52 protein-coding genes and 1 other annotated feature (1 of these 53 cut by a window edge) are annotated in these 57,671 nt (G+C 37.5%); of the genes, 14 read left to right on the forward strand and 38 right to left on the reverse strand.

Going from position 1 to position 57,671, the window contains the following annotated elements; all coding sequences use genetic code 11:
- Nucleotides 1-92, reverse strand: the beginning of a protein-coding gene (spoVAC, locus tag ACQKNX_RS15335) for a stage V sporulation protein AC (RefSeq protein WP_340826265.1). It extends 364 nt beyond the left edge of the window; only the first 92 of its 456 coding nucleotides appear in the window; it begins with the start codon at nt 90-92; its stop codon lies beyond the left edge, outside the window.
- Entirely contained in the window at nt 92-496 is a 405-nt protein-coding gene (locus tag ACQKNX_RS15340) for a YhcN/YlaJ family sporulation lipoprotein (RefSeq protein ID WP_427429621.1), read from the reverse strand. Before ACQKNX_RS15340 ends, spoVAC begins: the two co-directional genes overlap by 1 nt.
- Before the next feature lie 134 nt (nt 497-630).
- On the opposite strand from ACQKNX_RS15340, the gene ACQKNX_RS15345 reads away from it, so the two are divergent.
- Nucleotides 631-1,155 (forward strand): CotY/CotZ family spore coat protein, encoded by a 525-nt coding sequence (locus ACQKNX_RS15345; RefSeq protein ID WP_340826268.1) that lies wholly within the window; start codon nt 631-633, stop codon nt 1,153-1,155.
- Nucleotides 1,156-1,221: 66 nt separating this feature from the next.
- On the opposite strand, the gene ACQKNX_RS15350 is transcribed toward ACQKNX_RS15345, so the two are convergent.
- The 6 genes from ACQKNX_RS15350 to ACQKNX_RS15375 form a co-directional block, all read right to left on the reverse strand.
- The gene (locus ACQKNX_RS15350; protein WP_427429622.1) at nt 1,222-1,647 is read right to left on the reverse strand and encodes a hypothetical protein; all 426 of its coding nucleotides are present in this window, start codon (nt 1,645-1,647) and stop codon (nt 1,222-1,224) included.
- A 53-nt stretch (nt 1,648-1,700) separates the two neighbouring features.
- Nucleotides 1,701-3,077 (reverse strand): magnesium transporter, encoded by a 1,377-nt coding sequence (gene mgtE / locus ACQKNX_RS15355; RefSeq protein ID WP_427429623.1) that lies wholly within the window; start codon nt 3,075-3,077, stop codon nt 1,701-1,703.
- Nucleotides 3,078-3,303: 226 nt separating this feature from the next.
- On the reverse strand, nt 3,304-4,230 hold the full coding sequence (locus ACQKNX_RS15360; RefSeq protein WP_427429624.1) for an RluA family pseudouridine synthase: 927 nt from the start codon (nt 4,228-4,230) through the stop codon (nt 3,304-3,306).
- Entirely contained in the window at nt 4,205-4,999 is a 795-nt protein-coding gene (locus ACQKNX_RS15365) for an NAD kinase (RefSeq protein WP_340826274.1), read from the reverse strand. Before ACQKNX_RS15365 ends, ACQKNX_RS15360 begins: the two co-directional genes overlap by 26 nt.
- On the reverse strand, nt 4,999-5,667 hold the full coding sequence (locus tag ACQKNX_RS15370; protein ID WP_427429625.1) for a GTP pyrophosphokinase: 669 nt from the start codon (nt 5,665-5,667) through the stop codon (nt 4,999-5,001). Before ACQKNX_RS15370 ends, ACQKNX_RS15365 begins: the two co-directional genes overlap by 1 nt.
- A gap of 62 nt (nt 5,668-5,729) precedes the next feature.
- Entirely contained in the window at nt 5,730-6,113 is a 384-nt protein-coding gene (locus ACQKNX_RS15375) for a hypothetical protein (protein WP_427429626.1), read from the reverse strand.
- A gap of 296 nt (nt 6,114-6,409) precedes the next feature.
- Between ACQKNX_RS15375 and ACQKNX_RS15380 the strand changes: the two genes are divergently transcribed.
- The 4 genes from ACQKNX_RS15380 (at nt 6,410) to ACQKNX_RS15395 (ending at nt 9,299) form a co-directional block, all read left to right on the forward strand.
- Nucleotides 6,410-7,000, forward strand: a complete 591-nt coding sequence (locus tag ACQKNX_RS15380) for a CYTH domain-containing protein (protein WP_427429627.1) — start codon at nt 6,410-6,412, stop codon at nt 6,998-7,000.
- Nucleotides 7,001-7,046: 46 nt separating this feature from the next.
- Nucleotides 7,047-7,838 (forward strand): lytic transglycosylase domain-containing protein, encoded by a 792-nt coding sequence (locus ACQKNX_RS15385; RefSeq protein WP_427429628.1) that lies wholly within the window; start codon nt 7,047-7,049, stop codon nt 7,836-7,838.
- 251 nt (nt 7,839-8,089) lie between these two features.
- Complete coding sequence (locus ACQKNX_RS15390) at nt 8,090-8,497, forward strand: globin (RefSeq protein WP_173478079.1); 408 nt, start codon at nt 8,090-8,092, stop codon at nt 8,495-8,497.
- A complete protein-coding gene (locus ACQKNX_RS15395; protein WP_427429629.1) occupies nt 8,490-9,299 on the forward strand; it encodes a ClpXP adapter SpxH family protein in 810 nt (269 codons plus the stop codon). Before ACQKNX_RS15390 ends, ACQKNX_RS15395 begins: the two co-directional genes overlap by 8 nt.
- A 612-nt stretch (nt 9,300-9,911) precedes the next feature.
- Here the strand turns inward: ACQKNX_RS15395 and pepF are convergent.
- The 4 genes from pepF to spxA all read right to left on the reverse strand — a co-directional run bounded on the left by pepF (nt 9,912) and on the right by spxA (nt 14,629).
- Entirely contained in the window at nt 9,912-11,729 is a 1,818-nt protein-coding gene (gene pepF / locus ACQKNX_RS15400) for an oligoendopeptidase F (RefSeq protein WP_427429630.1), read from the reverse strand.
- Between the two features lie 108 nt (nt 11,730-11,837).
- Nucleotides 11,838-12,959 (reverse strand): competence protein CoiA, encoded by a 1,122-nt coding sequence (locus ACQKNX_RS15405; RefSeq protein ID WP_427429631.1) that lies wholly within the window; start codon nt 12,957-12,959, stop codon nt 11,838-11,840.
- A gap of 168 nt (nt 12,960-13,127) precedes the next feature.
- A complete protein-coding gene (gene mecA / locus ACQKNX_RS15410) occupies nt 13,128-13,796 on the reverse strand; it encodes an adaptor protein MecA (protein WP_340826286.1) in 669 nt (222 codons plus the stop codon).
- A 437-nt stretch (nt 13,797-14,233) separates the two neighbouring features.
- A complete protein-coding gene (spxA, locus tag ACQKNX_RS15415; protein ID WP_024362527.1) occupies nt 14,234-14,629 on the reverse strand; it encodes a transcriptional regulator SpxA in 396 nt (131 codons plus the stop codon).
- Between the two features lie 494 nt (nt 14,630-15,123).
- Nucleotides 15,124-15,355, forward strand: a binding site (T-box leader).
- A 65-nt stretch (nt 15,356-15,420) separates the two neighbouring features.
- On the opposite strand from spxA, the gene trpS reads away from it, so the two are divergent.
- Nucleotides 15,421-16,410 (forward strand): tryptophan--tRNA ligase, encoded by a 990-nt coding sequence (trpS, locus tag ACQKNX_RS15420; protein WP_427429632.1) that lies wholly within the window; start codon nt 15,421-15,423, stop codon nt 16,408-16,410.
- Nucleotides 16,411-16,426: 16 nt separating this feature from the next.
- On the forward strand, nt 16,427-16,735 hold the full coding sequence (locus ACQKNX_RS15425) for a hypothetical protein (protein ID WP_427429633.1): 309 nt from the start codon (nt 16,427-16,429) through the stop codon (nt 16,733-16,735).
- On the opposite strand, the gene ACQKNX_RS15430 is transcribed toward ACQKNX_RS15425, so the two are convergent.
- From ACQKNX_RS15430 to ACQKNX_RS15440, 3 genes are all read right to left on the reverse strand, one after another.
- Nucleotides 16,719-16,949, reverse strand: coding sequence for a hypothetical protein (locus ACQKNX_RS15430; protein ID WP_401021184.1), 231 nt, complete (start codon nt 16,947-16,949; stop codon nt 16,719-16,721). The two genes, ACQKNX_RS15425 and ACQKNX_RS15430, sit on opposite strands and share 17 nt — an antisense overlap.
- Nucleotides 16,950-17,047: 98 nt before the next feature.
- Nucleotides 17,048-18,289, reverse strand: a complete 1,242-nt coding sequence (fabF, locus tag ACQKNX_RS15435) for a beta-ketoacyl-ACP synthase II (RefSeq protein ID WP_427429634.1) — start codon at nt 18,287-18,289, stop codon at nt 17,048-17,050.
- Nucleotides 18,290-18,319: 30 nt separating this feature from the next.
- Nucleotides 18,320-19,258 (reverse strand): beta-ketoacyl-ACP synthase III, encoded by a 939-nt coding sequence (locus ACQKNX_RS15440; RefSeq protein ID WP_340826293.1) that lies wholly within the window; start codon nt 19,256-19,258, stop codon nt 18,320-18,322.
- Nucleotides 19,259-19,630: 372 nt separating this feature from the next.
- Between ACQKNX_RS15440 and ACQKNX_RS15445 the strand changes: the two genes are divergently transcribed.
- Nucleotides 19,631-19,825, forward strand: a complete 195-nt coding sequence (locus tag ACQKNX_RS15445; protein ID WP_340826294.1) for a YjzD family protein — start codon at nt 19,631-19,633, stop codon at nt 19,823-19,825.
- A gap of 56 nt (nt 19,826-19,881) precedes the next feature.
- Here the strand turns inward: ACQKNX_RS15445 and ACQKNX_RS15450 are convergent, their stop codons facing one another.
- The gene (locus tag ACQKNX_RS15450) at nt 19,882-22,008 is read right to left on the reverse strand and encodes an ATP-dependent Clp protease ATP-binding subunit (RefSeq protein ID WP_427429635.1); all 2,127 of its coding nucleotides are present in this window, start codon (nt 22,006-22,008) and stop codon (nt 19,882-19,884) included.
- Between the two features lie 264 nt (nt 22,009-22,272).
- On the opposite strand from ACQKNX_RS15450, the gene ACQKNX_RS15455 reads away from it, so the two are divergent.
- Nucleotides 22,273-22,968, forward strand: coding sequence for a Crp/Fnr family transcriptional regulator (locus ACQKNX_RS15455; protein ID WP_427429636.1), 696 nt, complete (start codon nt 22,273-22,275; stop codon nt 22,966-22,968).
- A 204-nt stretch (nt 22,969-23,172) separates the two neighbouring features.
- Here the strand turns inward: ACQKNX_RS15455 and ACQKNX_RS15460 are convergent, their stop codons facing one another.
- The gene (locus ACQKNX_RS15460; RefSeq protein WP_427429637.1) at nt 23,173-23,481 is read right to left on the reverse strand and encodes a metal-sulfur cluster assembly factor; all 309 of its coding nucleotides are present in this window, start codon (nt 23,479-23,481) and stop codon (nt 23,173-23,175) included.
- A 53-nt stretch (nt 23,482-23,534) separates the two neighbouring features.
- Nucleotides 23,535-24,299 (reverse strand): prolyl oligopeptidase family serine peptidase, encoded by a 765-nt coding sequence (locus ACQKNX_RS15465; protein WP_427429638.1) that lies wholly within the window; start codon nt 24,297-24,299, stop codon nt 23,535-23,537.
- A 125-nt stretch (nt 24,300-24,424) separates the two neighbouring features.
- Here ACQKNX_RS15465 and ACQKNX_RS15470 point away from each other — a divergent pair, with 125 nt between their 5' ends.
- Both ACQKNX_RS15470 and ACQKNX_RS15475 read left to right on the forward strand, forming a co-directional pair.
- The gene (locus tag ACQKNX_RS15470; protein ID WP_427429639.1) at nt 24,425-25,231 is read left to right on the forward strand and encodes a Cof-type HAD-IIB family hydrolase; all 807 of its coding nucleotides are present in this window, start codon (nt 24,425-24,427) and stop codon (nt 25,229-25,231) included.
- A gap of 92 nt (nt 25,232-25,323) precedes the next feature.
- Nucleotides 25,324-26,181, forward strand: a complete 858-nt coding sequence (locus ACQKNX_RS15475) for a DegV family protein (RefSeq protein ID WP_340826540.1) — start codon at nt 25,324-25,326, stop codon at nt 26,179-26,181.
- A 336-nt stretch (nt 26,182-26,517) separates the two neighbouring features.
- On the opposite strand, the gene ACQKNX_RS15480 is transcribed toward ACQKNX_RS15475, so the two are convergent.
- The 8 genes from ACQKNX_RS15480 to ACQKNX_RS15515 form a co-directional block, all read right to left on the reverse strand.
- A complete protein-coding gene (locus tag ACQKNX_RS15480; protein ID WP_427429640.1) occupies nt 26,518-27,984 on the reverse strand; it encodes an alpha-amylase family glycosyl hydrolase in 1,467 nt (488 codons plus the stop codon).
- Nucleotides 27,985-28,618: 634 nt separating this feature from the next.
- The gene (locus ACQKNX_RS15485; protein ID WP_427429641.1) at nt 28,619-28,987 is read right to left on the reverse strand and encodes a YisL family protein; all 369 of its coding nucleotides are present in this window, start codon (nt 28,985-28,987) and stop codon (nt 28,619-28,621) included.
- A gap of 227 nt (nt 28,988-29,214) precedes the next feature.
- Nucleotides 29,215-30,117, reverse strand: a complete 903-nt coding sequence (locus ACQKNX_RS15490) for a fumarylacetoacetate hydrolase family protein (protein WP_403048393.1) — start codon at nt 30,115-30,117, stop codon at nt 29,215-29,217.
- Nucleotides 30,118-30,241: 124 nt separating this feature from the next.
- Complete coding sequence (locus tag ACQKNX_RS15495; RefSeq protein WP_427429642.1) at nt 30,242-31,408, reverse strand: DUF418 domain-containing protein; 1,167 nt, start codon at nt 31,406-31,408, stop codon at nt 30,242-30,244.
- Between the two features lie 158 nt (nt 31,409-31,566).
- Nucleotides 31,567-35,280, reverse strand: a complete 3,714-nt coding sequence (gene addA, locus ACQKNX_RS15500; protein WP_427429643.1) for a helicase-exonuclease AddAB subunit AddA — start codon at nt 35,278-35,280, stop codon at nt 31,567-31,569.
- Nucleotide 35,281: 1 nt separating this feature from the next.
- Nucleotides 35,282-38,791: a helicase-exonuclease AddAB subunit AddB gene (gene addB, locus ACQKNX_RS15505; protein ID WP_427429644.1), complete on the reverse strand. Its 3,510-nt coding sequence runs from the start codon at nt 38,789-38,791 to the stop codon at nt 35,282-35,284.
- Between the two features lie 168 nt (nt 38,792-38,959).
- Nucleotides 38,960-39,583 carry a TVP38/TMEM64 family protein gene (locus ACQKNX_RS15510; RefSeq protein ID WP_427429645.1) on the reverse strand — a complete coding sequence of 208 codons (624 nt, stop codon included), beginning with the start codon at nt 39,581-39,583 and terminating at the stop codon, nt 38,960-38,962.
- An 11-nt stretch (nt 39,584-39,594) separates the two neighbouring features.
- On the reverse strand, nt 39,595-40,146 hold the full coding sequence (locus ACQKNX_RS15515) for a helix-turn-helix domain-containing protein (protein ID WP_427429646.1): 552 nt from the start codon (nt 40,144-40,146) through the stop codon (nt 39,595-39,597).
- A gap of 125 nt (nt 40,147-40,271) precedes the next feature.
- On the opposite strand from ACQKNX_RS15515, the gene ACQKNX_RS15520 reads away from it, so the two are divergent.
- The gene (locus tag ACQKNX_RS15520; protein ID WP_427429647.1) at nt 40,272-41,003 is read left to right on the forward strand and encodes an AzlC family ABC transporter permease; all 732 of its coding nucleotides are present in this window, start codon (nt 40,272-40,274) and stop codon (nt 41,001-41,003) included.
- Complete coding sequence (locus tag ACQKNX_RS15525; protein ID WP_427429648.1) at nt 41,000-41,326, forward strand: AzlD domain-containing protein; 327 nt, start codon at nt 41,000-41,002, stop codon at nt 41,324-41,326. The genes ACQKNX_RS15520 and ACQKNX_RS15525 overlap by 4 nt, the downstream gene beginning before the upstream one ends.
- Before the next feature lie 185 nt (nt 41,327-41,511).
- Here ACQKNX_RS15525 and ACQKNX_RS15530 read toward each other — a convergent pair whose 3' ends face one another.
- The 12 genes from ACQKNX_RS15530 to ACQKNX_RS15585 form a co-directional block, all read right to left on the reverse strand.
- Nucleotides 41,512-41,736, reverse strand: a complete 225-nt coding sequence (locus tag ACQKNX_RS15530) for a CsbA family protein (protein WP_427429675.1) — start codon at nt 41,734-41,736, stop codon at nt 41,512-41,514.
- Nucleotides 41,736-42,917, reverse strand: coding sequence for a PDZ domain-containing protein (locus ACQKNX_RS15535; RefSeq protein ID WP_427429649.1), 1,182 nt, complete (start codon nt 42,915-42,917; stop codon nt 41,736-41,738). The genes ACQKNX_RS15530 and ACQKNX_RS15535 overlap by 1 nt, the downstream gene beginning before the upstream one ends.
- Nucleotides 42,918-43,041: 124 nt before the next feature.
- Nucleotides 43,042-44,490: a S41 family peptidase gene (locus ACQKNX_RS15540; RefSeq protein ID WP_427429650.1), complete on the reverse strand. Its 1,449-nt coding sequence runs from the start codon at nt 44,488-44,490 to the stop codon at nt 43,042-43,044.
- 354 nt (nt 44,491-44,844) lie between these two features.
- Nucleotides 44,845-45,432, reverse strand: a complete 588-nt coding sequence (locus ACQKNX_RS15545; RefSeq protein ID WP_427429651.1) for a peroxiredoxin family protein — start codon at nt 45,430-45,432, stop codon at nt 44,845-44,847.
- Nucleotides 45,429-46,049: a hypothetical protein gene (locus tag ACQKNX_RS15550; protein WP_427429652.1), complete on the reverse strand. Its 621-nt coding sequence runs from the start codon at nt 46,047-46,049 to the stop codon at nt 45,429-45,431. The genes ACQKNX_RS15545 and ACQKNX_RS15550 overlap by 4 nt, the downstream gene beginning before the upstream one ends.
- Nucleotides 46,050-46,320: 271 nt before the next feature.
- Entirely contained in the window at nt 46,321-47,619 is a 1,299-nt protein-coding gene (locus ACQKNX_RS15555) for a murein hydrolase activator EnvC family protein (RefSeq protein WP_427429653.1), read from the reverse strand.
- Nucleotides 47,620-47,882: 263 nt separating this feature from the next.
- Complete coding sequence (ftsX, locus tag ACQKNX_RS15560; RefSeq protein ID WP_427429654.1) at nt 47,883-48,767, reverse strand: permease-like cell division protein FtsX; 885 nt, start codon at nt 48,765-48,767, stop codon at nt 47,883-47,885.
- Nucleotides 48,757-49,443 (reverse strand): cell division ATP-binding protein FtsE, encoded by a 687-nt coding sequence (gene ftsE, locus ACQKNX_RS15565; protein WP_427429655.1) that lies wholly within the window; start codon nt 49,441-49,443, stop codon nt 48,757-48,759. The genes ftsX and ftsE overlap by 11 nt, the downstream gene beginning before the upstream one ends.
- A 282-nt stretch (nt 49,444-49,725) precedes the next feature.
- On the reverse strand, nt 49,726-50,922 hold the full coding sequence (locus tag ACQKNX_RS15570) for a DUF4097 family beta strand repeat-containing protein (RefSeq protein ID WP_427429656.1): 1,197 nt from the start codon (nt 50,920-50,922) through the stop codon (nt 49,726-49,728).
- Between the two features lie 279 nt (nt 50,923-51,201).
- Complete coding sequence (gene uvrA / locus ACQKNX_RS15575) at nt 51,202-54,066, reverse strand: excinuclease ABC subunit UvrA (RefSeq protein WP_427429657.1); 2,865 nt, start codon at nt 54,064-54,066, stop codon at nt 51,202-51,204.
- 7 nt (nt 54,067-54,073) lie between these two features.
- Nucleotides 54,074-56,053 carry an excinuclease ABC subunit UvrB gene (gene uvrB / locus ACQKNX_RS15580; RefSeq protein WP_427429658.1) on the reverse strand — a complete coding sequence of 660 codons (1,980 nt, stop codon included), beginning with the start codon at nt 56,051-56,053 and terminating at the stop codon, nt 54,074-54,076.
- A gap of 349 nt (nt 56,054-56,402) precedes the next feature.
- On the reverse strand, nt 56,403-56,645 hold the full coding sequence (locus tag ACQKNX_RS15585) for an IDEAL domain-containing protein (protein WP_340826323.1): 243 nt from the start codon (nt 56,643-56,645) through the stop codon (nt 56,403-56,405).
- 228 nt (nt 56,646-56,873) lie between these two features.
- On the opposite strand from ACQKNX_RS15585, the gene ACQKNX_RS15590 reads away from it, so the two are divergent.
- A complete protein-coding gene (locus tag ACQKNX_RS15590; RefSeq protein ID WP_427429659.1) occupies nt 56,874-57,383 on the forward strand; it encodes a competence protein ComK in 510 nt (169 codons plus the stop codon).
- The last annotated feature ends 288 nt before the right edge of the window (nt 57,384-57,671 follow it).

Raw genomic sequence — 57,671 nt, forward strand, 5'->3', positions numbered from 1 at the left:
CCTCCTACTACGAATGCTTTTACAGCATTTTTTAAGTAGGGTGGCGTCGGTGTTATATTTTGCTCAAGTTTTTGATATTGCTCTTTCTCCATTATGTTTCCTCCTTTGCAAGCTTCTCTAGCTCAGTAATTTTTTCGCTTAGTTTATTATCTTCAAGTTGATCCTTTTTTATTTTATTTGCTTCATAAAATATTTTATAATCAGCTGAAACGAAAACTTCTTTGTTAGGGTATTTTTCATCAAACTTCTTTTGTAGTTTTTTCTCTAATTTAGTCTTGTTCCATTTTTTTATTGGTTTAATTTGCACTGCTACAAGCATTTTATCGTCATATTGAATAACAGTTGATTTTTCAACAAATTTTTCTTCTTTTAATATGGACTCAAGCTCTTCTTCATTTTGCGGAGTACCATAGACAATAAATTTTTCTTTTTCCGTGCATCCAATAAGCAATGTCATGCAGACTAATAGAGGCAACATCATTCTTAATAACCTCAAGTATTTACCCTCCTTTTCTTCACAGTTTCTCCACACAGAAAAAAACTATTCATTTGAATAAGTAAACGAAAGCCCGATTCCATTTTTTAAAAGTACATATTGTAGAAGTAGTTAGAAAGAAAGGAGGTGACGATATGGGTTGTGGTAAACCAACAAATCCTATTGGACCTATCCATTCAGCAGGCTGCGTTTGTGACGTAGTTCGTGCAATTTTAGATATTCAAAATCAAGCGGTGCGAGATGAGTGTTCCCCATGTACAGCAAATTGTTTCTTAGAACCACTAGGCGGGATTGTAAGTCCTGCACGTTCAGCAGCAGATACACGCGTATTCATGTTAATAACAAAAGACGGTACTCCATTTAAAGCATTCTTTAGCTCACCATCAGCAGATCCATGTAAATGTACATCAGTATTTTTCCGTGTCGAAGATATGTTTGATGAATGCTGTGCTACTTTACGTGTTTTAGAACCTTTATGTACTTATGATTCTACTGAAAGCACAGTTGACTTATTAAGTCGTGATGGCTGCTGCGTCAATATGAAGAAAATTTGTAAAGTAGATGATTGGAACTCAACTGATAGCTGTATTACTGTGGATCTATCTTGTTTCTGCGCTGTACAATGTATCGCTGATGTTGACTTAGGGATTTGTGATTAAGTCTTTCTCCTTTGACACACTACACATAAAAAAAAAGTGTACAGCATCCTCTGCTGTACACTTTTTTTATAATGTTGGCAATTGTTTCCCTCGCCATAATATTTGTTCAATATCTTCAAAGTGAATAATTTCTTGCGTATTGAATTCCCTCGACGTTAACATAAGTGAATCTACTTGCATGTCTGAGGCAGTTCCACTCAACTTTCTGCCATCTTTCAAACTTATTAATAATGGCTGATAGGCCTTTTGACGAAAAGGTTTTTCTAAAAAATGTAACTGTTTAATTATATATTCATCAATTTGATCTTGTACTTGTATTTCTTCTTTTTCTTCAATTTGTTTTGGCAACGTTTCTTCTTCACTCGACTCGTTTTCATATTGATCCCTTACATACACAGACGTACTTTCATCCAAATCAAGCTCATGTAGCATTTTAGAAATGTTTAAGAAATAAGTTGGTGATTTTATATATAAGCGTGGCTCTCGCTCCACAATTATCACTTCCCTTTTTTCCCTACAATATGCAAAAAAGAAGAAATTGGTTCTTAGCCTATTTGATTTAAAAACATTGTCGCTAGTCCTAAATAAATTAAAATACTCGTAATATCATTTAACGTTGTAATAAACGGACCTGATGCAACAGCAGGATCAATTTTCATGCGATGCATCAATAAAGGGATAAATGATCCAGCAAGAGTTGCCACTAAAATTGAACCACAAATAGCCGCACCTACAAGCATGCCTAATATTAATTCGTTTTTCCATATATATACAATTCCGATAACAATGATACCACAAACAATACCAGTCAAAATTCCAGTACCAGCCTCTCGAAGTAACAGTTTCATTTTGCTATGTTCTTCAACGTCACCAGTAGCAATACCTCTAATGGCAACAGCCAATGCTTGTGTTCCGCTATTCCCCGATGTACCTGAGATGAGTGGAATAAAGACAGCCAGTAGCGCAACCTTATCTAATGTATCTTCAAATTGCCCCATTAAATTCGCTGTTAGCATGCCTAAAAACAATAATACGACAAGCCATGGCAATCGTTTTTTCGCTGCTTGCCAAGGATTTGTATCAAATTTATCCATATCTGAAATACCCGCTAATTTAGAGTAATCCTCAGATGCTTCCTCATCAATAACATCGATAATATCATCAACTGTAATAATCCCCAAAAGCTCACCTTTATCATCAATAACCGGTGTCGCCAAGAAATTATAATCTTTCATAATTTGTGCTACTTCCTCTTGGTCATCCCCAACATGTACCATCACAACTCGTTCATTCATAATTGAGCGAATAAGTGTATCTTCGTCTGCAATAATTAAATCACGTAGAGAAATAACACCTGTCAGTCGATGTGCCTCATCCACTACGAAAATATAATAAATCGTTTCGGCATTCGGTGCCTCTTTCCGTAATATCGCCATTGCTGAACGAACTGTAGAATTTTCAGGAATAGCCACGTATTCAGTTGTCATAATAGAACCAGCTGTATATTCATCATAGCTCAAAAGCTCATTAATCTCTCCAGCTGTTTCTTCATCCATCATGCCTAAGTAGCTTTCTCGTTGCTGAGTATCCAGCTCATTTAAGACGTCTGCGGCATCATCTGCATACATATGGGAAAGCATTTCCGCACCATATGCTGGATCCATCTCTGCTAAATATGCTTTATATTCATCATCATCTAATTCGATTGCCTCAAAAATATCAGCCATTTCCGTCGGAGACAAGTACGAATAGATGATCTGTCGTATATCAGGCTCCACCTTTTCATAAAACGTTGCCTGATCATATGGATGAAGTTCTAAAAACTCATCACGGAATGCGGTAATATCATTGGTCTCGAGCATACCTCGTAAATGTGCTTCGTCGAATTGCACATCAACCTTTTCATTTCTTTCCTCTATCATGCTTGTCCCCTCCTTCCGAGCGTTGAATTCATTTTACATACGTTGATGTAAATCTACCTTTTATATAATAGTGTGCATGTACTGTTTGTGCAAACTCTTTTTTTAGATAACATCAACTTTCTACTATACTATACCCTACAATTGCTTATTTTTCTGTAAACATGCTATTAAGATAATTATTTTTAGTAAAAATGATAAGGAGATGCCCGTTTTTGCGAACACCTCCTCAGTTATTTAATATTCGTTGCATATCATCCTTTATAGGACTAGTGAAATAATGCTTTTCTTTTGTTAAAGGGTGCTGCAAACATAACGATACGCAATGTAATGCTTGCCGATCTATCAGTTCGCGACGCCCTCCATATAAATCATCACCAACGAGCGGATGACCTAAATAACTCAAATGCACACGAATTTGGTGTGTTCGACCTGTATGCAACTTTAGGCGAATATGAGTCATCGGCTCTCCTTTAACAGAAAAACGCTGTAATACGGTTACATCCGTATGAGCATATTGTCCATCCTGTCGTACCTCACGCTCGATAATACTCGATTTTTTTCGACCAATGGGCGCCACGATAGACTGCCAATCTTCTGTTAAATGTCCATGTACAATTGCTTCATATTCACGTGACACTTCACCAAGGCGTTGGGCTAGACCCATTAGATGATGAATATGCGCATGTTTTGCAATGCATAACAAGCCGGATGTATCCCGATCAAGTCTTGTCACAACATGAACGGTAGAAGCTAAACTCTGTTGTTCGAAATAGCCGCAAACATCATTTGCAATACTTTTAGTTGGATGCTCACGAGATGGAATAGTACTTTGATGTGCTGGTTTATCGAGCACTAACAGAGCCTCATCCTCGTAAATAACAGCAAGCTTGCCATATTCAATAGCAAGCCCATCACTTTTCTCTTCTGGTGGGAATTTTACTTCTACTTGATCGCCTACTTGAAGAGGGTAACGTACATTTTGTTCGGTACCATTGACCGTCAATAAACCCCCTTCAAATTTAATAGCTGTTAAGGCTCGTTTGGATATTTGCCACTCTGCTAAAGCTTCACGTAATAATTGGCCATCCTTTTCAGCTAGAAAACGAAGCGTAAAACGTGTATCGCTATTATTCATTGGCAACAAATGACTCATGCACACGTTCCCAGAATGGAAAAGGTCTAAAGCGTGCAAAGCGGACTTTTTCATTGGCTACATTAAAAGCAATGGATTTAACATCGCCTTGTGTAACTTGAATATGATCAACTGTCATATTAAAGTTTTGCTCATTGACCGGACGTAAAACACAGTGATGATGTGCTGGTAAAATCAATGGTGAGCCAACTGTACGGAAAACACGATTATTTATAGATGCTATTTCAGTAATTTGAAGTGCCGCTAATGTTGGATGAATAATAGCTCCTCCAAGGGCTTTGTTATAAGCTGTACTACCTGAAGGTGTCGAAACACAAAGACCGTCGCCACGGAATCGCTCAAACTGATTCCCGTTTAGCTCTACATCCATTACGAGCGTAACATCCGGTGATTTCACCGTCGCTTCGTTTAACGCCAAATAAGTATTGGAATCAGTATTATGATGCTCCACTTTTACTTCCAGTAATGGATACTCAACTACATTAAAATCCTTCTTGGCAATGGATAACACCAATTTCTCTAATTCCGAGGGCTTCCAATCCGCATAAAATCCTAAATGACCTGTATGAATACCTACAAACGCAACCTGATCTAGCAAATGTGAGTAACGATGGAAGGCATGTAATAACGTTCCGTCCCCACCTATTGATACAACAATTTCAGGCGTCTCTTCGTCATATGTTAATCCAAAGTCTTGCAAATATGTTTTTGCTAGCTCCATTAATTCATTTGATTGTGCATCTCTACGTGATTGAATGGAAAATTTCATTATGAGTCACGCTCCTTCTCTGATAGTAAACTAGGATTCGATGCCTCTTTATATTCACTAAAATAGGCCTGCGCTTCTTGAATTTCACTACGGATCGATGACATTTCTTCATCCAACCGGAATGCAGCCTCTGCGGCACTTTGCAGACGATTCTTTATTTCCTCTGGAAACATGCCTTTGTATTTGTAATTTAGTGAATGTTCTATTGATGCCCAAAAATTCATAGCTAATGTACGAATTTGAATCTCAGCTAGCACTACCTTTTTTCCTTGAATGGTTTCAACGGGGTATTCAACAATCATATGATGTGAACGGTAACCACTTGGTTTACTATGGGTGATATAATCTCGCTCTTCAACAACGCGCATATCCTTACGTTGCCGTATTAGCTCTGTCACCGTCGAAATATCATCTACAAATTGGCACATAATACGAACACCCGCAATATCGCCAAGCTCGTCGCCAAGTTGTTTCGAAGGTTCAAAGGCTAGTCCTTTTTCTAACGTTTTATCGTAAATGCTTGCCAGTGGCTTTACTCGTCCTGTGACAAATTCTATTGGTGAATTTGCATTGACAATGCCAAACTGGGAACGCATACCTTTTAATTTTATTTTTAACTCATCTACTGCTTGTTTATAAGGACTTAAAAAAATCTCCCATTGTCCCATCGCTAAAACCTCCCGACATTCGGTATCGAACAAAAGCAACACCGTCTGTTCGTTTTGTCTTTTTATTCAGCGAGAACTGCCTTGAAGTGTTGTTCCACTGCCTGAACAAATTCTGCTCCGTAATTGTAATTTCCTTCAATATTATACACGAGCATTTCCAATTCATCGTAAAAATTTGTAAGTTCAATTACTTCCTCATCTATTTTTAACATTGGGTTTTGCTTAGCTTGTAAAATATGTACAAGGTTCTCCCAACTAGTCAGTGGAAAACGCAAATAATGATAGTCCTCTCCTGCATCAAGTAAATAAATAAAAGCAAAATCATCAGAGTCTGCAATTAATTGAGCAGCAGGCTTTAACTGTAAATTTTTATTATTGTCGTTTAAACTAAAATGAAGTTGCTTGTTTTCAAAATAAAATGATTCTATTGTATATATTTTACGCACATGTGGGTCCCCTTTTCGTCGTTCTCTTCCTCTTATTTTATCATATGGGGTAAATAGTTGCAGTGTGTAATTGCAAAACTACAAGTAAACTCAGGTTAAAAATCTATTACGTCTCGGTGTATTTGCATCCAGATTATTTTCGGGCATACTTGAAAAGCTCTTCTTAAAATCTGTGACTGTCGCAAGAGACCTTAAACTTGGTTTAGCAAGGGTTTAAGCCTTCACTGAATCAAGTATATAGTTGGCTGACTTCTGCTAAATCAAGTTTAAATACTAATAATAAAGGGTGAGCATACATGGCACAACAACTTGAAATTGAATTTAAAAATGTGTTAACCAAACAACAATATGAACAATTGCTAGAAGATTTCCAAATCAAAAAAAATGCTATTCATCGTCAAACAAATCATTATTTCGACACACCATCTAATGCTATTCGAAAATTGCAAAGTGGGCTTCGTATTCGAATAATAGACAATTATTATGAATGTACTTTAAAAGAAAAATCTTCAAAACATGTACATTTAGAGACGACGGACGAATTAACAGCAGCGCAAGCCGAAAAAATGCTTGCAGGTCAAGGCTTTTATGCGCCAGAAGTTGCTAAAAGACTAGCGATACACAATATTCCACTAGAGCAATTAGCAGTGTTCGGTTCACTTACAACAGACCGTGTCGAAATTCCTTATAAAGACGGACTTCTTGTATTTGATCATTCTTTCTATTTGCAGTGTGACGATTATGAGGTAGAATATGAATCAAAAGATGAAATAAAAGGAAATGCAATCTTCGACGAATTTCTACAGCAATATAGTATAGAAAAACAAATTGCTGAAAAAAAAATCGCCCGCTTTATGAAAGCACTACAATCAATTAAGAAACAATAATTACAGCTACTTACTTAATAGTAAAAACGAAAGGGTGACCAACTAATTGGATATCCAATCTTTAAGAACAATGCTTGAAATTCAAGCACTGCAAACACTTGGTTCTACAGAAAATACTTCATCCAATTCTTTCACAAACAGCAATTCATTATTTTCTGATATGATTGAAGAAATGTTAGGCGATGCCACAACAACTAACAATGCAAAATTATCTAGTCTACTTGGCATGAGCTCATCAAGCTCTACAAATTTCATGGATCAGCTTAGTAGTTTAACAGGCATGTCTGGAGGAACTACAAATAGCTCGCTTCAATCATTGCTTTATAGTGGATCAAATTCAGTATATATACCTGCTTCTATCCAGGCTACGTTAGCAAAAATGCAAGCCAGCACTAGTCTTGATTCCTATGTATCAGATGATGTTATTGGATCAACTGCCTATGCAAATTCACTTGCTGGAGCAAACAAATACGGCGATATTATTGACAATGCTGCAGCTACCTATAATGTACCTGCCAAGCTTATTGCAGCCGTTATAAAGCAAGAGTCTAACTTTAATGCATTAGCTGTCAGTAATGCAGGAGCACAAGGCTTAATGCAATTGATGCCTAAGACAGCACAATTTTTAGGTGTAACGAATTCCTTTGATCCTGAACAAAATATTATGGCTGGAGCCAAATATTTGCGTCAAATGCTCGATAAATTTGATAATGATCCAACACTTGCATTGGCAGCATATAATGCTGGTGCTTCTCGTGTAACAAAATATAATGGTATCCCACCATTTAAGGAAACACAGAATTATGTCAAAAAAGTGATGAATTACTACACTGTATAAATCGCATAAAACCTGTAATTACGGTCTTTTTCAGCAAATTTCACCCATGTTGGTGAAATTTGTGCTTTTCTAGCGAAAACATTCCAAAGTGCTCTTTGTTTGTGTAAACGAATGGACGTTGATAGAATGAAGGTAGTCACAAGATATTCACATTTTTCTATTCAACATAGTATTAGCTAAAATTGTACATCAACATATTGATTTGCACTTTACGATATACTTCCTATAAAGAATAAAAGGAGCATTTACTTATGAGTCGAAAATACACTGTTCCTTATGAGGAGCTGGGCGCTGAAAAACTTTCTGAACTCATACATGCGTTCTATAAAAGAGTTGCACAGCATCCTGAACTTATACCAATCTTCCCAAAAGATTTAACAGAGACAGCACGCAAGCAAATTCAATTTCAAACACAGTATTTAGGTGGTCCAAATCTTTTTACTGAAGAGCATGGACATCCAATGATGCGTGCGCGTCATATGAATTTTCCAATTACACCCGATCGTGCCCAAGCTTGGCTAGAATGTATGGCCGAAGCAATGGATGAAGTTGGCTTGGAAGGGAAGTTCCGTGAAACCTATTACCACCGTTTAGTATTAACAGCTCATCACATGATTAATACACCTAATGACGATGAGGGGGAATTATTACGTGAATAATATTCAAATGTTGCAAGAACCAACACCGACGATTTCTACTGCTAATAAGCCAATTGAATTGTATATTTTCGTAGATCCACTTTGTCCTGAAGCTTTTAGTATGCAATCCATCATTCGTAAACTACAACTAGAGTACAATCATTATTTCTCATGGCGCATTGTCTTAAGCACAGAGCTTTCTTCACTTAATTGTCTGAGCAAGCGCATGAAAGGTTGTGAATCAGGGATTGAACTGGATATTAATCATCCTGTTCTACCTTCTATAGCTATAAAGGCGGCAGAATTACAGGGTAAACGTGCAGGAGCTCGTTATTTGTCGAAATTACAGGAATATGTTGTACTGAACCATCAAGATGTAAATTCCTATGCTACACTTTTAAAAATAGCTGAGGATGTTCAATTAGATATGAATGAATTTGTAGTAGACTTTGGCTCAAAAGAAGCCGCACGCGCCTTCCAATGCGATTTGTATATGAAGCGGGAAATGGAAGTTGATGAAGTACCTAGTATCGTATTTTTTAATGAATGCATTGAAGATGAAGGTCTAAAAGTGAGTGGTAGCTATTCCTATGAGGTTTATGAACATATTTTAGAAGAGATGATGAACGAGCAGCTTATACGCCAAACGTTACCAACCATTGAAGAGTTGTTTTCAAAGTTTCAAACACTTTCTACAAATGACATAGCTTTTATTTATTCATTAACAGAACAAGCAGCTGAACGTGAATTAAAAAAACGTATGCTTCAACAAAAGATAGAACGTATTCAAACAGATCACGCTACACTATGGCGTCTTAAATAATGCAATTATACTTTTATTCCAAAAGGTTAGGAACTCGCTCATTATATGACAGAGACCTATCCTTTTTTTTGTTTATAAAACTGGTAATTAGATTAATTGATTTGTTTCTGCTAAGCAAAAGCAGTGCGTCAAAAACATTATTGAAAGTAGAAAGGTTGTTTCAATAGTCTTAGCAATAAAATAATGCACCACTAGGAAAAATAGCAAAAGAGATAGTTAGTAAAAAAACTACTAAAGGCACAAACAAGTTTTGCTAATAGCAACAAAGACCTAAAATAAAAGAGACGCCTCTATCCTCGACAGATAGAGACGCCTCTTTTTCACAAAGGGGATGGGAGAAATGTTCACGTTCAAACAAAGGGGTGTATGTTTGTTTTGTGATTTATTTCACAAGATTCACTTTATCATGGAATAATAAATTAAGCAATGTATCCTGCTTTAGATTCACAAATTTGTCATATAGAAAGCGATTACAATACAGTATTTTTTCAAGATGGTTACTTTTTTTCATTTATAAATCTAAGAAAATCATTATTAATTATTTTTTTCTAGAATGACCTATTCCACTTAGCAAAGAAAATAGCTGTAGTAAGATTACTACAGCCACACGAATTAATTATTTAACAATAACTTTTCAAGTTCATTTAACCGTTGTTCAAATACATTACAAGCATCATCAATTGGTTTAGCCACATTCATATCAACACCTGCTGCTTTTAGCACCTCAATTGGGAAGTCCGAGCAACCAGCTTTTAAGAAGTTATTAATATAACGTTCTACAGCAGGTTCACCTTCCTCCAAAATTTGCTTACTTAATGCAGTAGCAGCAGATTTTCCAGTAGCATATTGATATACATAGTAATTGTAATAGAAATGCGGAATACGTGCCCATTCCAGGCCAATTTCCTCATCAATTACGATTGCATCTCCAAAATAGAGCTTATTTAAATTATAATATACTTCCGTTAAACGTTCCGCTGTTAATGATTCCCCATTTTTGTCCATTTGGTGTATCATATGTTCAAATTCTGCAAACATTGTTTGTCGGAAAACCGTACTACGGAACTTGTCTAACCAATGATTTAATAAATAAATTTTCTGTTGCGGATCTTCTATTGTTTTTAGCAAATAATCATTCAACAATTCTTCATTACATGTAGAGGCTACTTCAGCCACAAAAATTGAGTAATCTCCGTAGACATATGGCTGATTGTTACGTGTGTAATAACTGTGCACACTGTGTCCAAATTCATGCGCTAATGTGAATAAATTATCTACATTGTCCTGCCAGTTCATAAGAATATAAGGATTTGTCCCATAAGTACCAGATGAATAAGCACCACTAGTCTTACCTTTATTTTCCATAACATCAACCCAACGATTATCAAAGCCACTTTGAACAATGCTTTGATACTCTTCTCCGAGTGGTGCTAGCGCCTTCACTAAAATATCCTTAGCTTGCTCATATGGCACTTTCATGTCAACTTCCTGAACAAGTGGTGTAAATAAATCCCACATATGCAATTCATCCACACCTAATAACTTTTTACGCAAAGCAATATAACGCTGCATAGCTGGTAGATGCTTATGAATTGTCTCTACTAATTGGTCATACACACTTTCTGGGATAAAGTTATTTGACATGGCAGCATGACGTGCAGAATCATAATGACGAATATTGGCACTTACGTTATGTTTTTTTACATTGCCTGTCAATGTAGCGGCAAATGTATTTTTAAAATTGCCATACGTTTCATACATCGCTTTAAATGCTGCTTCACGCACTGTTCTATTTTTACTTTCTAAAAACTTAATGTAATTGCCATGTGTGAGTTGAACTTCTTCCCCGTCCTCATTTTTCACTGTAGGGAAAACTAAATCCGCATTGTTCAACATACCAAACGTATTTGAAGCAGTGCCTGTAACCTCAGCCATCTGTGCAAGTAATGCTTCTTGTTCAGCAGGTAGTACATGAGGGCGAGTCAATGAAATTTCTTTTAATGATTGCTTGTATAATTGTAAATCTTGATTTTCTGCTAAATAGCTTTCGATTGTTTCTTCACTTAATGATAAAATTTCAGGCGTTAAAAATGAGAGTGCCGTTGAAATATTTGTCGCTAGCGTTTGAATACGACCATACAAGTCTTGATATAAACTATTCGTTTTATCTTGGTCATTACGCATATGCGCATACGTATACAGTTTCATTGTACGCTGATAAATTTCATCGTAATATGTTAATACTGCTAATAAGGCATCGGAACCATTTTTTAAAGTACCTGTATAACTAGGTGCTTTTTTTGCTAGTTCTGCGACCTTCTTGAACTCCTCTTCCCATAGTGCATCAGTGGCAAAAATATCTTCCAATCGCCAAGTTAACTCTACTGGTACTTCATTTCTCATTAAAACTCGATTGCTGTTACTAGCCATGAGCCAGCCCCCTTTATTTATGACTTTCCTTTACTCTAAACATTTTCTCAATATATTGCGACAATTGCAAATAATAATCTACCTACCTTTTCCTCCTCATGAGGTTTCTTAAACTTTTATATGACTATACAAATGCTCATATACTTTTTTCCAAAATTCCATACTACATTCTTGTTGAAGGAAACTATACCCTAACAGTTTTCCATAGTTTTCAATAGCTTGCACTCTTAAATTTGTAGGCTCTAAATTGAGTAGCGTTAGAAACAATTGAATTTCTTCTTTATACATTTCATATGGTAATAACTGTCGTTTTCTGCAAAAATCCAACAAGATTGCTTGCCATTCAATTGAAAAAATCGGAATAGCATTTGCATTGTTAACAGGTACACCTATATAATTCGGCAACGCATTGAGTGAAAATTTTAATTCATAGCAGCTTCGTAGAAAAAGGTCTTGAACGCCTTTTTTACTTCGCATTAAACGTTGCTTTACATACTGTTGACACATTCTTTTATAAATATGCCAGTAAGCAATAAATGCATTATGCGAAATCATCTGCGGCTCATAAAATGGAAAGTGCTGTGTTTCAAGTGGAATATCGAGTACGTTTGCTATAAAAGTATGCCCGTGAACATGAAGAAGATTCGTCCAATAATTAAATTTAGCTGCTCTTGCATCATATGTAACTAAATATGGCACATTGTTTGATGAATAACTAATAACGTTTTGGAGGATGGGAGAAATTCTAATTTTTTGAATAGCTTGCGTTGTATAATTGTTCTGTGGTGTTTGAAAAAGCCATAAAGCTTGGATATTATTTTTCTCATATCCTTCAGTTCGTAACTGCCAGTTTTCATTTGTTATCGCGCTACATTGATATTCTAGCGCAATCGGCCGTTGTTTACTTTGTAGTAAAATATCAGGTCGTTGAGACAGTGTCGTTAAAAATGGCTCCAGCTCTACTGTATGCCCGAGTGATTTCAACCATTCAAATAATTGAATTTTTCCTCGCAAATGGAGCAATGATTCTCCTTCTGAAAATCGTCGTTCACAAGATTGGCTAGCAATATGAGCAAAATGTGGAATATTGAGCTGACCAATTTTTAATTGAACAGGCTGCTGACATTGAGGGCAAAAAAATTGGTGATATTGACGATATATTTGCAGAGCTTCTCTCGAATGTTGATATGAGAAAAATAATTGATGCTGCTCTGTATAGGCAATTAGCATGGCAATCTTTCTCCTTTTTGCACCCATTGTAAAGAAAGTTATCCTTTAAGCCAACTAAATATCTGCTTTTCTTTGAAATTTGATTTTTACCACCTAAAAAAAAGACTGTAGACATACTCAAATCTTTGAGTGTGTCTACAGTCTGAAAGTTCCTGAAGCTAAAAGATGTTAGCTAAAATATTTTCGAACAGTTTCGAAGCAATCGTATTCCATAATTTTTTCGCCATATTCTTCAAGACGATGAATTGTGAAATTGGAAGGGCTTAAAAACTCTTTAATGACTGCGTTCTTATCATGACGATTTAAATCGTCATCTGCGTTCGCAAAGTCTACTACTAAATAGTAACAACCTTCATATTTGAATAATGAGGAATCCACTAAGTCGTCTGTCATCCGTTTTGCAACGGGGATTAACTCATCTATATCTTTAAATTTATAAACATAAATGTCTGTATCCATAAATAACTCTGATTCATCCATGTCACCAAATTGAGTTAATTGACTAAGAAGATCCTCTCCAACTTCGTCGAATGGGGCAAACATACTTTTTTGTTCATCATAATGTGAATGACCATCTAATGTTTCACCGTCTTTTAAAATATGTGCACGTGTGACAATGATTTCTAAGCCTACTTCCGACGCATTGATATGAATCCAAATCGGACCTTCTACATCAAAATAATCTTCCGTATTCACTTCATCAATCATATCCCAAAAAAGTTGCTCACCCTTTGCTCGGTTGTACCAAATTTCTTCACGACTATAGCCGCGATCCTCTATATCATTGTACGTAATAAAGAGCTTGAGTGTATTTTCATTTACACGTTCGATGTCCACTAGACCTCATCTCCCTTCACTGTCATTTGTCGAAAAACAGTATTATTTAATTAGTATGCTTTGATTCATTGTTTTTAACCTTCATACTCCCTTGTTTTTCAACCTTTGACCACACCACAGAAAGTCATCGAGTAACTGTAATCATAAATTTTTTGGTCACAGTTGTCTCTAATTCTATTGTATGCTGTTCTTTCATAAAATGAAAAGGATATACACCATTTCAAAGAAGATATTTGAATTATTGAAATTGTAGTAAACTATTTTAATTAAATCAAGTTTAACATACTTTTAGGGAAATATATGACTTTTACCTATTAATTATTAGTTTTGTTTGAAGGTTTTTACATAAGTAAAACATAAAAAAATAGATGTCACAACATGCATGCTTCTGCATTTGTAACACCTAATACATTTATTCTATGCAATATAGGAGGATTTTAGTTCACCATGCGCTGTGCTTCTTGTAATTGATAAGCCCGAACCTTACGTGGTAAAAATCGTCGAATTTCATCTTCATTATAGCCTACTTGCAATCGTTTCTCATCCAAAATTATTGGTCGTCGTAATAAGCCTGGATATTCTTGAATTAGTTCATATAAGCGCTGTAATGGTAAGCTTTCAACATCCACATTCAATTTTTGGAATATTTTGGAGCGAGTTGAAATAATTTCATCTGTTCCATCCTCCGTCATTCGTAAAATTTCTTTAATTTCACTAATGCTTAACGGTTCAGAAAAAATATTGCGTTCTGTATATGGGATTTCATGCTCCTCTAACCATGCTTTCGCTTTACGACAAGACGTACAACTTGGTGATGTAAATAAAGTAACTATCATACTGACACATCCTTTCTCTTTGTTTTCGTTATCTATAAACCATTTTTGTTAAATTAGAATTAATGTAATGTAAAACTACAGTTCCATTATACAGCACTCAGCTGTATTTGAATATAGTTCCAAGGAAAAAAAGAATGCATAGTAAATGACTTTGTTACAAAATATTCTGTCTTTTAATACTACCTTAAAGTATCCAATTCCTTTGCATGTCCAACGAACTAATAATAATATTCCCATTAGCACATCATTTTAAACATGGATATACGGAAACTAGTTGTTCTCAATTAAAAAATACAAACGAGAATAATGTCACTTAGACGTGTACAATTATGACGCTACTTTCCAAATGTAGGTTGCTTTTTTTTACAAAACTAAAAAAATTCAGTCTAAAGACTGACTTTTCAGGCTTGCATTTAGCTAAGTCTTTATACTATAATGTGGTGCAATAAGAAAAGCGCACTTTGCGCATTACCTCTACATTAATAATGTAGTTAAAAACGCTGACGAAGAGTAGTACATATGCAACATACATGTATAGAGAGTCTGTGGTTGCTGGAAACAGATCATGTACGCATTTGGAATGGGCTTCCGAGTTAGCTTTGTGAACGTACAAGTAAGCACTTGATACCTATTAGCAAAGCTCGTCTCTTCACGTTACGAAGCTAAGTGGCCTTTTAGGCAAGCAGGGTGGTACCGCGGATTCGAACATCATTCGTCCCTTTATTAGTAAAATCTAATGAGGACGCATGATGTTTTTTTATTTTTCGAACCCCGAGGAGGAACTTATTATGACAACAATTTTTTCAGGCGTACAGCCAACTGGTATTGTGACATTAGGAAATTATCTTGGAGCATTCAAGCAATTCCCAGCTTTACAGGATGAAGGGAATGCCATTTATTGTATCGTTGACCAACATGCAATTACCGTTGCTCAAGATCCAAAAGAGCTACGTCAAAACATTCGTAATTTAGCTGCTACTTATATCGCTACTGGTATTGACCCTCAAAAGTCCACACTATTCATCCAATCAGAAGTACCTGCCCATGCGCAAGCAGGATGGATGCTACAATGTGTCGCTTCTATTGGTGAGCTAGAGCGTATGACGCAGTTCAAAGATAAATCACATGGTAAGGAAACAGTTTCTGCAGCACTTTTAACATATCCACCATTAATGGCTGCTGACATTTTATTATATAACACGAATATTGTTCCTGTAGGAGACGATCAAAAGCAACATATTGAACTAACACGTGACCTTGCAGAGCGCTTTAACAAACGCTATGGTGAAGTTTTAACGATTCCTGAAATTCAATTACCAAAAGCAGGTGCTCGCATTAAATCATTACAAGAGCCTACAAAAAAAATGAGCAAGTCCGACCCAAATACAAAAGCAACAATTAAGCTTTTAGATACAGCTAAAGATATTGAGAAAAAAATCAAATCAGCAGTAACTGACTCTGATGGTATTGTGGCTTTTGATGTTGAAAATAAACCTGGCGTTTCAAATTTATTAACGATTGAATCTGCTATTACAGGTGTAACTATTGATGATTTAGTGAAAAAATATGATGGTATCGGTTATGGTGGCTTTAAACAAAGTGTGGCGACAGCAGTTATCGATCATCTTACACCAATTCAAGAAAGATTTTATAACCTTGTAGAATCATCTGAATTAGATATCATTTTAGATGCAGGCGCAGAAAAGGCAAATGCTATTGCTAGCGCAACTTTAAAGCGCATGGAACAAGCTATGGGCTTAGGCCGCACACGTCGCTAAGAAAGGAATTAGCTACATGCACTGTGAACATTGTAATAAAACAATCAAAGCCTTACTGTTAGAAAGTGACTTTGGTGCAGATCCATTATGGTGTGGCCATTGTCGCACTAATTTAGAATTAGAACAACTTCCTTTAGGAGAGATGTTATTAGCTGAGCTGACGACATGGATGTGTAAGTTTGGTGAATGGATTGATCTTGAAACAGATTCATTTATTAAAGGTATGGAATACTTAGCGAAAAATCATGATGAGCAAGGTGAAGACTTGGCCCAAAAAGTAGCAGTAGAATTAGCGGTGCCCGTAACATTTATACCTTATCTTTAAGATTAGCTGTTCGATCAAAACCAAAATCGAGCACAACGCTACAAAGCACAATACAGGCTCCAATTGCCATATAAAATTCTGTCGTATGCATAATAAATTTAAAGACAACCGACCAGGAATAACCAAGAGTCCGGTAATTCAAATATAAAATTAAATTGCCAATAGAAAGTATCATTAATCCATAGCTCATTAAAAATATAAAAAGACGAAACAAATAAACGGCATCCTTTCTATTTCTTCTTACTTTCTTTTCTATTCGCTAGCTTTTAAAAAAAGACGTCAGCCTTATAAAAATTAGGCTGACGTTTTTTATTATTCCTCAATTTTTTTAAATAATAGACTCGCGTTATGACCACCAAAACCAAGTGAATTACTCATTGCATATTCAATGTTCGCTTCACGAGCTTCATTCGGCACATAATCTAAATCACACTCTGGATCTGGCTCTGTTAAATTGATTGTTGGCGGTAAAATGCCCTCTTTCAATGCTAGTGCTGTAAAAATGGCTTCAACACCACCAGCTGCACCTAGTAAGTGACCTGTCATTGATTTAGTAGAGCTCATCGCTAATTTATAAGCATGTTCTCCAAAAGCAGTTTTTACTGCTTGTGTTTCAAATAAATCATTGTATGGTGTACTTGTTCCATGTGCGTTAATATAGCCAACTTGTGAAGGGTCTACTCCACCGTCTTCTAATGCTTGAGTCATCGCACGTGCAGCACCTTCACCTTCTGGAGCTGGTGCAGTAATATGATGCGCATCTCCAGTTGAACCGTAGCCAAGAACTTCTGCATAAATTTTTGCGCCACGCGCTTTTGCATGTTCGTATTCTTCTAAAATAACAATTCCTGCACCTTCACCAATAATAAAGCCGTCACGGTTCTTATCGAATGGACGAGAAGCTGTTTGAGGATCCGTATTTAACGATAATGCTGTATTCGCACAGAAGCCTGCAACCGCCATCGTCACGATTGGTGATTCAGCTCCTCCTGAAATCATCACATCAGCATCGCCACGTTCAATTACTTTAAATGCATCACCAATTGAATTCGTACCAGATGCACAAGCTGTCACTGAACAAGAATTGATGCCCTTCGCACCAAAGTGAATAGACACTTGACCTGAAGCCATATCTGGAATCATCATTGGAATAAAGAATGGACTAACACGTCTTGCACCACGCTCTTGGAACGTTAAAAATTGATTTTCGTATGTTTCCATGCCGCCGATACCAGAGCCAATCCATACACCTGCACGTGGTGCTAACTCTTCATCAATTGTAAGCTGTGCATCTTCCATCGCCATAATAGACGCTGCTAGTGCATAGTGCGTGAAACGGTCCATTTTGCGAGCTTCTTTTCGTTCAATATACTTTTCAATATCAAAGTCTTTTACTTCAGCAGCGATTTTTGCAGCAAATAGATCTTTATTTAAGCGCGTTAATTCACCAACGCCTGATTTACCAGCCTTGATGTTTGCCCATGTTTCTTCGATGCTATTCCCTAGTGGTGTAACTGCGCCAATTCCTGTAATTACTACTCGTCGTTTACTCATTGTCTTACTCCTCTCAAGCAATTTTCTATGTTATTTTCCCCATCTCATTGCAACGGCACCCCATGTTAAGCCACCGCCAAAACCGACAAGTACTAATAAATCATCATCTTTTATTTTACCTGCTTCAAGCTCTTCTACTAAAGAAATTCCAATAGAAGCTGCTGATGTATTGCCATATTTGTGAATCGTTTTTGACATTTTTTCTGCTGGTAATGCTAAACGTTCACGTGCCGATTCCATAATTCGAATATTCGCTTGATGTGGAATTAAAAAATCAACATCTTCTTTTGTTAAACCAGCTTTGTCTAATACATTAACTGCTGATTCACCCATTTGACGTACAGCAAACTTAAATACTTCACGACCGTTCATCGCAATTGTCTCTTGCTGTGTTAAATAAAGATGTTTACCGCCCGTGCCGTCTGCTCCAAGCTCAAATGATAAAATCCCTCTACCTTCTGATACAGGACCGACAATGGCAGCACTTGCTCCATCACCAAATAAAACAGCCGTATTGCGATCTTCCCAATCAATGACTTTGGACAGCTTTTCAACACCTACTACTAAGACATATTTATAAGCGCTTGATTCTACAAATTGTTTTGCTGTCACTAAGCTATATATAAATCCTGCGCAAGCTGCTGCTTGGTCCATAGCTGCTGCATTTACAGCACCAATTTGCTCCTGAACCATACATGCTACACTTGGAAATGTTTGATCTTGTGTTACAGTTGCTACAAGTATTAATCCTATTTCTTCAGGTGTAATACCTGCTTTTGCAATAGCATCTTTCGCAGCTGCTACTGCTAAATCTGAAGTTTCCTGATTATCTGCAGCGAAATGACGTTCTTCAATTCCTGTACGAGTTCGAATCCATTCATCCGAAGTGTCCATAATTTTTTCTAAGTCAAAATTCGTAACGACCTTTTCAGGAACGTATCTGCCTAAACCTATAATACCTGCGTTCATATAGCAACCCCTCTGCTTTCTTACTATCAATTATTAGTAACTGGTCATAATTATAACTCATAATGAAGGAATGGTGCAAGGTGAATTAAATTTAGTATATCAGATAGTAGTCGTTCAATCTCCGGTAAAGGTACTACTATCGTCGATTGAAGTCTCTTAATCTGCGGTAAAACTTCTGTTATCGCCGTTAGAATTTATTCAAATGCTGCTAAAAAAATACTCTTCTGTCGACAAGCTAAAATGTTGTGACAAAATTGCCATAAATCACCGCGTAGAAAGCGCCACTTTTTGATAAAAGGTTCTTTTTTTTTCGGCTTATGTTATGATATGATAATGTATATGTAATAAAAAAGTTCGGTTGAGGTGAAATTAATGCAATATATCGTAACGTTCATATGGTCATTCTTACTAGTTTCTATGTTAAACTACGTAGTAAGTGCTGTAATTGGAGTACCATTTGATTTCCAAACTGGTGCGATCCTTTCATTGGTATTCTCTGTACTTATTTTTGTTATTGGCGCAATCATTCCAAACGAGCCAACTCCAGAAGCTGCAGACCATCATTAATCAATATCATAAAAAAACCTGTCTCGCCTAATGCGAAACAGGTTTTTTTCTATTTATTATTTTTCGACTACACACTGACCATTTTGCATTTTAATATGCAACGTCTCTCCTGGTAGTACTTCGCCACGCAATAACTCCTTGGCAACTGCTGTTTCAATATAACGTTGCACAAAGCGTTTTAATGGACGTGCCCCAAACTGTGGATCTGCTCCTTGTTCAACGACCCAATCTATTACTTCTTGAGCAACATCTAATGTAATTTCCTGCTCAGCTACACGTTTTACAAGTTGCTCAACATATTTCCAAGCAATCGCAGTGAAATGTTCTTCAGACAATGCATGGAACATAATAATATCGTCCACTCGGTTTAAAAGCTCTGGCTTAAAGTGCTGGCGCAGCGCTACCATAACTAAATCTTCAACTCCAGCATCATCTTCTTGTGCTTCCATTAAATAGCTAGAGCCTATATTGGATGTTAAAATAATTACGGTATTTGTAAAATTCACCATTCGTCCCTGACTATCTGTAATGCGACCATCATCTAAAATTTGCAATAAGATGTTCGCTACATCAGGATGAGCCTTTTCAATTTCATCGAGTAATACGACAGAATACGGATTACGGCGAACCGCTTCAGTTAATTGTCCACCTTCTTCATAGCCGATATAGCCTGGAGGTGCACCAACGAGACGTGATACGCTATGTTTCTCCATATACTCACTCATATCAATACGAATAAAATGCTCCTCGGAATCAAACAACTGTGCAGCCAGCGCCTTAGCGAGCTCTGTTTTACCCACACCTGTTGGCCCTAGAAATAAAAAGCTACCAATTGGGCGATGTGGATCTTTAATGCCTGCTCGGGCACGCCATACTGCTTCTGTAACAAGCTGAACAGCATTATCCTGTCCTACAACCCGTTCATGTAACGTATCTTTTAAACGCAGTAATTTTTCACGTTCACCTTCAACTAACTTTGTTACAGGGATACCTGTCCAACGAGATACAATTGATGCAATTTCGTCAGATGTGACTTCTTCACGCAAAATACGTGTCTCACTACCATTTTCTAGATGTTTCTCCATCTCTTGAATCTCTTTTTCAAGTGCAGGAATTTTCCCATGTCGTAATTCAGCAGCTTTATTTAAATCATATTTACTTTCCGCTTCGTCTAAATCGCGACGATATTTATCAAGTGATTCACGTTTTTTCTGGATGCCTTGCAATGCTTCTTTCTCTGCTTCCCATTGTTTTCGCATCCCTTCTGATGAATCTTTAAGTTTTGTTAACTCTTCTTGTAATTGCTCAAGACGTTTTTTACTAGCTTCATCTTTTTCTTTACGCAATGCTTGTTCTTCAATTTCTAACTGCATTATACGACGAGTCACCGCATCTAGTTCTTGCGGCATCGAATCGATTTCTGTTCGTATCATCGCACATGCCTCATCGATTAAATCAATCGCTTTATCAGGTAAAAAACGCTCTGTAATATAGCGATTTGAAAGCTCTGCTGCCGCTACAATAGCCCGATCATGAATACGTACTGCATGATGCAGCTCAAAGCGTTCTTTTAAGCCCCGCAATATAGAAACGGTATCTTCAATAGACGGTTCTCGAACAAGCACTTGTTGGAAGCGGCGTTCTAAAGCCGGATCTTTTTCAATATACATACGATATTCGTCTAATGTCGTAGCTCCTATACAATGGAGTTCACCACGTGCAAGCATAGGCTTCAACATATTTCCGGCATCCATTGCTCCGTCTGTTTTACCAGCCCCAACAATTGTATGGATTTCATCGATAAATAAAATAATGCGCCCTTCAGATTCTTTTACCTCTTTTAGTACGCCCTTTAATCGTTCTTCAAATTGACCACGATAACTTGCACCAGCTATTAATGCACTCATATCAAGCTCGTACAATACGCACTCTTTTAATCCTTCTGGAACATCACCTTTCACAATACGTTGTGCCAACCCTTCTACAATGGCTGTTTTACCTACTCCTGGTTCACCGATTAAGACCGGGTTATTTTTTGTTTTACGCGTCAAAATTCGAATCACATTGCGAATTTCTTCATCGCGTCCAATTACAGGGTCCATTTTTCCGTTTTTTACTTCTTCAACTAAGTTACGACCAAATTGCTCTAATGGCTTTTTATCATCAGTTTGTTGAAATTGCATTGTAGCACTCCTCTTCTCTCTTCTTTTTTATATCTTTACCCTTATTTTGATTTCATGAAAAGTTTGACCTTTTTTGACTAACTTTATTTTACAACAATCGACAAACCGTAGCAAAAAAAAAGCTCAAAAATTTTTTACTGAAAAATGGAAAATTACGTTATAATAGTGGTATGTTTCGTTGTTTTAGTATATCGAAATGATTATCGTCATCCTTTTGTAATACAGGTAATTTTTATTACAAAAAGAAAGAGATGTGTTTGATATATGGTACTAATGGATAATATTCAAGAGAAAATGCATGCACTTTTTAAAAATAATGGAGTTTTTATTAAAGTGAATAAAGATAGTAAAATTTTCTTAGAAGGGGAACGAGCTAAAGAAATTTATTATATTAAAACAGGGGCTATTTCGATTAGCCAGGAAACCGAAAATGGAAAGGAATTAACAATTCGAATTTGCGGTCCTGATAGTATAATTGGTGAAGGCTCATTATTTTGTAACCTCACTTATTTTTCGATGACAGCTAAAGTTTTAGAACCTTCAACGTTATATGTTTTAAGTCGTAAATCATTAGAGCATCTATTAGTGGAGCAGCCACATTTAATGGTAGAGTATATGAAATGGTTGCAAACAGAAAATTTAAAATATCAAAGCCGTCTACGTGATTTAGTGTTAAATGGTAAAAAAGGAGCTTTATTTTCAACGCTAATTCGCCTTTCAAATACGTATGGGAAGCCATTAGAAAATGAGTCAATTTTTATCGACTTACCATTAACAAATTCAGAAATTGCGAATTTATGTGCTACAAGTAGAGAAATGATTAACCGAATGTTGAACGATCTTAAAAAACATCACATTCTATCCTTCGAAAAAGGCTATATTACAATTCTTGATTTACAATATTTAAAAAATGAAATTGCCTGTGAAAATTGCCCATTGCAAATTTGCCGTATTGACTGATTTATCAACAACGGTGTGACGTATTTGAGACATTCGCAGGTTTCATTAAGCCGAGGGTTTAATGCTCAGTGAATGCCGTGCATCTTTGACATGTCTCCCCTATAAAAGCGGAGGACTTCTGTTAAAGCAAAATAAATATTAAATCCCCGCTTACAGTTATGTGCAAGCAGGGATTTTTTATTCATATTATTAGAAGTCAATCTACTAGCGGACACCTAATGCCATTTTCGCATAGCGAGACATTTTATCTTTTGACCAAGGTGGGTTCCATACAATATTTACATTTGTACTTTTTACCTCTGGTAGTTCACTCATAGCTGTATTTACTTGATCGACAATAACCGGTCCCATCGGGCAGCCCATTGAAGTTAATGTCATTGTAACTGTTGCTGACCCCTCGTCATCTAAATCTACATCATATACTAAACCTAAGTTGACGATATCAATACCAAGCTCAGGGTCGATTACGTTTTCTAATGCACTAAACATGCTGTCTTTCATATCTTGATCCATCTGTATTTCTCCTTTCGTCACAGTGTTAACTTAATCATAGCAGATGGTTCTTATTATGCCAAATGCTGTGCAAGCCAATCGGTTGCCGCCAACATACCTTCACGTGTTACAGTATGACCAGCATGTTTATCTGTAATAAATTTTAAGTTGCTCGGATTTTCATCGTAGTATGCACGTAATGTTAAATAAAAGTTATACGTATCATTAAAAGGTACAGTTTTATCATGCTCACCATGCCAAAAGAAAACTGGGCGTCCTGCGAATTGTTCTGGTGTTAAACTGATATCATACTTTGCGAGAAGTTCATTCGTTTTTTGTACTTCTTGCTCTGACATCGGAAATTTAATTCCATTTTTCGCCATTTGTTGCAATTGATATGCTCCTAATTTAATAAAGCCAGGGCCTCCCATACATATTGCTGCCGTTTGAATCCAATCATATAGTTTTAAACAGCCAGATGTGACGATTGCGCCCATTGAAGTGCCCGCTACACCAATTTTATTGTTAGCTATTAATTGCTTATTCTTTAATTCTTTATATAATTGCTCTACTTCATGAATAGAATTTAAGACGATATCCCAAAAATGTAAATTCATTCGAGTCTCTGTTAATCCTTCGCTGCGATCACCATGAAGTTTTGCATCTGGTAATAGGACACGCACCCCTTTATTTACTAACTGGTATGCATAATGTAAGTTATGTTCTTTTGCACTCATAAAGCCGTGTAAGAAAATTACTACCGGGGTATTTTCATTCATATTATCTGTTGATATATGTAACAAAGGAATATGTCCCCAAATTTCATTCTTTACTAACATTCTTGTCACTCCCAACTTTTGTCTAACCTTTTTTATGTTAGCAAACTTTTTTCAATGTGACAAAATTTTGACGTATGGATTACAAAGAGATACTATTCAAACATATAGGAAAGGGGCAACAAGCAATGAAACCGCATTTAATCGTTTTAGATTTAGATGGTACGTTATTAACGGACCAACAACAAATTTCATTAAAAACAAAAAAAACATTATTGCAGGCTAAGGAACAAGGGCATCAGGTTATGATTGCCACAGGTCGTCCTTATCGTGCAAGTGATATTTACTATCATGAGCTTGGTTTAACAACACCTATTGTGAATTTTAATGGTGCTTATGTCCACCATCCTAAAAATGCTGCTTGGCAAACAATGCATACACCGATTGACTTAAACGTTGTACGAGAGGTTGTTGATTCTGTTAATAGCTATGAATATGAAAATATTATAGCTGAAGTGAAGGATGACATTTATGTGCATACAGAGGATGATCGCATACTAAATATTTTTAACATGGGTAATCCCAAAATTACGTTAGGTGATATTTCGACAAATCTATTAGTTAATCCAACGAGTCTCCTAATTCAAGCTAACGAAACTAATTCCATGGTTATTCGAGACCATTTACAAGCAGTTCATGCAGAAGTTATAGAGCATCGTCGTTGGGGTGCACCGCTTCATATTATTGAAATTGTCCGTCGTGGCTTAAATAAAGCTGTCGGAATTTCACATGTAGCCAAAGACTTAGGTATTCCGCGTGAGCGCATTATCGCCTTTGGTGACGAGGACAATGATTTAGAAATGATTGATTATGCTGGTATTGGCGTTGCTATGGGTAACGGAATCACTAGCTTAAAAAACATAGCCAATGAAATTACAACTACGAATAATGAAGATGGCATTGCTAAAATACTTATTGAGCGCTTAAAATTATGATAGTTAAGTAGTAATTCCCATTTTTTCAGCTATTTAAAAATCGGGAGAAGTAAGCATTACTAATAAATACAGTTTTTTAGGAGGTTAAGATGATGAAAATTTTTACTGATAGTGGATGTGATTTGCCGAAGTCTTACTACGAAGAGAATGATGTCATTCTACTTCCGTTACGTGTACAAGTAAATAACAACGAATATGATGATGTCATATCGATTGATTCTAAAGAAGTTTACGACGCTATCCGACAAGGTGCACATCCAAAAACTTCACAAGTTTCACCAGAACTCTTTTTAAAACATTTTGAAGAACTTGCAAAAAGCGGAGAGCAAGGCATTTATATCGCCTTTTCATCTGAATTGTCAGGTACGTATAGTACAGCTTTAATGATACGCAACCAAGTAATCGAGCAATATCCTACACTAAAGCTAGCAATTATTGATTCAAAATGTGCATCTTTAGGTCACGGCTTAATCGTTCAAGAAGCCGTTCAACTAAGGAAAGCAGGTACTTCGCTTGAAGAAATTGAAACAAAAGTCTCTTCACTCGCTTCACAGATGGAACATCTTTTCACAGTGGAAGATTTAGATTACCTCGCTAAAGGGGGGCGTGTTTCAAAAGCAAGTGCATTTCTTGGTGGACTCCTTAGCATTAAGCCTATTTTAAATGTCGAGGATGGCAAACTTGTACCGATTGAAAAATCACGAGGTCGTAAAAAAGCTATTGCGCGTATGTTAGATTTAATGCAAGAGCGTGGTGGTAATTTTTCTAATAAGATTGTCGGCATTAGCCATAGTGATGATACGGCCTTTGCTAACGAAGTAAAGGCATCAATACAGGAAAAATTCGCGCCAAAAGAAGTTCAAATGACAATGATTGGCTCAGTTATCGGTTCTCATGTCGGACCAGGTACAATCGCAATTTTCTTTACAAATAAAAGCTACCAATCATAACATAAAGAGGACAGAACATAACTTTAATATTTTAATAAGAGAGACAAAGATGTTAGTAAAATACTGTTGTATAATTGAGTGTACACTTAGTTATTAAATCTTTTGCAATAAATAAAAAATTAGAAGAGAATACTAGTTGTTGGTAGCGGAGGCGGCGACTCCTGCGGGAACAGCACAAAACGTAAGACGCAACAAACCGCGCGACAGCGAGGGTTGCGGCTTACGATGTGCCCGCGGAAAGCGTCCGCCGTAGCGGACAACAACGTCTACAGAAAAAAGTGTTAGATTGACGTCAATCTAACACTTTTTCTCTATTGCCCAGCCTCTTTGCTATTTTTATTTTGCAGCGTCTTGTTCTTGACGACGTTTTTTACCTCGTTTAATAATAACAACGACGAAGCCAATAAATATAACATAGACTAATCCGAGCGCAGCCATGTAAGGAATGTTTAGCCCTTCATCGTCTTTAACTTGATAAATTTCTACTATTTCACGGTCTAAAATGACTGGGTAAACGCCCTTTTCATTTTTACGCACCTTTTCTTCTTGTAAAATGCCGTTGAGCATTTTGCCTTCACCAATTTGATCTGGTGTTAAATCGACACGTTGCGTTTTCCCCGTATTGTTCACCATAATAATCCATTGCTCTTCATCGGATTTTCGTGTAAACACAAGTAACCCATTTTCATTTGTAATGACTTCAAAATCACCTTTTCGTAATGCCGCTGATTGATTACGTAAAGATTGTACGTTTTTAATATAGTCAATTAACTCTTCATCTGTTTTAAAATTGTATAATTGATGTGTGTCAGGTTTTACTTCCCCGTTCATGGCAATTTCTGTACCGTACTGAACAACAGGAATTCCAGGCATCATAAATAACGCTCCCAATGCCATTTTTAATCGTGTTGGAGGGAACATATTTTCAGATGCGGAATCGAATGTAAAACGATGCGTTTGCAATGAATCAATCATAATTTGCGTTGGTTTCTCGCTAGTAAAAGGTTCCATTAGCTTTGAAGAGTCTTTATCGACGTTTTTAAAAATATTTCGGTAAATTTCTGCTGTTGCTGGCGAGAAGCTCGCATCAAAATTTGCATCGCTTTCTTCATTTGAAATAACGTATAACGATTTTTTTGTATCTTTTAATGCTGTGATCATTGCATTAAGAAATGCAGAATCGGCATCCGCAATATTTGTTAAACGTATGCCACCAACATCATATGTAGAAACAAATTTTGTCGCTGATTCAATTAAAGCAGCTTGTACATCTTTATTTGTTAAATCCCATTGAATATGTCCATTATCTGTAGAGGCAATCCAGTTCTGTTTTGCTGCATCCTGTGCCCACTCATGATTAGGACTTACATTATTTAAAGGAAAGTCAACCATGATCGACATATTTTTTTCTTTGTATGCCTTCACTACACTTTGGAATTCTTCAGCTGTTCCAAAATGCTCTTCAATTTTACTATAGCTTGTTGGCATTGAGCCATCGTATATTTCAGTATCGAAAATTGTACCAATTGATACGGTCGTATAGCCCATTTCTCCAATAAATTTTAGTTTATCTTGTAGACCTGTGAAGTCACCGCCTGCAAATTTCGTTGGGTCTTGCGTATTTGTATCAAAATCGTTGGTGCCTGAACCATTAAAGAAACGGTCAACGAGTAAATCAAAAATGCTTTCTTCTGCAATCGTTCTTGTTTGAACTTCATCCGCTTGAGCTGGTGTTGCACCTATCAATGAAGTTGCCAGTAAAAGCGATGCGGCTGTTGCGCCTATCCACTTCTTAAATTTCACTTTTATTCCCTCTCTTTCAAAGCAATCCAACGTCATTTTACCAAATAAAACAGCTACGTAGCTATCATTTCAAAATATTTTCCTGAAATGCAAAATGAATTAAGACAAAAAGGTGTCAAATTAAGACAACTTCAATAATAAAAGGCAGAGACAATGAAGAAAAAGGAGGAATCAATTTTGCAAGGTCGTTGTAGTTCGCTACGGCGGTACTTTCCGCGGGCACACACGCAAGCCGTAACCCTCGCTAACGCGCGGTTTGTTGCGTCTTACGCTGCGTGCGTTCCCGCAGGAGTCACCGCCTCCGCTACCATCAACCAGTCCTCTCTGCTAATTTTTTATTTTTGCAAGAAAAGTATAGCTAATGTCATTCCATTCGTTTTATATAGTGTTAATTCACAAAAATGATATGTTCCTTCCTCTTTTTGCAAGGTCGTTGTTGTTCGCTACGGCGATGCTTTCCGCGGGCACAGTGTAAGCCGCAACCCATACTAATGCGCAGAATGCCGGCGTCAGACGTTTTGTACGCTCCCGCAGATTATAAATTTAAGAAAATTCAAAATTGTTTGGGTGACTGGCACTTTCAAAAAAAATAAAAAAGGCCGTGAAGCAACAGCTTCACGACTTTTTTTAGTCATTATGAAAAGAAATTGAATCCCATTGGTAATTTTAACCCTAAGAACATTGTAATTAGTAAGAATACTACAAATAAAATCCAGAACATTGTTGTTGGCTTGTTTTTCTTTTGACGGACTAATACCATTTCCATCATACCAATAACTAAAATACCGCCAATAAATTTAAAGCCATAAAGCATTCCTTGGCCAAACTTCATTGCTTCAATAAATAATGCCCCACCAGTAATGATAATTAAAATGTAAAATAAACGTAATGTCATATGTAAGCCTTTAGACTGCTTACCACTAAGTGCTGCAATTAAAAAGATTACGATACCAACTACCCAAGTTGTAATGTGTAAATCTGTTCGGCTAGTTAAAAAATCCATGTTTGTCCCACCTCATTTTTTTTCTATCAAACTATATCCTATCATGTGGTGGAAATGGTTTCAAATATTACAAATTGTGTTCACGAAATTGCATCAATTACGCCTCGGAGGTGGCTAAATCCCACTTAAATCATTGCATTTTTGGCATTCTTCCTTCCCATCAAAATAATAAAAGGTACTACAAATAAAAAAATCCGCGGAGCTTACACTCGCGCGGATTATACATATTATTCAAAATGATTGACTAACGTACCGATACCTTGAATGGATACTTTCACTGTATCACCTGCTTTTAAAAATTGCGGAGGATTCATGCCTTTCCCTACGCCTGCTGGTGTACCTGTTAAAATCACATCGCCTGGCTCTAAAGTTACATGTTGCGATAAAATTGATACGAGGGATTCAACAGTGAACATCATATCTTTTGTTGTACCGTTTTGGCGTACTTCATCATTCACTTTTGTTACGACTGTTAACTCTTGTGGATTTGGAATTTCATCTTTTGTCACAAGGTATGGTCCTAATGGGCAAGTGCCTTCAAGACTTTTTCCTAAGAAAAATTGCTTATGTTTATCTTGCAGGTCACGCGCTGTAATATCATTCGCAATTGTGTAGCCAAATACATAATCGAAGGCTAAGTTTTTCGGAATATTTTTCCCACGTTTACCAATGACAACTGCAAGCTCACCTTCATAATCCATTTTTGAAGAAAGATCAGCATGAATAGATAATGTTTGACCATCCGCAGCAATCGCTGTAGGAGACTTCGTAAATACCATTAAATCGATTGGTGCTGCTTCTGCCCCCATTTCCTTTGCATGTTCATCATAGTTTTTACCGATACACATAATGTTTTTTGGTGTACGCGGAATTGGTGATAACCATTCAATCACTGTAAATTCACGCTTGAAGCTATTAGCACGATCTGATTTTTCTGCTGCCTCTACTAATTTACGAATTTGTTCAACAAAATCGAAGCCTAATGCAATGCCATCGACAATTGAACTTGAAAAAGAAGGGAGAACTTGAAGTTCGTTTTGAATAGCGAGTACATCCCATACCGCTTCTTCTTTTTTTACTTTTGGTCCAAAGCTTACATGTCCACCTAATTTAAATGATAAAATTTTCATGATTTTAAGAGCTCCTTCTTTTTTCTACATGATACAACAATATGATATAAATTACCTTACTTTTACGATAACAATTTTTAATGTTGCTAATTCTCTATCAATTAAGTATATTACGAGCAATTTTTTAGCTTGGCTCAGTCTTCGCCTTATATGTTAATTTACGCCATAAAGCCTCTAACGGACCTTGCTTCCACTTCGTTAGCCAAATTTCTGCCAAGATCATTTGCGCCACAATTATACCGATAGCAATTAACACACCAGTAGAAACACTAACTTTTCCATACCAACCTAATCCAAATTGATAAAATATACATGTTCCGATAATGGATTGAAGTATGTACATCGTTAACGACATGCGTCCAATTTTCGCAAATGGACTAAGTAATTTTGGGACAACTGGTAGCAAACATAGTAATACAATGAGCCCTATATAGCCGATTGATAATATTGGACCACCCATATACACTTTTATATAATCTAGTAAATACGTACGAGTATAGATGATTGGGGTACTTTTCAAAAAAATACCTACTGCGAGCCCTGCTATTGTTAATGCCAGCCACAGCCATTTCAGCTCTTTCGCTCGCTCTACTAAATGCCATTTGGAAGCAGCAGCACCGATCAACATAAATGGTAATACCATAAACAATGACGCAATCCACATTCCTATACCTGCCTGAACAGATAGGTCTGATAAGCGTTGTAAAAAGGCATCCACCCAGCTACCTGTGCCATAAGCTGTAATTGCTTTTTCCACATCCGTAATATTTAAATACGTATCAACCTTCGTATTAAAGCTAATATAACCTACGACAAACAACATAAAAAGATGCATACATCCATTGATTATTATGCCGGTTAATAAAAGCCAAATTGGCTGTAAACGTAGGAGTAACAATAAAAAAATACCACAAAATGCATACATCATTAAAATATCTCCCCACCAAATAAGGACCGCATGCACCAAACCAAACATAAATAATACAGTAAGCCTTCGAAGACCTATTCCATAAAAGTTTTGTTCACGACTTTGGGCTTTTTGCCATTGCATCGCTAACCCATAGCCAAATAACATAGAAAATAACGGATAAAAGCTGCTTTGCACATAGATATCTAAATTTTGCTGCCAAACAATATCTGATGGTGTTGTAAACCATGATCCTAAATCAATATGTGGCATTGGCAAATAAAAAGCATACATATTAACGAGCAAAATACCTAGTAAGCTCATTCCACGTAAAATATCTAATGTTGCAATACGCTCCTGCAACATCGTCGGTTTTAAATTCACAAAATAGCCTCCTCTTCTTTCTTATCACGTACATTGCAATTTGCCCCCTTCTGCATGTGGTAAGCCATATCAACGCTCACTTTCCATGCAGAAGTTTGCAGCTTGCATTTTAACGCTTCTGAAAGGAATACTACCTAATTTCACAGGCGAAGGTTTCCCTACGCATAAAGTGCCCGCTCAATGTCAAACAAGTACAACACTTTTTCATTCACTTGTATGTGTAAAATCGATTCAATCGCCTCACTATAAACACGTAGTTGTACACCATAACGGCCTATAAGTTCCTTCGATAACGCTGGCTCCTCCGCAAATTGGGCACTGATGCGGTCTGTTTTATAATCGAGTAATATCCAGTTGCCATAAACATCCTCAAACAAGCAGTCCACAATCCCCTGTACGATCTGCGCGTCACCGTCTTCATCGACACGACTAATGGTAAATGGCATTTCTCTACGAATTTGCTTTGCATTTTTGAAGCGTTGTCCAATATCAGTTGTAAAGAAACGGAAAATCTTCTCACATGGAACAATTTTGCTTTCTGCCTCCGTTAGCAACTGTTTTGCCACTAACTCCGCTACAAATTGCTCAACCTCTTGCACTGTTGAAAAACCACACTGTGGTACATGCTGCATAGCTGTATGGACAGCCGTTCCCATTTCTGCGCCTGTTAGCTGCTTATCCTGTAAAAAGGCTGGTCTTGGTGCAATAGTATCCTTGTCTTTTTTAGGTGCAGTAAAATAGTATTCTGGCTCTTCTTGACGTTGTAAACTTTCTACACGCTTGATTTCACTAACGGATGTTTTCGAGCGTTTCTGTGTCGATTTTTGAAATGCATACTGCGCTTGGAAACGAGCAGTAATTTCTGCAAGTAACTCTGCATCCTCTGGTGCTTCTAGCATCTGCTGTACGTCGCTGTCGAGTGCTTGCGTGTCATACATAAAATGATAGGTTGGAATTGCACGGATCCACCAATGCGATGCATCTTGTCTAGCCTTATATGGAGAACTTGCGATTGATGCAAAATCAGCATGTCTTGCAACAGCAGGTCCAACCCAGTCAAAATAACTATTTGCACGTGCACGTAAATAATCTTGCAACGGTGCATCCACAGCCAATTTTTGAGCGTCCTGCCATGCATCACGTGTTTTACCCCAGCTTTTTACTGATCCTACTAAAATAAGTCTTTCCTTGGCGCGTGTCATCGCTACATATAATACCCGCATTTCTTCGGCTCTCATTTCAAGCTCTTTTTTCTCTTTCATCGCAAGAAACGGTAAAGAAGTATAGGTTATGCGATTTTCTGGATCAATTGCCTTGACCGCAAGCCCATAATCTTGGTCGAATAAATATGGATTGTGAAAATCCATTTTATTGAAAGGACGTCCCATTCCTGCAACAAAAACAACAGGGTACTCTAACCCTTTGGAAGAGTGGATGGTCACAAGTCTTACTACATCATCTTTTTCACCAATGGACTTTGCCGTTCCTAAATCATCGCCACGTGTTCGCATCCGGTCTATAAAGCGTAGGAAGCGGAATAAGCCTCGAAACGACGTTTTTTCATACATTAATGCTCGATCATGTAAAACACGTAAATTTGCCTGTCGTTGTTTACCATTTGGCATTGCCCCAACCATTTCATAATAATGCGTATCTAAGTAGATTTTCCAAATTAAATCTGACAAAGATCCTCGTCGTGCTAAATCTCGCCAGTTTTCAAATGCCAGCATAAAACGTTGAAGCTTCTCAAATGTTTCAGATTGTACACCATGTCCTTCACTGCGAATAAACTGCCTTAATGCATCGTAGAACGGTGTTTTGGTATCCGCTAAACGAATTTTGGCTAACTCATTTTCTGTTAAGCCTACAAAAGGGGCTCGCAACACAGAGGCTAGTGGAATGTCTTGATAAGGATTATCTACAACCTTTAGTGTATTGAGCATAATCATCACTTCAAGTGCATCAAAATAACCTTTAGATGACTCTGCATAAAGGGGAATTCCAGCTAGTTTAAATTCTTCCACTAAATCGGTTGACCATGTCATCGAACGCATTAATATAACAATGTCACTGTATTTTAATGGACGCTCTGTTGCTGTTTTCGTATCGTATACTGTTGTGCCATCTTCCATCATTTGGCGAATTCGATCAATAATAAATCGTGCTTCATACTGTGATTTTTTTAGTTCCTCAAGCTCTGAAGCCTCACTCATACTCTCGTCCTGTTCTTCATCCAATGCCTCTTCCTCGAGTGGATGTAAAATGACGAGTTCAACAGGTACCTCTTTATCGTCATATGGTGCTGCTGGCTTCAATGAAGCATTGTCATCATAGTGTATTTCCCCAACACGTTCGCCCATAATTTGCGCAAATACAAAATTTGTAGCGTCTAAAACTTCGCTACGACTTCGGAAATTAGCATTCAAATCAATGCGCATGCCAGTCGCATCGGGATCCTCTGAAAATTCACCATACTTTCGCATAAAGAGCTTTGGCTCTGCTAAACGGAAGCGATATATACTTTGTTTTACGTCACCAACCATAAAAAGGTTGCCATCTTGCTCTTCACCTAGCTTGACCAATTGCAAAATCGTTTCTTGTAGCATATTCGTATCTTGATATTCATCCACAAGCACTTCCTTGAAACGTTTTTTCAAATCTAGTGCAACAGGTGATGGCTGCAATTTACCATCTACCTCTTCCGTTAAAATTTGCAGTGCATAATGCTCTAAGTCTGAAAAGTCGATAATTCCCCGCTCTAATTTTGCCAAACGGAAATGCTCGTAAAAAATAGTCGTCAATTCAACTAACGTTGCAATCGTTGGTGCCATTAGTCGAATTTCTTCAAGCAGACGGGCAGGTGTACGGACAAAATAGGTTTCTTTGAGCTTATTCATGATCTTTTTAGCAGAGTCACGCTTTTTCTTTGCCAGCTCCTGAAGCTCTACATCGACTAAAGCATCCTTTGAAACACGCTTAAGTGTCGACCACTTCACAGTTAAAAAGTAATCAAATAGCTGTTGCCACGTTCCTTCTTGACTAATCCGAATGCCTTCTTGAATCATAGCAAAATCAATTTCTGCCGTTTCAGCATATGGAGCAGGACCATCTGGCTGAAGCGTAATAGCCCGCATTTCAGAAATTAATACGAATGCTTCCTCCAGGCTATGCTTAACAGTCAATTTCACATATTTTGATAACTCTAAATCATCAATTGTCACATCATCCGCTAACTTATATGTTTTTGGTAAGCTTCGTAACCATTTTTTCGGTTCAGCATGAACGCGAGAAGTATCATAAAGCTTACTCATTAATGTTTCAATCGCCTGATCATCACGATCTGATGTAAAGCTATCCACTAGTCGATAAATGGCGTTGATTTGTGCTTCATCTTCCGTATCGTAGGCTGATTCTAGCACATCAGCTAAAATATCATCTCTAAGCAACGCAATCTCTGCTTCATTCGCTATCCTGAAACCTGGGTCTATATCGAGCATATAAGCATACTGCTTCACAATAGCTAAACAGAAAGAATGCAATGTTGAAATTTGTGCTTTGTTGACAAGACTCAACTGACGTCGCAAATGGCTTGACGTCGGTTTTTCTGCTATCGCCTTCTCAAGTGCCTCTGCCATACGATGGCGCATTTCAGCTGCCGAAGCATTGGTAAACGTTACAACTAGTAATTCATCCACATTAATTGGGTTTTCTGTTGCCACAACCTTCTCAATCATGCGATTAATAAGCACTGCTGTTTTACCAGAACCAGCTGCTGCTGAAACAAGGGTATCTTGCCCACTTGCATAAATCGCTTTCCACTGATCATCTGTCCAAGTGACATTTGCTGGCTTCAAAGGTATTTGCTGCACCATGTTAGTTCATCTCCTCCCGAATTTTTTCGACAACCTCTACCGGCTTTACTTGCGGTAGCTGACGATAGCTTTGTTTACCATCGGATGGGTCAAATTGGCACACTGATGCAAATTGACAATAATCACAGGCTGTTTTTGATTTTAGTTTATACGGGCTAATGGCTGTGTCCCCTGCTAAAATACCATTCCCAGCTTCTTGATGCTTACGACGCACAAAATGCTGCAAGTTTTTCATATCATTAACAGGCACAATACGTGATTGTGATTCGGACGGTGTACCGTCCTTTTTCATATAGACAGGTATGATTTGTGAGTGCCCACTTGCTTCCTCAAGTTGCTCGTCCATCGATAAAATAGCTTCTGGATTTTCTGTTAAAAGCCCCTTCATCTTATATTGCTTTAAACGATCTTCTTCAATTTCACTATCACTTAAGTCTTTATCAAGTTTTAGCATTGGATTATGGACGTGGACATAAAGCACACCAGCAGGCTCTGCATCACCAGGTAGCCAATAGGATGCATTTTCCATCGCTACATCTAAATAAGTTAACACCTGCAACGATAGGCCATGATATACCTCGTTCAAATCTAAATCACGAGCAGACGATTTATAATCGACTACACGTAAATAGGAGCGATTATCTATAGATGCACTATCTACACGGTCAATACGACCTCGCATAAACATTTTTTTGCCACCATGTAAATCAATTTCCAATGGCGGAAGCTGCTCGTGTTGCCCTGGTCCAAACGATGCTTCGATGGCAATTGGTTTAAAATGAGAAACATTCGCGTGCTGTGTCAGTGCCATCATCGTGCGCTCTACAATACGTATAAGCTTGCGCTGAATATAACGGTAACGGGCACTAGATAGCAAAATTTGATGTGAGAATACGGGCACAATTTGCTCTACAGCCTGTCGTGCAAGCTGTTGAATTTGCTGCTTTGTTAAACGAATCCAAGATAGTTGTAAACGATGCGTCTCCTCTGTAATCCATTTCAATGCCTCATGGAATAAATCACCCATGGCAAATGTTTCTAAACGATATTCTGCTCGTTCTTCCAAACGTAGCCCATACGTTGTGAAATGTGAAAAAGGACAGCGGAAGTATTTTTCAATCCGAGACACACTTGATGTTAGCTTACGACCATATAACTCTTGTGTAATGTAGCCTTCCAGTGGTTCTGCCTCATTTTTATGTGTAATTGGGTGCATTAGTCGATGTAAAATTAATGCCCAATATGGATCTTGCTCATAATATTTTTGTAAAGCTACCCATTCTGGTGCTAGCTCACGGCTATGCTCTGCTTGCCGTAACTGTAGCGTTAAATGGGCTAATGCTGTACGAGGATGTCGTAAATACGGCAATACATTATTATCAATTAATTCAATTGGATCTATTACTACTCGCTCGACATTTACCCCGCTTAAAAGTCCTGCCGTTTTATCGTTTCCGATAATTTTCTTAATATATAATGAGGATAATAACGCTTTTCCCTCTTCATCTGCCGTCGAATAAGTCATATAAAGCTTATCTGACGGTGTTGTAATTGCACGATATAGTAAGAAGTTTTCCTGCAGTAGCCTATTTTTAGATGTTGGGGCTAACTCATAGCCAATATGCATAAACCATTCACGTTCCGTATCAGACAGCAATCCTTCATAATCCATACGCGTAGGATAAACGCCATCGTTCATTCCGAGAACAAAGGCAACTTTAATATGCGATAAACGAGCTAAATCGACTGTAGCCACCATCACTTCATCTAAAGTAGGTGGAATGCGAGAGAATTCTAACGTATCGAATCCTTCATCTAAAATTTTTGCCGCTTCTTCCACTGACATTTCTTGCTCACCAAACATGTAAACAAACTGATCGAGTACTGCAACCCATTCTTTCCACGCTTGATCATGCTCACTTGCAGCTAATGCTTCTCCTCTATCAATTTCACGATCTTTCATGATTTGAAGCTTGTCATATACTTGAACTTCTTCTACAAGCTCATATAACGCAGTTGCTACATCTCTACCAGTTGTCGCTTGCATAAGCTTGTCCTGTAATGCTTTTAATGGTGGACGGATTACATCACGAATTGCCTCAATTTCTGTCTGCATCGCACGCTCTTCATCCGTTTGCACACGGGAATGGAATTCAAGACCTCGATATTTTTTGTAAAACCAACGAGCATCTTCAAACCAGCGTTCTCCGTATATTCCTTGTGCTAAACAGTAATTTTCTAGACGATCTGCACGCTCCCGCCAAACACTTTGCTCAGCATGCAACGGGAAAAATAAATCTGTTTTTACACTTCTAAAAAGCGGTTCATATTTCCAATTAGAAGTAATAACCTCCAATGCAGACCGACTAAACTCAATTAATGGATGATGGAGCATCGTTTTTTTTGAGTTCACAAAAATAGGAATGTCATATTGTTGGAAAATTGTTGAAATAAGCGAATCATATACATCTGCTTGTCTATAAAGTAACACTATATCTTGATAACGATAACCCTCCTGTCTTGTCAGCTTCGTTATTTCCCGGGCAATGGCGTGAATCTCAGCCCGTCGATTCGACGCTTCAAAGACCTTCACATCACCTGTTGAATTTTTCGTTTTTGGCACCATATTTTCAAATGTTGCTTCTACATGACGTAAATCTTCTGACTGGAATCGATGTGTTTTGATAAAATGCAACGGTGCATCTACCTCAATGCCATTTTCCTGTGCTATATCATGCAAACGCTGATTTGTAATTGCCGCTTCATTGAAGAGCGCTTGCTCATCGTAAACTTCTTCTATATGGTCAAACGGCAGTACTACGGTTACTTGCTTTGACACCTTTAGCAATTCTTTTACAAGCTCGAGCTCTCTTACAGTAAAGGCAGTAAAACCATCTATATAAATTGTCGCCTGTTTCATCGTCTCTGAATATTTCAACTGCTCTGTTAAAATCGGATAGTATCCCTCACTATCGACATAAGTCGTGCCAAGTCGTTCTTCTAATGCTTGTAAAACGATTTGTAAATCATTTGTTTTAGCCTGCAATGTATTCGGTGCATCAATAGCCTTTAAAGAAGCTGTCACTTCAGCTAATACCGAACTGTTTACACTATAACGGCTAAATTCACATAATAACGATTCGATTTCCTCGGTAAAGCCCCGTTTACCAGCAGCTTGTCGAAATAGAGAGAAATCACTTTTTTGCTCCTCTAGTAATTTTCGAATAAGCATCCGATAACCATAGCCATTTACTTCTTGGCGAGCGATACCACCTGTTTCTTGTAGGACAAGCCAAGCCAAACGTTTAAACGTCATCACTTGTGCACGTATTAGCCCGTGTAAGCCATGTCTATTTGTAAGCTCATATTCAGTTGAATAAGACATTTGGTCAGGGACAATGATAAAAATAGGGTGACCTAATGGATCTGTAGATAATTGCTCGACTATTTCTCTATGAATAAACGCTGATTTTCCGGTACCTGCACGTCCTGATACAATTCGTAATGTCATTCACTTTTCCCCCTATTCGAAAAAAAATCAAATCTATGATAAAAAAATTATTGTAAATGTTTTACTATAATTCTCCAATAGTTAAACTACTGCTAAATGAAATAAAAAAGACCCTCCTACCATTTTACATGATACAAGGGACTGCATGTGCAGATTCAGCCTAGAAGATTATTGATTTTTCGTCATTTTTCGCACACGTTTCAAATCTCTTTCCACTCGCGCATTTAATCGCTTCTCTATTAGCTTGCCAATGCACCATAACAAGACAATGGCTACACCAGCACTAATCAGTCGTATCGGACTTGTTAACAGCGATTTTAAATCATAACCAAGAACACTCATACCTAAAATCATCACGAATTTTCCTGCTAATAGCACCGTTAAATAATATTTTTTATGAATATGAGAGAGTCCCGCAACTATATTGACAATGACTGAAGGAGTAAATGGAAAGCACAGCAATACAAACAACGGGCTAATTCCGTTCATATCAACCCATTTGATAAGCTTTTGTACCTTTTTCCCTCGCGTTACAAAACGCAGCTTCGGATGCTTTCCGAAATGTCGAACAAGCAAAAAAACTGCATATGAGCCAGCTACTGAACCTAACCAAGATAATAAAAATCCTATCCATAATCCAAACGCACTCGCATTTGCGACAACGAACACAACTAGCGGTAAAAAAGGAAAAAAAGCCTCTAAGAAAGGTAGTACCACACCTATTATTGGGCCTAGTGTTCGGTATTGTGCCGCAACATGCTCGATATTTTCTACAGTAAACCATTCATTCACTATTGCCACCTCTACTTATATTGCAAAATTACATGTAAAATTGTAAGTTCTTCTGAAGCGTTTTGATATTCGTGTGCTTGATGCCCAGAAAATACCAAGGTTTCTCCTTCAGTTAAAGTTTCATGCATTACGCCAGCAGAAATAATAGCTTGTCCATGAATAACAGTCACAGTTTCTTCTACCCCTTCTGTATGGGCTTCACTCCTGCTTCTCGCCCCTGGCTCCATTTCTACCTTATAAAATTCCCAGCCACGTTCAGGATCATAAGGAATAATTGAATAGACTCGATAACGCCCATCGTCTTCATCAACATGTGGCGCATTTTTACTGCTAAACTTCATAAAATGGGCTATCGGTGGCTGTAAAAGAGATGAAAATGATATACGTAAACCTGCCGCTATCTTCCAAATTGTTGAAACAGTCGGATTCGCTTCACCTTTTTCAATTTGGGCGAGCTGTGCTTTACTAACTCCTGATGTTTTAGCCACATCATCTAAACTTAAACTACGTTGCTGACGTATTTTTTTTAATTGGAATGCTAAATTTCGACTCATTTGTTCCATCTTGACTCACCATTTCCTATTGTTTATTTTATCAGACATATGTATACTTTAATAAACATATGTGAATTATCATACTATTCCATTATAAGTATACATGGAAATTATTTTGAAAGGATGACCTATTTATGACAAGCACAACAGATCTTCATAATGAATCAACAACCTCTACAGACGATAGCTTCCTACAAGGAGTAAAAGATTGTGTACCTACTTTACTCGGTTATATTAGTATAGGACTGGCATTCGGTGTTGTAGGTTCCGCTTCTGGTCTATCTGTAGTTGAAATCGCATTACTAACAATTCTCGTTTACGCAGGTTCTGCGCAGTTTATTTTTTGCGCACTTTTGCTAACGAGTAGTCCAGCCTCTGCTATCATTGTAACCATTTTTGTCGTAAATCTACGTCATTTATTAATGAGTTTAACATTGGCACCTCATTTTACGCGCTATTCTATGCTACGAAATGTCGGATTTGGGACATTATTAACAGACGAAACATTTGGTGTAGCCGTAACCAAACAAATGCAAAATGGTAAATTACATGGCAAATGGATGGATGGACTGAATATAACAGCATATGCATTTTGGATTTTATCTTGCGTTGCAGGTGCTTTTTTAGGACAATGGGTGGCAAATCCCGAACAGTGGGGCTTAGACTTTGCATTAATCGCCATGTTTGTTGCTTTACTAGTGCTACAGCTTAGTAGCGTTGGAAAAAATAAAATCATGCATTACCTTATGTTAATTGGCTATATGGTTGTCATTATGTATGGCTTATCTTATCTCGTTCCTTCGCATTTAGCTGTGCTACTTGCAACTGTTATTGTAGCAACGATTGGGGTGGTGACAGATAAATGACGACAACAGCTTCTATGATATGGCTTATTATCGGTTGCGCATTGGTTACATGGTTACCCCGTATTATTCCGTTTATGTTTGTGCGCAGTGTGAAACTGCCAGATGTAGTTTTAAAATGGCTAAGTTTTATTCCAGTTTGTATACTTAGTGCCCTTGTTATCGAAAATTTATTGGATACTGAAAGCAAAAGTTTCGTTACACTGGATTGGCCTGTTTTTTTAACTTTTGTGCCTACACTTATCATTGCACTAGTCACAAAAAGCTTATCGATTACAGTTGTGGCAGGCGTTATAATAATGGCTGCCGTAAGATTCATTATGTAAAAAAAGTATTTTTCATTTGCTTTTTCACTATAAAAAAATCCGCTGAGACGCTTGCGAAAGTAGCACGAGGTGTAAGACGAATCAATCCATATAAGGATGAGTTCGTCTTACACAGTGCTCGCAAATGCGACGCGGATTTTTATTTAATACTGAAGGAGTTAGGAAGTCTTGAATGACAGCCCTCCTTATTTTTTTTGCATTTTGCTCGCGAACCAAAAACCAAAAGTTAACGAAAAAGCATCAACGACAAAAATAATAGGTGGGGAAGTATAACCTGCATATACTGAAGCGGCAATAAGTGCTATAGCTAACCCTAACGCCACATAACGGTTATACGTAATACGCGTAAACAATAACACGAGTAATGCTGGGAAAAATAATGCTAGCATCATTTTCCCATATAGGTCTATCATAGTTCCCTCGGCTCCGCCAACAATAACCCAATTCGATAATGGTCATTGCTGTAAATTACATGCTGCGTAAGGCGAATTTCGTTATTACGGTCTAGCACCTCTAAACGACAATGTGCAGCATTTAATTGTAAAGCTTCATATAATTCAACTTCTGTAGTAATCGTGTGTCCATTTACTTTACGAATACATTCCCCTGCAAGTAAGCCCATTTTTTCTGCTGGCGAATCAGGAAGCACAGCAGCAATAATAGCTCCCTTTGTACTTGGCGCAACCGCATACGATTCCGTTTTATCTTGCAAAGCATAATAAATTGATATGATGATTCGAATTAATGCCCCTACTGCTAATGTTATATAACCTATAATCGGTGCCAAAAATGATGCAAGTCCACCTATTAAAATCAGCTGTCCTAACAATAAGACTGAGCGCCCTATTTTCGGCAACTGCACAACGGGTAATTCTTTCCTTAACAGCTTTGAAAAACCGATAACTACAGGGAATAATACGAATGCAAAGTGATTCTCTCCCAATGTAAACTGCGGCCAATATGGCAGTGATGATGGGATGATATTACCTGGAATAATAAAGAAAATAGGTAACACCCAGACATTCTTTGTTCGATAGACGATAGCCTGCATGCCACGTTTTGTATTTTCGATAGCAGGTGTGATAACTTGTTTAGCAGTACGGCGAATAAGCATGCCTTCTACTATTACACATAGCCCTGTTATGATCGTAATTGTAACAATAGCCCCTGCTAATAAATCGACGCCTTCCAATGTAAGCTTCCACCAGGAGAACGACCAGTTGAACTGGTACATCGCCCATAATGCAAGAGTCGCGATTGCCATTGTGTAAATTGGTGACAATACATTGATGAAAAATAACAAGAGACCTAGTAAAGATATAGCCATTAAAATTAGTAAAAATGGTTTGGGTACAGTGAGCCCGAAACCTAGACTTATTAGTGAAATGACTAGTGCATAAGGCCATCCACGCTTCCATTGTCCTATCAGCTCTGACCAACCCCAAATAATACGTCTGTTAAAAAATCTTCGCTCTTGCTTTACACGTCTATACCCTAATAAGATAGCAACCACTATCGCAATATAAACTACTGGATTAAGTAAAAAGCGGCCAATCGCTGTTACAATTTCTATTAATATGTTACTAACCATACGAACACCCGCCGTTTCTGTCATGAATACTATGCATTCATTGTATCAAACGACCACTGTCTTGCGTAGTAGTAACTGGTAGAAAGCTTGTTATTTCCCATCAATTTTACTAGATTTATAATATCTATTGCTCAATATTGTGCAACAGGAAGCTTGTTGCCATTTGGAATTGTAAGTCATTTTGACGATCTTCTTTATAAGCCTTTAACGTTCCATTTAAACTATTGAAGAACGTAGAATCTACATATACATCATTTTCTGCTGGCGGTAATTCCTTCTGCTTACGATAAAGCTTTACTGCCTCTTGAGTTGTCTCATCTAAATAACCATCTAATCGGTCAATTTGATAACCAAGCTTTTGCAATGCTTTTTGTGTATACGCGATTTCCTCGCTCATATTGCCCACTTTGAATTGCCCTGTTAAAGGATGCAGTTGGAACGCAAATAACTCGTTTTGTTCAATAACTAAACTAGCTTCAATGCCCTTCCCGTGGATCCATTCACGTTTTGGCGTAAGCCACTTATTTGTTGATAGCTTCAGTTCTCCCCCATTTGCAAGAGACCATGATTCCTGTACTGTGCCCTTACCAAAACTTTTAACACCGACAAGGGAAGCACGATTCCAGCCTTTTAATGCTCCACTGAGTACTTCACTAGCCGATGCACTACCACCATTTTGAATAATGACAATCGGAATTTTATTCATCGTAGCTAAATATTTTTCATCAAAGCCTTTCGATTCAGTTTTTAATGGTTCCATAGCCCCCTCTGCATTTTGCATATAGGCAAATACTTTACCATTTTCTAAAATTGTACTTAGTAGCGCTGCGACGCTATGTAAATAGCCTCCAGGATTATCCCGAACGTCAACAACGAGCCCTTCTACATCTTTGCGTAGTAGCTTACTTGTTTCTGCAACCCACTCATTTGCTGTCTTCTCACCAAATAACGAGATTTCTATATAGCCTATCGAAGTATCCTCTACCTTCACTACCTCACTCGTTACGGTTTTATTGGAGATTGCAGCACGTTCCATCGTCATTTTAATATGCTTATCCTCACTTGGACGATAAACAACAATTGTAATCTTTGTCCCTTTGTCACCTTGAATCAAATGCATTAGTTCACTCATTGTTTTCCCATCTACTTTGACGCCATCAACTTGTACAATTTCATCGAGAGAGCGCATTCCAGCCTTTTCTGCTGGTGACGAACGAACAGGCGACACAACAATAAACTTCCCATTGTTTTCTGTCAGTTCAATACCGATACCAACTCTTTCTTCTGCTAGCATTTGTCGATGTTGCTCAGCCTCTTCCTTCGTGTAATAGGTACTATACGGGTCCTTAATTGCATCTGCCATACCGCGTAAAGCACCTTCTACTAATTCTTCTTTTTTAGTGCTATATACAGATTTATTTTCGATTAGTTGTAAAGCTTCGTTAATCGAATCAACTTCTGCGACTTGCACTTTTTTCTCTCCTCCATCAAAATCAAACAAGTCAAAGTAAAATCCACTACCTATCAATAAACTGCTGACAAGTACCCCGACTCCTGCCGTAATTTTGCGCAAACCTTCCCTCCTCTGTCTCTTTACTCTATGAATTTATATTTTCAAACATACAAAATAATGTTTTGGAATTCTAAATAAGCTCACGGATTGCTTTTTTCAGAATTGTTTGGGTGCCTGGTACTAAAAAACCCACTGTGCGTCCCGCAGAAGTCTTCGTGAATTTTTTACTGGGGTATATATAATAAATCTACTAGCAAAGCTTTAAGAATTCAGAATTGTTTGAGTGCCTGGCACTAAAAAACCCACTGTTTGTTCCCGCAGGAGTCTTCGTAAATTTTTTACTGGGGTATATATAATAAATCTACTAGCAGTGCTTTAAGTATTCAGAATTGTTTGGGTGCCTGGCACTATAAACTAATCTAATGCTTCAACAGTGTTTTTTAACATTTCGACGTTCATTGGGCCTTCTATCGCTTGCTGAATAGTCCCAGTTGAATCAATGAAATACGTTGTTGGAATCGTAATGACCTGATAATCTGAACCAGCAGCATTTTCTGGATCAAGTAAAATCGGGAATGTAAGTTCAAAACCATCTCTAAATGTCATAACTGAATCAATTTTCGCATCAGCTGTTACGTCTCGCTCGGCTGACGTTAAATTGACTGCTAAAATTTCAACATTGTCCTCTTTTGCATATTGATCGTAATAATTTTGCATATGTGGCATTTCAGCTTTACACGGTGGACACCATGTTGCCCAAAAATTTAATACTACTTTTTTTCCGCGTAACTTGCTTAACGTCACTTTTTCACCATCTAAATTAGTTAACGTGAAATCTGGCGGTGTATCTCCTTTTTTCAACCCAATTGTCCGTTCCTCTACTTTTTTACCAAGTGAGGCCGTTTCAATTTCGCGCTCTTTATCGATTTGCTGTTTAACGTATGTACCAATCATCGCAGCTATTAACAACACCACTATAAGTAACCCAATATTTTTTTTCATTCTTTTCCTCCCATTCGTTGAATTCCTATACCTAACATAAGTAGTAGGAAGCTTACTCCAACAGCCGGTTGCCAGAAGCCATTTGGCTGTAAAACAGCAACGATTACATACCCAGCTGTATACACTAATAACGCTAGAGTTGTTTCTGTTACTTTCCATAATATGATAACCGTTAGTATGCTTAGCACTACCAAAGTGATGAGTTCACTTTGGAGCGAATTGTCATTCAATAATACCACGAACCATTGATAAATAGATTGCGTTAAAATGATTGCCCAGCCACTTGCAGTTACGCCTTCAAAATCGAATTGTAGTTGTTGTCGCTTCCACCACAATTGAAATATAACGGCAACTGTTCCTAATAAGACACCGACAGTTCCGCCATTAAAGTAAAGAAGCGTTAATGGTTGTGAAAGGACAGATTGAAAGTCCGTAATAACGACGCTAAATTTCCAAACAAGGATAAAAGTAAAGATTGCATCACCGTATACCCCTGACCATATTTTCGGGAATTGTATTCGTAAGACAAGCCATACGATGATAAATGCTGCTAATAATGCGACCGCCGTTGCTGGTAAAGTTAATGCACGAATTGAAAACCACTCAGTATTAATCACCTTAACAAATCCTCCACAGATATAGATAATTTTAGCATAGCATAGATACTTTTATGAAAACTTCCATTTCACACTGTATTCAAAAATTTTTCTAAAGTTTTTAGGGAATAGTCATTTTTTGAGCATTTCACTAGAAAATACCCCATATCGTATATAGTAATAAATATTTCTTTCGAATGCACGCTATAACAGAAAAATTCTCCTTTTCATTTTGTCACTTACACGCAAAAAAGAGCCGTCTCACTATGAGACGACTCTCTTCATAAAATATTTACAATGGAATATATTTTAGTGGATTCACACTACCAACTGCTTGTCCTTGCCAAGAGCCGATGTGCACTTCAAAGTGTAAGTGTGGTCCTGTTGAGCGACCTGTACTACCCATTGCTGCAATTTGCTGTCCTTGGCTTACTTCGTCACCAACACTAACATTAAATGCACTTAAATGTGCATAAACTGTTGTATAAATTTTTCCATCAATAGAGTGTGTTAAAATAACCACATTTCCGTAAGAGCTAAGTGGTGCGGCGTAAGATACAACACCGTCAGCTGCTGCCCAAATTGGCGTACCTGTTTTATTGGCAAGGTCAACTCCATAATGGAATTCAGGACCAGCACCAAGATTACGCCAGCCATATGGAGATGTTAAACGACCATTTGTTGGTTTAATCCATGTTCCATCCGAAGCTGGAGCATTCACTGTAGAGCCACCAGAGCCTGAGTTTCCTGCTGCAGCTGCAGCAGCGGCTGCTGCTTTACGTTTTGCCTCTTGTTGACGAGCTACTTCCGCTAATCGGTTTTGCTCTGAAATGATTTGCTGCTGTAATTCAGCACTAATTTCAAGCGCCTCTGAATATTCTTTTTCAAGTAATACTTTTTCTGACTTTAGTTTTGCTTGTTCTTTTTCTAACTGCTCAACTAAAGTGTTTTTCTCTTTTTTCTGTCCATCCAATGATGCTTTTAGACGCTCTAGCTTTGCTTTCTGCTCTTCAAGCTTTTGACGTTTGCTTTCTAGTACTTGCTTTTGCTCTTCTAATGTTTGCTTGTCCTGTTTTTGATCGCGAATAATTTGACGATCCGCTTCAAGCAAAGCATTTACAGCGGAGAAGCGGTCGATGAAATCTACGAAGCTATTAGAACCTAGTAGCACATCTAAATAGCTAACTGAGCCCCCAGCTTGAATTGCACGCGCACGATCTTGTAATAATACATCACGCTCTTCAATTTTGCGAAGAAGCTCTTCGATTGTACCTTCTAATTCTTTTATCTCTGCATTTGTAGATTGAATTTCTGCCAATACATTTTTAATATTACTATTAGTAGTTTCGATTTCAGCATTTAACGCTTGAATTTGATCTAGTAATTTTTGTTGCTTTTCTTCATTTGCACTAATTGCATTTTCTTTATTGCTAATAGAAGAATTTAATTGATTTTTCTTTGTTTCTACTTGTTTTTTCTCTTCTTTTAAATCCGTTAAACTAGTTGCATACGCTGTTGGAGTTTGGATAATAAGAAGTAGTGCCGTTGTTGCTGCAAATGCTTTAATTGTGTTTTTTGCCTTACTTTTCATTTATTGAACTCCCCTTCGTCTATTTAATTCCATTTTTCTGACTATGTACGCCGTCATAAACGGCTTTTTTATTGCGCTACATCTCTGACTAAATATTAATTACGCCTCGGCATTATTGCGTCAAGTTTTTTCCGAACCTGATCAATAGGCTCCTCATAAAATCTGTGACATTCACCGTGGACTTTAACTTGATTCATGCGGGGGGATCCACAAAGAATTCCGTGTATCCCCCGCTTTTAAATAAGAACTTTTGCTGAAACAAGTTAAATTTTTAAAAATTTACGTACAGACATGAAGCTTCCCCAAATACCAATAAGCACACCAATAAGCAATAGTAGACCACTTACTTGATAAACAAGTGGTGAGAAACTAAGAAGCTGAACGAGCTCACCTTGTAAACGAGGTGCAATAATTTTATATACATTGTGATAAAGTGTTGCGATAACCGCAATCGGGACGATAGAACCTAATATCCCCAGCCACATACCTTCTAAAAGAAATGGAATACGCACAAACGAATTTGTTGCACCTACTAGCTTCATAATTTCGATTTCATCGCGACGTGCGATAATCGTAATACGAATCGTATTAGAGATTAAGAAAATAGCTGTGAATAATAACCCTAAAATCAGCACAAGACCTACATTACGACTAATATTTAAGAAGTTGAAAAGTTTCTCTACCTTACCTTCACCGTACTTCACATCGTATGTATATTCATACTTATTAATTGTCTTTGCAACCTTGGCCGTTTGCTGTGGATCTGTTGCCTTCACATAAATAACATTTCGTAACGGGTTACTTTGCTCAAAAAGCTTAAAGTCATCCCCAAAATCTTTCACTAACTTTGTCAATTCGTCTTCCTTTGTGGAATAAGTAAATTCCGCAACATCAGGTAATTTTTCTATTTTTGCTAGTAATGCTTTTTCAGCAGCTTCATCTGCTGTTTCATCGATTAACACTTTTATTTCAACATCGTTCTCTAAATCTGATGCAACTTTATTTAAGTTCATCATAATTAGCGAGAATACACCTACTAATATCAAAGTCACTGTAACCGCGCTGACAGAAGCAATTGTCATCCAGCTATTACGACCAAGTGATTTTATACTCTCTCGAAAGTGTCGTTTTACTGTATTAAATTTCATAGCCGTAGTCACCTCCGTGCTCATCACGGACAATCATACCGCCTTCAATCGCTATAACTCGACGACGAATAGTATTCACAATTTCGCGGTTGTGGGTTGCCATTACAATTGTCGTTCCTCGTGCATTAATTTCTTCAAATAAATTCATAATGTCCCAAGATGTCTCAGGGTCTAGATTCCCTGTTGGTTCATCTGCAATTACTACTTTTGGTACGTTCACAATAGAACGTGCAATAGAAACACGTTGTTGTTCTCCACCAGAAAGTTCATTCGGGAACATTCTTGCCTTATGCTTTAAACCAACAAGGTCTAAAACTTCCATAACTCGACGGCGGATTTCAACTGGTTCCTCTTCAATTACTTCTAACGCAAATGCTACGTTTTCATAGACATTTAATCTTGGGAGTAATTTGAAATCTTGGAAAACTACACCGAGTTGACGGCGCAAGAAAGGTACTTTTTTATTTTTTAAACCACCTAAATTAATGCCATTAACAGTAATTTCACCTGAAGTTGCTTTTTCCTCACGGTACATTAACTTAATAAATGTCGATTTACCTGCACCACTTGGACCAACAACATAGACAAATTCACCTTGTTTTATATTAACCGAAATGCCATTTGTCGCAACTACACCATTCGGATACTTCTTTGTCACATTTTTCATTTCTATCATGTTTTTTAAACCACCTAAACCTCTTATATGTAAGATGTATTCTTTTTCTATTATATCACTCAATCTATGTTTTTTTATTACAGTTTTATTTCATTCGTTGGCATTATATTCTATTTATTTAATGTTTTTTGGAATATTTATTTAAAATCCACCAAATGACAACAAATAAAAACAGGAATCGATGGAAGGTTATAGTGATTCCTGTTTTCCTATTAGTAAATATTGAATATAAAAAGAGCATTCAAGCTATAGAGTTGCCTAGCCTGAATGCTCTTTATTATTTTACATTTGTTGCTCGTCAGTAGTTGTATAACGAATTAAAACCGCTCCTGTTTTCGACTCGCCTTCGATAAATAAGCGATTTGCATTTTCCACTTCTTTATCAAAACGAACTACTTTAGTTAAGAATTGATCCTGTGTTTCAATTTTCGACGTATCTTGAATACCTACATCCACTTTACCGAAGTTTGTAACAATTTTCCCGCTCAAAGACATTGTTCGTGGTACATATATTTCTACAGCTCCGGCAACTGTATGTGCTTTAATTTTTGATGAATTACTAGAGCATGTTGTCACAACAACATGTCCATTTATAGATTTTGCTTCTACTTCATCTAAAGCCCCATCTAAATAAACACGACCATTCAATGTTTCAGCTTCTAAATCTTTACCACGTACTTCAGTTAGTTCGATCGAGCCATTCGATGAATCCACTTCTGCCTTCGTAAATACTAGCTTAGAGCCCTTAATCGCACCATTAAGTGTTTTAAGTTTTAATTGATCCAGCTCGATATCTTGCAAAGCAACACTACCGTTCATTAAACGGACTGACAATTTATCTAACTTTTCCTTTGGCACAAGCAATTGTACATTCACCTGCACAAGCTTTAGCTGACTTAAAATTCTAAGTGAGCCTTCCTCTATCTTCACAACAAATTGTTCCAAGAAATGATTACGTGTTTCTTCCTCGTTATCGTTAAGTAGAGGTGCCTTTACTTTACAAATGACTTGGAAGTTATCACCTTCACACGTTTCTAATGAAAAATTGCCGTTCGGTAATTCAACAATGACATTTTCTACATTCTCTGCTGCTAGTTCTTCTGTATGTGTAAACTCAAATTTATCTCCAAATGGCGAAGAAACATCGAATTCTTTTACTTTTTTAACTGCCGTATTCATCATATCCATAAAGATTGAACCGATTTGCGATAAATCTTTACGAAAATCATGCATTTCATCTTGGAAATTTTTAGTGAAGTCTGCATCTTTTTTCTTTTGTTCTTCTTTAAACTCTGGATCTTTAAAGATAGATTCTTTCTCTGTTGAGGATTGCGATTGCTGACCCATATTCGACACATCGTTACTACTTTGAGTGGACTTGCTAGGTTGCTCTAATGCTTCTAATAATGTAATCGCCTCTTGCGCTGAAATTGTACCTTTTTCCACAAGTTCTAAAATTCGTTGACGTTCATTTTGCATAATCATATAGCCTCCCACAGATTGTTATATCTATTTATACGTATCCCTATGTGAAAAGTTTCACTGAAAAAATGAAAAAGTATTTACTATCACAGATGATGATTTACTGCATTGTCGCTATTAGGTGCATTTTTGATATGGGAAAATAAAAAATCTGCAAGATTTCCTGAGGGAGAAAAAGCCTTATGCATGATGCCACAAAAGCTAACGAGCATGCGAGCTCTTAAGTCTTCCCCTCGGAAAAGAGCAGATTTTTACAATAAAATACTTTATAATAAATTATTTAGCTGCATTTACCAAAGCAGCTTCCATACGCATTCTATCACGTGTTAATATCGGTTTTAAATATTTACCTGTATAAGAGCCTGTTACTTCCACTACTTCTTCTGGCGTACCTGTAGCAACAATTGTACCACCTTTGTCGCCACCCTCTGGCCCCAAGTCAATAATGTAATCCGCTGTTTTAATAACATCCAAATTATGCTCAATGACAAGTACTGAGTCACCATTTTCAACAAGGCGTTGCAACACAATTAGTAAGCGTGCAATATCATCTGCATGTAAGCCAGTTGTCGGCTCATCTAAAATGTAAAATGACTTACCTGTTGAGCGGCGATGTAATTCAGAAGCCAATTTAACACGCTGTGCCTCACCACCTGATAGGGTAGTCGCAGGTTGTCCTAATTTCATATACCCTAACCCTACATCAACAATCGTTTGTAATTTACGTTGAATTTTAGGAATGTTTTCAAAGAACACCACAGCATTTTCAATTGTCATATCTAAAATATCGGCAATACTTTTATCTTTATATTTCACTTCAAGTGTTTCGCGGTTATAACGTTTACCATGGCAAACTTCACACGGCACATACACATCTGGCAGGAAATGCATTTCAATTTTAATAATACCGTCGCCACGACAAGCTTCACAACGACCACCTTTCACGTTAAAGCTAAACCGCCCTTTTTTATAGCCGCGTACTTTTGCCTCATTTGTTGTTGCAAAAACATCGCGAATATCATCAAATACCCCTGTATATGTTGCCGGATTTGAGCGCGGCGTTCTGCCGATTGGTGATTGGTCAATATCAATAACTTTTTCTAACTCATCCAATCCTGTTACTTCTTTATGTGCACCTGGCTTCACTTTTGAACGGTTGAGCTTTTGCGCTAAAGATTTATATAAAATTTCATTGATGAGTGTTGATTTACCTGAGCCAGAAACACCTGTCACCGCTACAAATAGACCTAATGGTACGTCTACTTTAACGTTTTGTAAGTTATTTTCTTTTGCACCTAAAATAGATAGTTTACGTCCATCTGGTTTACGACGCTCAATTGGTAGCGGTATGAATTTCTTGCCGCTTAAATATTGTCCTGTTAACGACTTAGCATTATCCATTACTTCCTGTGGCGTACCTGCCGCAACAATTTGTCCACCATGTACACCAGCACCTGGTCCAACATCAATAAGGTAATCCGCTGCTAGCATTGTATCTTCATCATGCTCGACTACAATTAACGTATTGCCGATATCACGCATATTTTGTAGCGTACTAATGAGACGGTCATTATCTCGCTGATGTAGGCCGATCGATGGCTCATCCAAAATATAGAGCACACCTGTTAAGCGAGAGCCAATTTGTGTTGCCAGACGGATACGCTGTGCCTCCCCGCCTGAAAGTGTTCCCGCAGCACGATTTAATGTTAAATAATCTAATCCTACATTGACTAAGAAGCCGAGACGTTCTTCTATTTCACGCAATACGAGTTTTGCGATTTGCATATCCTTTTCAGATAAATTGAGCTCTTTGAAAAACGTATCTGCATCCTGAATCGAATACTCTGTTACTTGTCCGATATGCTGATCTGCAATTTTCACAGCTAATGTTTCGGGCTTTAGTCGGTAGCCTTTACAAGATGGGCAAGCTTGCTGTGCCATATATTTTTCCATTTGCTCTCGTACATAATCGGAGGTTGTTTCTTTAAAACGACGCTCTACGTTACGAACGACACCTTCGAATTCAATCATTTGATCTCGCACATTGCCAAATTCGTTTTCATAATGGAAGTGAATTTTATCTTTACCTGAGCCAAATAAAACCTTATCCATCTTTTCTTTAGGTAAATCTTTGACAGGTACATCCATTGGAATATCATAATGGTCGCATACAGCCTTTAATAGCTGTGGATAATATTGAGAGCTCGTAGGCTCCCATGGTGCAATAGCGTGCTCTAATAATGAACGATCCCAATCTGGCACGATAAGCTCAAGATCAACCTCTTGTGTCGTTCCTAAACCGTCACAGCTTGTGCACGCTCCAAATGGACTGTTAAAAGAAAACATCCGAGGCTCTAACTCTCCAATTGAAAATCCACATAATGGGCAGGCATGATGTTCGCTAAATAATAATTCTTCATGCTCCATTACATCGACAAGCACACGTCCCTCTGCTAATCGAAGGGCTGTTTCTAACGAATCACTAAGACGAGCTGCAATTCCTTCTTTTACAACTACACGATCGACAACAACTTCTATCGAATGTTTTTTATTTTTATCTAAATCAATAGCATCGTCTAAATCGCGTAATTCTCCATCAATTCGTACACGGACAAAGCCTTGCTTTTTCAAATCCTCAAGTAATTTTACATGTGTCCCTTTACGCCCTGAAATCATTGGTGCAAGTAATTGCATTTTCGTACGTTCTGGATAGACGAGCAGACGATCGACCATTTGCTCAATCGTTTGAGACGTAATCTCAATACCATGATTTGGACAAATAGGCTTGCCAATACGGGCAAATAGTAAACGCAAATAATCATAGATTTCCGTGACTGTTCCGACTGTTGAGCGTGGATTTCGGCTCGTCGTTTTTTGGTCGATTGAAATAGCAGGCGATAGCCCCTCTATTGCATCTACATCCGGTTTATCCATTTGGCCAAGAAATTGGCGCGCATATGCCGATAATGATTCGACATAGCGGCGTTGACCTTCAGCGTAAATCGTATCAAAAGCTAATGACGACTTCCCAGACCCAGATAAACCTGTTAACACGACTAATTGATCACGTGGAATTGTGACATTTATATTTTTTAAATTATGTGCTCGTGCGCCTTGCACGACAATTTCTGTATTTTTCACAAGCCAATCACCCTTCTGCTTTCAATTCAAATATTGTATCGCGAAGCTCCGCTGCACGTTCGAAGTCAAGTGCTTTTGCTGCTTCCTTCATTTCCACTTCAAGAGTAGCAAGTAATTTCTCTCTTTCTGCCTTCGTCAATTTCTTGCCTTTTGTTGCCTTTGTTACATAAGACTCCTCTTCCTCTGCCACCTGTGTCGCACGAATAACATCCGGAATCTTTTTGACAATCGTTTTCGGTGTAATACCATGTTCTTCGTTGTAAGCCATTTGAATTGTTCGGCGGCGTTTTGTTTCCTCAATTGCCTTTTTCATAGAATCTGTCATATTATCCGCGTACATAATGACATGCCCATTCGCATTACGTGCCGCACGGCCAATTGTTTGAATAAGAGAACGCTCTGAACGTAAAAAGCCTTCCTTATCTGCATCTAAAATCGCTACTAGTGATACTTCAGGAATATCTAAACCTTCACGCAATAAGTTAATGCCGATAAGTACATCATATGTACCTTTACGAAGTTCGCGAATAATCTCAATACGTTCTAATGTCTTAATCTCTGAATGTAAGTATTCCACTTTTAAGCCCATTTCCTTCAAATATGCAGACAAATCTTCCGACATTTTTTTCGTCAATGTTGTTACGAGTACACGCTCATTTCGCGCAATACGATCATGAATTTGATCAATTAAATCATCAATTTGCCCTTCAATTGGGCGAACATCAATTAACGGATCTAGTAATCCTGTTGGACGTATAATTTGTTCTACCATTTCTGGAGTATGTTCAATTTCATATGGACCAGGCGTTGCTGATACATAAATTGCTTGATGAATGTGTCGTTCGAATTCCTCAAAACGCAATGGACGATTGTCTAGTGCAGAAGGTAAACGGAAACCATGCTCTACTAGTACCCCTTTGCGCGCTTGGTCCCCATTATACATACCTCTTACTTGAGGTAATGTCACATGGCTTTCGTCGACAACGAGTAGAAAGTCCTCTGGGAAGTAATCAAGTAACGTATATGGTGTTGCTCCAGCTTCACGTAATGTTAAATGGCGTGAATAGTTTTCTATACCTGAGCAAAAGCCCATTTCACGCATCATTTCTAAATCATAGCGTGTACGCTGCTCTAAACGCTGTGCCTCCAATAGCTTATCTTCTGCTCGCAATAGCTCAAGGCGCTGTTCTAATTCTTGTTCAATATTGTCAATTGCTTTAAGCATTTTTTCTTCACGAGTAACGAAGTGGGATGCCGGGAAAATGGCGACATGATCTCGATCTGCCAAAATTTCTCCCGTTAAAGCATCTACCTCTCGAATTCGGTCAATCTCATCTCCGAAAAATTCGATACGGACGCAATGTTCATCACGAGATGCTGGGAAAATTTCCACAACGTCTCCTCGTACACGGAACGTCCCACGAGTAAAACTAATATCATTGCGTTCATATTGCACGTCGACTAATTTTCGAAGTAATTGATTGCGCTCAATTTCCATCCCTGTGCGAATTGATACAACTAATTCTCGATATTCTTCCGGAGAACCTAAACCGTATATACAGGACACAGACGCGATAATAATGACATCATCACGTTCGAAAAGTGAAGAAGTGGCTGAGTGACGGAGTTTATCAATCTCATCATTAATGCTTGAATCTTTTTCGATATACGTATCTGTTTGCGGAACATACGCTTCCGGCTGAAAGTAGTCATAATAACTTACAAAGTATTCAACCGCATTATTTGGGAAGAACTCTTTGAACTCACTATATAATTGACCCGCAAGTGTTTTATTGTGGGCCATAATCAATGTTGGTTTTTTTACTTGCTGAATGACATTGGAAATCGTAAAAGTTTTGCCCGTCCCTGTTGCACCAAGTAATGTTTGATGTCGTTTCCCTTCACGTACACCCTCCACTAATTCTGCAATCGCCTGTGGCTGATCACCATTAGGCTGATAAGGCGCCTGTAAATCAAATGTTTGCACGCATGTCCCCGTCCTTTCCTTCCAATTTGTACATTTATTTTAGCATAGCAGTATTAAAATATCGAACATTTAACGAACGAATGTTTGTTATTTTTCTTCGTTTTCAATTTCGGTACGTGTATTGTTGATGTAGCATTTGGAGTTTCTCTTAGATGTGACACTCTTTCAGTAACAATAAACTTCTATCCTTTATACCTATGATTAGATATATACCCTTTCTTTAATCATAGAATTCTAGAAAAATAAAAGATTTTCCATTTTTTCATTAAACATAATAGTACTGATAACATCTATTTGTTGATAGACAAAAAAATCCGCTCTCCTGTTATTGGAGAGCGGTCTTATCATATTATTCACTTGCTACTTTGTGTAAAGCCTCTAGTTCAGTTGCGTATAAGTGAAAAGCTTTTTTATCTCGTTCATCGAGTGTTCTATCTATCAAGACCATTAGCTTTTCTTCACGATGCATACGCTGGATATGATTTAAAAATAAATCTAAATAAATCTCGTTCAATAATTTCTCTGCCTCATCAACTTTTTTTGACTGACCTACGGCTTTTAGAAAATCTGTGTACGAATAATATTTATCCAACGATCTCACCTCGATCCTTTTCTAAATTATAAGAAAATTTAGATTAAAATGCAACGCTAAACAAATAAAAATCAACTATTTTTTATTAGAATTATAGCGTAATTTCGAGCAAATTCCTTAGGAAAAAGCATCAATTATCTATATATTTTCAGTTTATATCTATATTTTCAGAATGCATTTTTGTCATTTACACTACAATTAATTACTATCAAAAGGAGGCTTTTACATATGTCATCAAATTATGTAAATGGTTATTTAATGTCTTTCAATACTTATTTATTGCAACCGATTCAGCATGAATCTAAAGTTTTCACTCGAGTTATTGACAAGCATAATGAGCTTATTGTGACACGCAAACCTTTGCATGTTTTACGCAAATCTTGCATCTCATTAGGCACGACTTATGAAGCTGCAAAACATTCTGCAAAACGTTTTTTTGGTAATCAACATAAGCTCCCCATAGTCGTCGCATATGATTATGGCTTTCCTTGCATATTTTTACCGACCTATTCGCCGAACTCTATACACAATATTTGGATAGGGCTCCATGCTATTTCAAATATTTCGCCGAGTAGTGAAGGATGTATTATCACATTGAAAAATGATATGGACATTGAGCTGCCTATTAAATATGCTTCGATTAGTAAACAATTTGTTAATGCTTCCATGCTTTATAAACATTATATGGGTGAGCGTAAACAACTTAGCCACGATGCTCCGTACCATCCTCCATTTTAAGGAGAAGGTTCACTATTACTATTAGGGTGAGTAGGGATAGTAGGGTGAGTCCTTACATTGTTATTGCATTGGGCATACTAAAGCGTAAAAATCCACTTCGCTTTCCGCGGGCACACACATAAGCCGCAACCCTCGCTAACGCGCGGTTTGTTGCGTCTTACGTTCTGTGCATTCCCGCAGGAGTCTACGTGGATTTTTACTTGGGTATTTATATATCAATGTTCTACTAGCAGTGCCTAGTAGGATATTGCATTGCGGGGTTCCTGTGCCTTTCTATGCATTGTACTT

The sequence above is a fragment of the Lysinibacillus sp. NPDC093712 genome, assembly GCF_050280025.1.
In the GTDB taxonomy this organism is placed as follows: domain Bacteria; phylum Bacillota; class Bacilli; order Bacillales_A; family Planococcaceae; genus Lysinibacillus.

Excerpts from the sequence above, each read along its gene's own strand:
- ACQKNX_RS15450 (WP_427429635.1), bottom strand. The coding sequence starts at position 22,008 with ATGCAATTTCAACAAACTGATGATAAAAAGCCATTAGAGCAATTTGGT.
- addA (WP_427429643.1), bottom strand. The coding sequence starts at position 35,280 with ATGGTGCAGCAAATACCTTTGAAGCCAGCAAATGTCACTTGGACAGAT.
- ftsX (WP_427429654.1), bottom strand. The coding sequence starts at position 48,767 with ATGAAATTTAATACAGTAAAACGACACTTTCGAGAGAGTATAAAATCA.
- ACQKNX_RS15515 (WP_427429646.1), bottom strand. The coding sequence starts at position 40,146 with ATGGAACAAATGAGTCGAAATTTAGCATTCCAATTAAAAAAAATACGT.
- ACQKNX_RS15470 (WP_427429639.1), top strand. The coding sequence starts at position 24,425 with ATGAAACCGCATTTAATCGTTTTAGATTTAGATGGTACGTTATTAACG.
- ACQKNX_RS15485 (WP_427429641.1), bottom strand. The coding sequence starts at position 28,987 with ATGGATTTTTTAACTAGCCGAACAGATTTACACATTACAACTTGGGTA.
- ACQKNX_RS15490 (WP_403048393.1), bottom strand. The coding sequence starts at position 30,117 with ATGAAAATTTTATCATTTAAATTAGGTGGACATGTAAGCTTTGGACCA.
- ACQKNX_RS15445 (WP_340826294.1), top strand. The coding sequence starts at position 19,631 with ATGCAATATATCGTAACGTTCATATGGTCATTCTTACTAGTTTCTATG.
- pepF (WP_427429630.1), bottom strand. The coding sequence starts at position 11,729 with ATGGCTAGTAACAGCAATCGAGTTTTAATGAGAAATGAAGTACCAGTA.
- ACQKNX_RS15475 (WP_340826540.1), top strand. The coding sequence starts at position 25,324 with ATGAAAATTTTTACTGATAGTGGATGTGATTTGCCGAAGTCTTACTAC.
- ACQKNX_RS15590 (WP_427429659.1), top strand. The coding sequence starts at position 56,874 with ATGTCATCAAATTATGTAAATGGTTATTTAATGTCTTTCAATACTTAT.
- ACQKNX_RS15440 (WP_340826293.1), bottom strand. The coding sequence starts at position 19,258 with ATGAACGCAGGTATTATAGGTTTAGGCAGATACGTTCCTGAAAAGGTC.
- addB (WP_427429644.1), bottom strand. The coding sequence starts at position 38,791 with ATGACATTACGAATTGTATCAGGACGTGCAGGTACCGGAAAATCAGCG.
- ACQKNX_RS15360 (WP_427429624.1), bottom strand. The coding sequence starts at position 4,230 with ATGAGTCATTTGTTGCCAATGAATAATAGCGATACACGTTTTACGCTT.
- ACQKNX_RS15345 (WP_340826268.1), top strand. The coding sequence starts at position 631 with ATGGGTTGTGGTAAACCAACAAATCCTATTGGACCTATCCATTCAGCA.
- ACQKNX_RS15390 (WP_173478079.1), top strand. The coding sequence starts at position 8,090 with ATGAGTCGAAAATACACTGTTCCTTATGAGGAGCTGGGCGCTGAAAAA.
- trpS (WP_427429632.1), top strand. The coding sequence starts at position 15,421 with ATGACAACAATTTTTTCAGGCGTACAGCCAACTGGTATTGTGACATTA.
- ACQKNX_RS15425 (WP_427429633.1), top strand. The coding sequence starts at position 16,427 with ATGCACTGTGAACATTGTAATAAAACAATCAAAGCCTTACTGTTAGAA.
- ACQKNX_RS15460 (WP_427429637.1), bottom strand. The coding sequence starts at position 23,481 with ATGGATCAAGATATGAAAGACAGCATGTTTAGTGCATTAGAAAACGTA.
- ACQKNX_RS15535 (WP_427429649.1), bottom strand. The coding sequence starts at position 42,917 with ATGGTTAGTAACATATTAATAGAAATTGTAACAGCGATTGGCCGCTTT.
- ACQKNX_RS15405 (WP_427429631.1), bottom strand. The coding sequence starts at position 12,959 with ATGCTAATTGCCTATACAGAGCAGCATCAATTATTTTTCTCATATCAA.
- ACQKNX_RS15365 (WP_340826274.1), bottom strand. The coding sequence starts at position 4,999 with ATGAAATTTTCCATTCAATCACGTAGAGATGCACAATCAAATGAATTA.
- ACQKNX_RS15520 (WP_427429647.1), top strand. The coding sequence starts at position 40,272 with ATGACAAGCACAACAGATCTTCATAATGAATCAACAACCTCTACAGAC.
- mgtE (WP_427429623.1), bottom strand. The coding sequence starts at position 3,077 with ATGATAGAGGAAAGAAATGAAAAGGTTGATGTGCAATTCGACGAAGCA.
- ACQKNX_RS15370 (WP_427429625.1), bottom strand. The coding sequence starts at position 5,667 with ATGGGACAATGGGAGATTTTTTTAAGTCCTTATAAACAAGCAGTAGAT.
- ACQKNX_RS15570 (WP_427429656.1), bottom strand. The coding sequence starts at position 50,922 with ATGCAAAATGAACGTCAACGAATTTTAGAACTTGTGGAAAAAGGTACA.
- ACQKNX_RS15545 (WP_427429651.1), bottom strand. The coding sequence starts at position 45,432 with ATGAAAAAAAATATTGGGTTACTTATAGTGGTGTTGTTAATAGCTGCG.
- ACQKNX_RS15525 (WP_427429648.1), top strand. The coding sequence starts at position 41,000 with ATGACGACAACAGCTTCTATGATATGGCTTATTATCGGTTGCGCATTG.
- ACQKNX_RS15465 (WP_427429638.1), bottom strand. The coding sequence starts at position 24,299 with ATGTTAGTAAAGAATGAAATTTGGGGACATATTCCTTTGTTACATATA.
- ACQKNX_RS15455 (WP_427429636.1), top strand. The coding sequence starts at position 22,273 with ATGGTACTAATGGATAATATTCAAGAGAAAATGCATGCACTTTTTAAA.
- ftsE (WP_427429655.1), bottom strand. The coding sequence starts at position 49,443 with ATGATAGAAATGAAAAATGTGACAAAGAAGTATCCGAATGGTGTAGTT.
- ACQKNX_RS15380 (WP_427429627.1), top strand. The coding sequence starts at position 6,410 with ATGGCACAACAACTTGAAATTGAATTTAAAAATGTGTTAACCAAACAA.
- fabF (WP_427429634.1), bottom strand. The coding sequence starts at position 18,289 with ATGAGTAAACGACGAGTAGTAATTACAGGAATTGGCGCAGTTACACCA.
- ACQKNX_RS15555 (WP_427429653.1), bottom strand. The coding sequence starts at position 47,619 with ATGAAAAGTAAGGCAAAAAACACAATTAAAGCATTTGCAGCAACAACG.